This is a genomic window from Panacibacter ginsenosidivorans (assembly GCF_007971225.1).
GTDB classification, from domain to species: domain Bacteria; phylum Bacteroidota; class Bacteroidia; order Chitinophagales; family Chitinophagaceae; genus Panacibacter; species Panacibacter ginsenosidivorans.
This window is the reverse complement of the sequence record NZ_CP042435.1, coordinates 5,195,460-5,253,130: the sequence shown is the minus strand read 5'-3', so window position 1 is coordinate 5,253,130 and position 57,671 is coordinate 5,195,460. Positions and strand designations below refer to the sequence as shown.

Below are 57,671 nucleotides of genomic sequence, written 5' to 3'. Positions count from 1 at the left end.
TAACATAGAAGCTTTAAAACTGAAACATCATTTGGTAAAATATCTTAATGATGACGATTCAAGAACATTTGGTGTATGCATTGGTATAAAAACCCGTAGAAAAAGTGAAGTGTTCTGCAGCATACTGGTAAAACGCAAACCACTTATACGCATTGGCAAATGGGAGTTCCTGCACGTATATGATATTTTATGCGCCAAAGATTATAACCCTAATGAACGTACCGATTTTGTGTACAGTAAAGACAACCCAAAATTTGTACTGGCCGAACAATTACGCCGTGCTGTAATTTCTTATTATCGTTATCCCGGCGAAACAGAAGCTGTGTATAATGACTCGCTTGAGTAAATAAAATTCACTTATTGCTGTTGCTTATATAAAATATTTATTCCCCGGGCTTAAGCACTGCGATAATACTTTTGTTGCGTCGCACTCTTGTACTTCCTGTTCAATATTGAGCTAAGTATTGAAGTGTGCGACGCAACCACAGCATCATAGCAGCTATGTTGTCTGGCTCATAAAAAACAAAAAATGCTGAACGAAAAATTACTCAGCATTTTTATTTACAATGCAGAAATTTTATTTCAATCGCTCTGTAAAATCAAGATCATTTTTTTTCAATGTTTCTTTGGCCAACTCATAACCTGCATCGGCATGACGAATAACACCCATGCCCGGGTCATTTCTCAACACGCGTGAAAGCCTTGCTGCAGCATCATCTGAGCCATCTGCAACAATCACCATTCCGGCATGAATGCTGTAACCCATGCCCACACCGCCTCCATGATGAAGGCTTACCCAGCTTGCACCGCCGGCAGTATTTACAAGCGCATTGAGGATCGGCCAATCTGCAACCGCATCGCTGCCATCAAGCATTGCTTCTGTTTCGCGGTTGGGACTCGCAACACTTCCTGTATCCAAATGATCGCGACCAATAACGATTGGCGCTTTTACTTTTCCGGTGCGTACCAGTTCGTTGAATGCAAGACCTGCTTTTTCTCTTTCGCCCTGGCCAAGCCAGCAAATGCGGGCCGGCAAACCCTGGAATGCAATTCTTTCTTTCGCCATTTTCATCCAGCGTATCATGCCTTTGTTATTTGGAAACATGTTCATGATAAGTTCGTCTGTAACAGTAATATCATTTGGATCTCCGCTTAATGCTGCCCAACGAAATGGCCCTTTCCCTTCGCAAAACAACGGGCGAATATAGGCAGGCACAAATCCAGGAAAGTCAAACGCATTCTGCAATCCACGCTCCTGTGCTCTTGCACGAATGTTATTACCATAGTCAAAAGTTATGGCGCCATTTTTTTGCAACTGTAACATTAACTCAACATGCAGCTTCATACTATCGTAACTAAGATCAATATATTGTTGCGGATTTTCTTTGCGCAATACATTTGCCTGTTCATTACTTAATGTGTGCGGCACATAACCAATCAATGGATCATGCGCAGATGTTTGATCTGTTAATGTATCAGGAATGATTTTTCTTTCTATCAATCTTTGTAAGAGATGAACTGCATTACACAACACGCCAATACTTTTTGCAAAACCCTGCTTTTTATAATTCAATGCAGCATCAATTGCTTCATCAATATCTGTGAATTTTTCATCAAGATATTTTGTTTCCAAACGTTTATCAATACGCCACTCTTCTACTTCTGCAATCAATGCCACCCCTTCATTCATGGTAATTGCTAATGGCTGTGCGCCACCCATTCCTCCAAGACCAGCAGTAACATTGAGTGTTCCGCGCAATGATCCACCAAAATGTTTATCTGCTGCTGCAGCATATGTTTCATAAGTTCCTTGAACAATTCCCTGGCTGCCTATATAGATCCAACTGCCCGCAGTCATTTGACCATACATCATTAAACCTTTTTTCTCCAGTTCATCAAAGTGTTTCCAGTTAGCCCAGTTGGGAACGAGTTGAGAATTGCTGATCAACACACGCGGTGCATCTTTATGTGTTCTCAAAATACCAACAGGTTTACCGCTTTGTATCAACAGGCTTTCGTCGTTCTCTAAAATTTTCAAGGCGGCAATAATATTATCGAGCGCTTCAAAGTTGCGTGCCGCCTTGCCTCGGCCACCGTATACAATTAAATCATCGGGTCTTTCTGCCACTTCAGGATCGAGGTTGTTGAGCAACATGCGCAATGCTGCTTCCTGTATCCATCCTTTGCATGTTAATTGCGAGCCGGTTGGCGTTTTGTATTTAATCGCGTCGTAACGCTTTTCTGTCTGAACCATGATATATAAGATTTATCTGATTGGAATGATTTTATTTTGTGCATACCAGCTTTAGTTTTCATAGCATCTTCGTTGCGTCGCAATCCTTTCATCTTCCAGAACTTTGTGAAGCAATTGTTGCAGTTTATTCCTGAGTACAAGTGTGCGACGCAACGAAAGCTTAATAGCAGCCATGCAGATGGCTACATAAAATCCTTACTAAAACTTAATCCTGATCTTGAATAAATAACTTACGCCTGTATCATTATCTGCAACCAAATGCAGTTTCATGGCGTGTTTTCTTTCACTTTGAATGCAAACAGATTCTATTTTATAACCGTTGAATTTTTTATTCGTTGCAGGCAGATCAATAAGTTCATTTACACGCAGCCTGTGTGTAATGATCTTGCGGTAAGCATCTTCAATAACGCCCAGATAACTTTTGCCGATCACACCATCATGGTAACTGTCTGCAGTGTCTTCAATTGAAGTGGTGAACAACAACCAATCATGTTTATAAGAATAACATGCGCCGGAAAGACCCATGGTATCTTCATATTCCGAGAGATCTACTTTCTGTATATCGATCGGGGCGTTCTGCTGGTCGCGAAAGAAATCAAGACTTGTAACAATGAAATGATTGTCTGGATGCGTTTTGTTGGCGCGATTACAAAACACAAGGCAATCGCTTACCTGTGTAGCGCCTTCAATATTCAAATCAGCTATACCTGCGGTTCTTATGCGCTGGTAAAAATTTGTACAATCGAACTCAGTTTTTTTGTTTGTTTCTGTGTCGATCAAAATAGCTTTGGCGCGGTTATCTTTCGAGCCGGAGCCCATTACCAGTAAATAAACACGCCCGTCTAAATGCAGTATAGCTGTGGCTTCAAGGTCTGCTTTAAGTTTCTTTGAAATTCTTTTTTCAGCACTTTCAAAAAGATTGATCTCTTCCAGTTTCTTCCAACGGGTGTTTGTTACTAATACACTTGTTGCATCATCACCAACAATATAAATTTTATCATCATGGAACTCAATACCTGATCCTGACGGGTACGATCTTAGTTCTTTATAGTCGAGCAAATTAAGTTTCATGATAGTGGTTTTGTAAGGTTTATTAATATTGGAACATATCAAATCCTTTGTTCAGTTCAATGGATTTATTATTTGCAAACGTGTTTACGTTTTCCACAAAAGAAAAATCTTTAATAATGTCTGCAACTTTATTAATGTCATCTGCAAATATCCTGTCTTCTGCAGCAAACCCTACATACTCACGCACATAATCATGCGCATATTCAAGCAGCTCGCTGCTTTTCAATGGTCTTCTAAATTCTATAGCCTGGCATGCACTTAATAATTCAATGGCAAGAATGTATTCAAGATTATCCAAAACCTGGTTCAGTTTTCTGCCACTGATGCTGCCCATGCTTACATGATCTTCCTGGCCAAGAGAAGTTGGAATGCTATCTGCACTTGCAGGAAAACATAGTGTTTTATTTTCTGTAACAAGCGCCGCAGTTGTATATTGTGGTATCATAAAGCCACTGTTCAAGCCAACATCTTTCATTAACAGCATTGGTAAACCCCATTTACCTTCCAGCAACAAATAACAACGACGATCAGAAATATTACCAATTTCGGCTGCTGCAAAACATGCATAATCTAATGGCAATGCAAGAGGTTGTCCATGAAAATTACCGCCACTTATCGTATCATTAGCAGAGAGAATAATTGGATTATCTGTAACTGCGTTCAATTCAATTTCCGTAAGCTCTTTCAAATGCAGCCATGCATTTCTTGAAGCACCATGCACCTGCGGCATGCAACGTAAAGAATAGGGATCCTGTACACGACCGCAATCAACATGACTTTGCATGATTGCTGATTCGTGCAATAACAAACGCAGACGTTGCGCAACCAGTTTGTTTCCGGTGTATGGTCGCAGTTGATGAAGACGTGCGTCGAATGGTGCTTTTGTTCCGGTCAATGCCTCCAAACTCATGGCGCCAATAATATCTGCAGCTTCCAGACAATTATGCATGCGTTGCACTGCCTTTGCTGCAAAAGATAAAATGAATTGTGTGCCATTGATCAATGCAAGACCTTCTTTCGGTCCGAGTTTTATGGGAGATACATGCATCTTACGTAATACATCCGGTGTATCATGCAGCATTCCTTTATAATAAACCTGCCCTAAACCAATTAGTGGCAAAAATAAATGTGCAAGTGGTGCAAGATCACCGGAAGCGCCAACAGAACCTTTTGCAGGTACAATGGGAATAATGTCATTTTCTATGTGCCAGATAATTCTTTCGACAGTTGCCAATTGCACGCCACTAAAACCCTGTGATAAGGCGTGAACTTTTGTGATCATCATTAGTTTTGCGATTTCTAGCGGGATATTCTCACCCACCCCGACACTATGGCTTTGTAATATTTTATGTTGGAGTATAGTGGTGTCTTCGGCAGAAATGGTTGTATTGGCAAGTATACCAAAACCCGTATTGATACCATAAACAGTTTTATTATTATTTACAATTTCCTGAACATGCTGCTGGCTGGCTCTTATGTTATCAATGGCCTCTTCAGAAAGCGATGCCCGCTTTTTTCCATCGGCAATGTTAATAGCCACCTGAACTGTTAATTTGTCAATACCATATTTAAATTCATTCATGTCAATCTTCTTTATTTTATTTTCTTTTGTACTCTTTCATACACACCTTCATTCTGAAGATTATTTTCCATTGCAGTTAAGGCATCAAGCAGCTTTTTGCTTTGCATGCTTTCATTGCCAAGTTCATCCATAGCTTTTTGCAAAGCACTCCAAACAGGCTGTATTTTTTGTAGCAGCTTTTGCCCCTTAGCAGTAAAGGTTACCACTTTATGCCTTGCATCAGTTTTTGAAACTGTTGATTTAATAAATCCTTTTTGCTGCAGGCTGCTTACCATTTGGCTTGCGGCAGAGTGAGAAATTCTAAGTTCATTGGATATATAACGGATAGAAACTTCACCATGTTCTGAAAGCAAATAAAAAATAGGAAACCAGGAAGCATCAAAATTTATTTTATGTTTTTTGTATATCTTGTTTACATCATTAAGAAAAACTTCGCTTAACCGCTTTAATCTCGTTCCAAAAAATAGATAACCAAGGGATTGATAAAAGTTCATAAGGGGAAAATTATATAAGTGCTTATATAATTTCAAAGGTAAAAAGTTTTTTGAAACAGAAAAATAAAGTTTACAGTTCTAATTTGGCGTGCTGGCTTTACTTAAATATTGGCACAATTGATGTTTTGTGCAGAAGATAGCCATGCTGCACAAGAGTGCGACGCAACAGGCGATGCCATCCGTGGCAAAGATTGGTTCATAATAATTTCATAAACTTTCAATAATTTCTGAAAATTCATTATATTTGTACTGTTAAACTTATCTCATGAAAGTAATTATCATTGGCGGTGGATTTGCAGGACTAAAACTTGCCCGCCGGCTTAACAATAAAGAAGACATTGAAGTAACACTTATAGACAAGAATAATTATCACCAGTTTCAGCCATTATTTTACCAGGTGGCAACTGCAGGGCTTGATGCGAGTAATATTTCCTTCCCGCTGCGCAAAGCTTTCCAGGGCAGCAAGAATGTACATGTTAGACTGGCAGAAGTAAAAGAAATACAAACTGCAAATAATAAAATTGTTACTGACATTGGAGATTTTGATTACGACCGTCTTGTAATTGCAACCGGCGCCGATACAAATTTCTTTGGCAATGATGTTTTGAAAGAAAACGCTTTTCCCATGAAATCAACTGTTGAGGCGTTGCAACTTCGTAACAGGCTGATCCAAAATTTTGAAGATGCATTGCTTGTAAAAGATAAAGATCCGCAGGCATTACAGCGCATGATGACCATTGTTGTTGTTGGCGGCGGACCAACCGGTGTTGAAGTAAGTGGCGCACTTGCAGAAATGCGTAACAATATTTTGCCCAAAGATTATCCTGACCTCGACTTTAAACAAATGAAGATCTACCTCGTTGAGGGAAGTCCAAAAACTTTGGGTGCTATGAGCGAAAAGAGTTCTGAGCAAAGCCTGAAATATTTGAAAGAACTTGGTGTAGAAGTAATAACGCAAACTGTTGTAAAGAGTTATGATGGCACGAATGCATTGTTATCAAACGGTGAAAGTATCGGCACTAAAATAGTTATATGGGCTGCGGGCATTAAAGGCAATGTACCTGCTGGTATTGATGCATCATTGATCGTTCGCGGTAATCGCATAAAAGTTGATCGCACCAACAAGATCATTGGTTCTGAAAATGTATATGCCATTGGCGACATTTCTTATATGGAAACCCCTTTGTATCCGCATGGCCATCCGCAGGTAGCAAACGTTGCCATTAACCAGGCAAAAAATCTTGCGGTTAATTTAATAAGGCAGGTTACAGGCAACAAACATTACCAGGATGAATTTGAGTATAAAGACAAAGGCAGCATGGCAACAGTTGGTAAACACAAAGCTGTTGTAGATATTCCCAAACCAAAAATTCATTTTGGTGGCTGGCTTGCATGGATGGTATGGATGGGCCTGCATCTGGTGCTCATCGTTGGTGTAAAAAACCGCTTGCAAATATTTGTAAACTGGATCTATAAATATTTTACATCAGATCAAAGTTTGCGATTACTGTTTAGAATTTCTTTCAGACCCGTAAAACGGGACGTAGATATTAAGTAAAACCATTTTTATGTACTTAGCTTTTGTGCTACTATTAAACTTTGTTGCGTCGCACACCTGTACTGAAGCTTTTATGGCTGCGACAAATCATACTCAAGTAAGCAATATTTCTCTGCAATTGAAAAACATGTAAGCTATTTATGTCAACATTTAGCATCTTTGGTAATTATAACATTATATGGATAACAGTTTTTTAGCATACATGCAGCATCTTGAATTGATTGCTTTTTTTTCCGGTTATCCATTAATATACGCAGTTGCTTTTTTTATTGCCGGCAATAATCATTTAAAAAATAATCTTAAAAGCAGAGTTGTTTCACTTTTACCTTTTTCGTATGCCCTGATGGGTGCATTATATGCGGGACTTCAATTAAAAAAATTATATCCGGATTATTCTTTTGAAAATATACAGCTGATTATACAACAGCCGTACCTGGTAATATGGGGGCTTCTCTCCATTTTATTCTGGATACCGGTCCTTGCCCAAAAAAAAGTTTTAAGCCTAATTCATAGTCTTGTCTTTTTCTTTTTTTTAGCAAAAGATTTATTCTTACAATTTTCTTCATCAATAGCCGATAATAATATTGTAAGCAATGACATGAAAATATACACACTTAGCCTTCTTTTCAACCTGGCCTCCCTTGCGCTTATACTATTATTGTCTTTTTTGTTTATCCATTACAAAAGACGTTCAATTTTTCGCTCTCACAATTAGAAGTTTCCTGTTGCTTTATTCCAAGGGAAGCTCTGTTTTTAATCATTAATCTTTTATAGTCAATAATTTTTCATACCCAACCTATGCCTAATTATAATATACAAACGTGATAAACGTCAGTTTATACTTTGATAGATGTCATAAAAGGGTTCAATTTTCAGGAATAGTTTTACTCTGTTAATGATTAATTTTTTCATTCTAAATATTTTTTATGAAACTGCTTACCACCAATACATTAATGGTTCTTCTTATTCTAATAAGTGGTTATGGATACATTGCGAGTTGCACTCATGATGATATTGTTCCTCCGGCCCAGGCCAATCCAACGCCGGTTATAACCCGTGGTGAAAATGTTCATCTTCCAAACGCTACAGGTGTGGCTGATGGAGACACTACTAAATGGAAATTAGATAAAGCCCACTCCAGCGTTTTATGGTCAACCGCCTATGTTGGCGCTGCCGGATTACTTACCGGCCGGTTTAACCAGTTTGGCATGCATGATGTAACGAATGCTAAAATGCTAAAATATCCAACTCCTTCGCGTGGACAGGTATTACCAGATACATCCTGGGCATTTTACGAAAACGATCCATCAAAAATATATTTTAATGGATATGTTCAGATGAATACCTCAAACACAGGAGAGCCTGGCCGTGATAGCGGATGCATTTTAGGTACAGGCTATTATAACACAGTAAAAATCATACCCGGGTATCAAAATCTTGAGATTAATAATCTTGCAAAGATCAAAACAACTAAAGTAGAATTTGATCCATTAAGTAATGATTATATCGTAACGTTTGATTTTATATGGCAGGGTTCATTAGCTAGCCCGCTGACTCAATCAATTGTTGGCAGGCTCAAATATATTCCAAAAGCGGCTGTTAAAGATGCAGTCACCGGCAATGTCCTTTATAGCGTTTTTGGCCTTCAGCTTAATTTCCAATTTGACTGTAGGGATTTCGGTGTTACAAGCACAAGTGTAGCTGACGTTATCGATATTGAATGTAATATGAATTTTAATAATAAGTAATCAATAAAAATGAATTATCATGAAAAAAATAATCACATATGCAGGGTTCATTTTTATGGTTGCTGTAGCTTTTAGCGGATGTTATACTGATGTAATAAGACCCGAAGCAAAGTCTGATCCAAATGGCCCTCCACAGGCAGTCAGTTATAAAACTGAACTGGCTCCGATGTTCGAAACCAAATGTGCATTGTCAGGCTGCCATGTTTCGGGTGCTCACCACCCTTATATGACTGCAGATGTCTCTTATTACCAGATTGTAAATGGCGGTTATGTGAACACCAGTATTCCGGATCAAAGTCTATTAATGATAATGATCAGGGGGGAAATGAGTCAGTATATCCCTTCTTCAAAAGATCAGCAAAAAGTTTACGACTGGATAAGAAATGGCGCACCAAACAATTAAATGTACCTAAAAAGTAAAAAAATGAAACTCAAAATAAACAAACAAGGTTACCGGCTTACATTTAAGCTTTGTTTGGCAAGCCTGATCTTTTTATCATGCTTAAAGCTTAATGCACAAGACAGCACTGCAACAAGTGAAGCTTCAGCAGCGCCGGTAAAAATTAAACCGGTTAAAAATACTTTCCAAAGTATTTGGATCATAGACAATCAAACGGTAATGGTTCCGGTAAAAAAGACATTGGAATTTGATTTCCAGCACAGAATGGGTTTAGTAAATAATGGCTCAAAAGACCTTTGGGGCTTGTTTGGATCTGCTAATATCAGGCTGGGGGTTAACTACTCACCAATAAACAAGTTATACGTAGGAATAGGTATCGCCAAATACAATATGCTGTTAGATTTGAATGCCAAATATTCCATCATCACTCAAACCAAAAACAAATATGCAGTAAGTGTATCCTGGTATGGCAACGCAGCTGTTGACACAAGAAAAGAAGCCACGCTTAATAATGGAGAAGATATCAAACACAATTCGGACAGGTATACTTTTTTCAACCAGTTACTTATTGCGAGGAAAATTTCTGATAAGCTCTCACTGCAAGTTGCACCAAGTTGGTCTCACCAAAACGCAGTATGGGGTTATTATACTTCATATGATACTGCAACAAAGCAATACGGCAATACATATAAGACTATGAACAATGAGCACTTTGCCATTGCTGTATCGGGAAGATATAAATTCTCTAACTTGTGTTCGGTCATTTTTAACTATGATCAACCGTTAACAATACACAATGAGAATAATCCTAATCCCAATATTTCATTAGGTCTTGAGGTTAATACAAGCAGCCACGCATTCCAGATATTTATTGGTAACTATAATCAACTTAATCCTCAACATAATAATATGTACAATCAAAATAATCCATTAGGTGAATATACTGATGCTAATAAAAAAGTACATAAGGGTTATCAATATCTGATCGGCTTTAACATTACCAGGTTATGGAATTATTAATACGAAAAAAATAAAAAATGCTGGAATTTGAAGATAGCCTGGGTTGGATTCAATCCAGGTTTTTTATTTAAACCTGACAAGAAAAAATAAATACATTCAATGAAAAATTTTTAGTGAAAATGAACAAACAGGGCGGCAATATAATTCCAGTCATCTTATTTGCAGTTATTCTCTGTATCATTTTTTCCTGCGAAAACAATCATGCTTCTGATAAGACAAAAATTAAAAGTATAGATTCGGTCAACACAAATAAAACAAAAAAGATCTCGCATAAGCCCTACAGCACATTTCAGGACACTTTAAAAGTAAGTAAACCGTCTGCAGTATTCTTTCACCCTGACTCGCTGCAATTAGAAAAAATAAAACAACAAACTGATAGCACGGCCTTTAAGGATCTAACGCATGTAGATTTTTATTTAACGCAAAATGCCCGTAACGTAATTAGAAATGCATGGCCCTCCTTAAATATTATTGAGGCAAGAAGCTTCAGGTATCTTCTTTTTCTAAAAAAAGATGGTTCAAAAGAGTACATTGACCTGGATCAATATGTTGAGACCTTTGGACTTTTTTTGTTTGATGGGAAAAAGTCACCAAAGTTTGTTGACATGATGAATGTTGACACTGAATTATACTTTTATTTTAAAAAATAGATATTAATATTTCTACCAAGTTTCTCCTTATCAATTATTTCCCTTTATTCAGTAGACCAAGCAATCATTCAGATTATTAATATTATTATTTCTTTTCAAAAAAAACATGATCAAAATCATGCAGCAGATATGCATTAATCAATTAATAAAATTCAATCGTCTATTACCTTGCTTAGATAGAATTATTCTTATTACTTCAAATTATCAATAACAATAAAACCTGATCAACATGAAAAGTAAGCTTATCAAAACCGTTACATTTATTACTACCGTATTATGTATGTTTATTATCATATCCGGATATAAACCATTTTACCAAAATAAACCATGGGCAGTACCCGATAATTACAAAAACATGAAAAGCAAAGTTGCTGCTGATAAAGAGTCAATTGCCGCGGGAAAAGAATTATATGCAACACATTGTAAATCCTGCCACGGCGCTAAAGGCCTGGGTGATGGGACAAAGGCAGCCCAGTTAAAAACAGAGCCCGGAGATTTTTCTGCAGCAGCATTCCAATCTCAAAGCGACGGTTCGCTTTTTTATAAAATATCAGAAGGAAGAGATGATATGCCAAATTTTAAAAAGAAAATTCCCGACCAGGATGATATATGGAGCGTTGTCAATTATCTAAGGACTTTAAAAAAATAAAAAGTGTATAAATTTTTGTACCCGGCATCAGTTCTTTATGCATCTGCTCTTGCGTCGCACTCTTGTACTATAGAGTACAAATCGTCAGAAGAATTACAAATTACCTATTTACATTTCGTAATTGACACGCAAAATTCAGAACGCACAAGTGAGTGACACAAGAGGCGATGCCATTTATTCAACTGTTGATTCCAAAATAAATTTTAAAGCGTAACTGAAAAGCAAAATATGCTATCTCAAAACTTTGCTGCACCTAACTACAAAAAATATCATCAACTTTTATGAAAGAAGAAAATAAAACATCATCAAGAAAGAAGTTTATGTTAGGAGCTATTGCCATATTTACTTCTTTAACCGCTTTAAAATTTTGGTTGCCAAAAGATAATAAGAAAGGCACGGAAAAAAAAGATACAGTAAAAATGCTTACGCAGGATGGGAGGCTGGTAGAAATAGATAAGGCACTGCTAACTTCCAAAAACAAAAAAATTACTGATGAAGAACTTAAAACATGGGTAAAGAAATAATCTTCAGTCCTGACAGATAAACAACCAACAATGAAAAATAATGATACATCACGAAGAGATTTTCTGGCAACAGCTTTATTGGCAGGTGTTGCCTCCGGATGCTCTTCCAATAATCCTTTCGATCCGGGAGACAACAAAAAAGTTCCATCGGGTGAAATGGTAAAATTGCTATCAGTAGATGGGGAAATTATTGAAGTAGATAAAGCATTTTTAAATCCTGTTCCTGAAGTGCCCACACTAACCAACAGCGAGGAGAGAATAGGTATTGAAGGAAAAAAATTTGTAATGGTGATTGATCTTTCCAGGTGCAAAAATGTAGGAGCCTGTAAAGTTGCCTGCAATCATGCCCATCATTTAAATCCTGGCCAAAACTGGATAAAGATACATGCCATGGAAGATGCGGAGCATACAGCTCCATACTGGCAACCTACTACCTGCATGCATTGTGATGAACCGCCCTGTGTAAAGGTTTGCCCTGTTGATGCAACATTTAAACGTAAAGATGGAATTGTACTGATTGATAATGAAAGATGCATTGGCTGTCGCTTTTGTATGGCTGCCTGTCCCTATTCCACAAGAGTTTTTAATTGGCAGGAACCTATACTGGAAGAAAAAATTGCTACACAACATTATTCATGCGAAACAAGTGTGCCACAAAAAATTGGTACTGTAAGTAAATGTGATTTCTGCCCCGATATGGCAAGAAAAGGAGAACTACCGCATTGCGTATCTGCGTGCCCAAATGGAGTTTATTTCTTTGGTGATATGAATGAAGATTCAGTAACCAACGGCGCCGAAACATTTCGCTTTAGTGATCTGATAAAAGATAAAGCAGGCTATCGTTTGATGGAAGACCTTGGCACAAAGCCAAGGGTTTATTATTTGCCTCCGGTAAACCGAAACTTCCCATTCGAATCAGGACTGGAAAAAGATACTACGGAAAAAAATAATTCTAAATAACTGAACGTGGAAACTTCAACTACTTTAACAAACGAAATAATCACCAATGATCTTCTTCCGCAAAAGTTTGGCAAACGCGGAATGATATGGACAGGCATTTTAATAGCCTTTTGCGTGGTTGGTGCTTTTGCTTATTACATGCAATTGAAAAATGGCTTATCTGTTACAGCGATGCGGGATTATGTTTCATGGGGAATATATATTTCCAACTTTGTATTTTTCGTAGCGATAAGCCTTGTAGGTTCATTAATTACTGCAGTATTTCGGCTGGCGAATGTAAAATGGAGTACACCGCTTACAAGGATCGCTGAGATCATTGCAGTATCAGCGATTTTTTTTGCATCGCTGATTATTATAGTAGACATGGGAAGACCTGAAAGGCTATTTAATCTTTTTGTGTATGGAAGGCTCCAATCACCTATTATGTGGGATGTGATTGTGATAACCACTTACTTTTTCATAAGCCTCCTGTTATTATTCTTTCCTTTACTGCCCGATTTAAAAATCCTTATCAGTAGCAAGGAAGTATTGGGGAAAAGTTTTAGTAAACTATACCGCTTTCTTGGTTCTTTTTGGAAAGGTACAAGGCTGCAGGATAAATTAAATAAACGCGCTGTGAATATCCTCTGCATAATTATTATTCCTGTCGCTTTCTGTATACACACAGTTACATCCTGGTTGTTTGCAACTACCTATCGCCCTGGTTGGGACAGTACCAATTTTGGTGCATATTTTATTTCTGGTGCTTTTTTAGTTGGGGCCGGAGGTGTATTGGTAGCCATGTATGTTTTCAGAAAAGTATACGCTCTTGAAAAATATATTACCACACTTCATTTTGATAAGATGGGCCGCATTGTTGTGTTACTTGCACTACTCTATCTATACTTTAACGTGAACGAATATTTAGTTCCCGCATTTAAAATGAAAAAATCAGAAGAGGCTCATCTTACTGGCCTATTTACAGGCGAATATGCACCACTATTCTGGTTTGCTATCCTTGCGGGCATGATAATACCCATTTTCATTTTGATTTTTAAAAGAGGAAGAAATCCTTTACCAGCATTTATTGCAGGCATATTGGTTGTGGTTGGTGCATGGTTTAAACGATTCCTTATTGTAACCCCTACTTTACTGCATCCATTTCTTCCAATGACGGATGTGCCTGAAAGCTATAAACATTATTTTCCAAGCTGGCAGGAATGGGCTATTGCAATGGGCTCATTGGCAGGAGCATTACTGGTCATTACTTTTTTTGCAAGGATATTCCCGATAATACCCATCCAGGAAACTATAAACGAACAACATGAAACAGGCAATAAATAAATTCCGGATTGTTATTTTATTTTTCATTTTAACAACAGGGATAAAAACAATTTCATTTGCACAGGATTCCACTGCCTCTCCTGTTTTATTAGATATAAAATATTTTGTTTCAGATAAGCAGGTTCCTTACCTGGTTGTAAAAACAAAAACAAAAAAAGACAGAAAATTTTTACCTGTAGAAGGCGTGCCTGTAACTGTTTTTCTGAATGAAGAATCAAATGCCGCAATGTTAGGAAAGGCTACCACCGATGAAAAAGGGGAAGGTAAAATCATAATCCCAGCTTCTTTTAAATTGGCCTGGGATTCTTCATCTGAATTTATATTTAAAGCAGTTTCGAATGCCACAGGAAAAATAGAAGCACTATCTGCTGAATTGTCTATAAAAAAAGCAAAACTTGTTCTGGATACTTTAAATGAAGATGGTATAAGAAGTATAAGGGTAACCGCATTGGAAAAAACCGGCAGCGAATGGAAGCCGGCAAAAGACGTAGAAGTAAAAATAATGGTAAAAAGATTATTAGGTGACCTGCCTGTAGGTGATGCAGAATCTTATACGACTGATTCGACCGGGCAGGTAGTTGCTGAGTTTAAAAGAGATAGTTTACCTGGAGATATAAAAGGCAACTTAATGCTGCTTGCAAAAACAGAAGACAATGATTTGTATGGCAATCTGTTTATAGAAAAGGCTTTCAAATGGGGAAAACCACTCCAGGATAATAATGATGCATTCAACAGCAGATCATTATGGGGAACCCAAAACAAAACTCCACTCTGGCTGCTTGGCATTGCATACTCAATAATTATTGGTGTATGGGGTGTGATTATTTTTCTTGTATTTCAGCTGTTAAAAATCAAAAAAATTGGCCGCGAAATATTACAACAATGAAATGTGTGTGCACCAATAAACTATTACACGTAAAATATAATTTACTTTTTTGTAATGATAAAAGTAGATGAGCAAGATTTCTTAGCATGCATTTGGAGTACAACTCGTCGTTCTTTGTGTCACTCAAACTTATGTATTCTGAGCTACAACTAGTAAAATCAACTTTCAAAACTTTTGCCTTGGTTGCCTTCCTTCAGTACAAGAATGCTAAACAAGCGAAGCTTAATAGAAATAATCAGTAGGCTCAAAATATGTCTTATAAAAATTATCCTCTCAATTAATGCAGTCCATCCATAATACTCTGGAATTTTGTTACAAGCTGTTTTTGATAAGCTGTTCTGTTTGCAGGTTTTATTGGAGACTTTTCGTCAGGGTCCGTTATAATATTATAAAATGCACCTGTTGAATCATAAAGCTTGTATGTAGTATCCTGTGTCCATCTTTTGTATGCATTGCCACCTTCAGTTCCTGGTGCATAATGGCAAAATATCCAATCTCTTGGCGTTGTTGGAAGGCCAACAAGCTGGTTATAAAAACTATGTCCATCAATAGTGCCATATGTGGATGGGATAGTTATCCCCGCTGCATCTGCAAGTGTGGGAAGAAAATCTGTAAAATCAACCAGGTTAGGATTAACCTGTCTTGGTGCAATTTTTCCTGGCCATGCCACAATAAGAGGCACATGTGTACCGGCAGTTGTTGATTCTCCTTTTTGTCCTTCATAACGCACACCGTTTACATAGTAATAAATGTAGTGTGGCGTACCATTATCGCCAATGAACATTACAATGGTTTTTTTGGAAAGATTCCATGCTGCTAATGAATCCATTATTTGCCCTACTTTTTTATCCATATACTTTGCCATTGATGGGAAGAATGCAGTATCAGGCGTGCTTGTTTTAGCGTTCCACGAAGCAAACTCAGGGTCATCCGGTGTTGGACTGTAAGGATAATGACAAAGCGTAATGGGAAAATAAACAAAGAAATTTTTCCTTCGATTTTGTTTTACAAAATTCAGTACGCTATCTGTAAAAATATCATCGCCATATTTTCCTTGTGTAAGTGCTGCAGGAAGATAATTTCCCGCTGTATAAATAGTGGGATCTTTATACCGGGAACCCTGAGGATCTGTCTTAGAGGGGTTGTACACGCTGTACCTCGGAAAACCAAGGCTGCGTATAGATGAATCGGCGCCATCCAGTTCCCATTTACCGGCAACATAAGTTGCATAGCCTGCATCTCTCAGTAATGTACCAAATGTTTTTTCATTTGGATTCATTACACCCCAGTCAACATAATTTCTGAAATTATATTTACCGGTCATAATTGCAAATCTTGAAGGTGCACAAAGTGGAGAGCTATAACATTGTGTAAACCGCATCCCCTTCGCGGCCATTTTATCTATATTCGGAGTAGAATATGTCTGGCCCCCATCTGCCGTAGGAACAAAATAACCAATATCATCTCCAAGTATAACAATAATATTAGGTTTCGTTACAGCGCCGGATGCATCTTCACCGTCTGAAGCAATTGATTGCAGCGGTTTTAATTCATCTGCCTTATGGCACGATGAGGCAGTTATAAACAGCAAAAACAGAAAGAGAAATGAGTTTGCAGACAGAGCATGAATTAGTTTTGGATATTTCATAAAGGTGGAGTTAATAAAACTAAATTAAGAAATCATTTGCTGTACTCAAAACCTATTTATTGGCTTCGTAGTAATCCCACATTTGACGAAACACTTTTTCTTTTAATTGTTTGGCCGTAATGCCGGTACTTTCAACAGGAGGTAAAAAATGCATTTCCATTTTGTGTGGTTCCAGGTAAAATATTTTTTCAGCAGGCAATACTTTACGGGTATTAAATAATAATGCTGGCATAATTGGTTTCCCTGTATCAACAGCAAGCTTAAAAGCACCGTCGTAAAAGGATTTCAGCGGATCATTGGTGCGATTACGCGTTCCTTCAGGATAAATAACCATATCAAGCCCTGTGCGCAACACCCATTTCATTTTACGAAAACTGTCTCTTCGGCTTTGTTCATTTTTCCTGTTTACCAATATACTGCCGGCAGCGTATATCCATCCAAAAACAGGAATAAAAGCAAAAGTTGTTTTCGCAATGGTCTTATTGGCCTGTGGCATAAAAGGGGTAGTTATCGGTATATCCATTAAGCTGTTATGATTGCATGCAACAATATAGTTCTCTCCTTTTTTAAAATATTCAGCGCTTACCACTTTCAACGGACATGCAATAAGATTGAGAAAGAAGGTCATCCATACTTTTGATACTTTGCGGTGCCAGTGCGCTGCAGCAGGCTCTTTTATTATATAACAACAGAGATAAAAAGGCAAAGCAATAAACATAGTAGGTACAAATAACACTAGTGCCCATAAACACCATATCCTGCAAAATATCTCTTTAAAAACTTTCATGTTGTGTGCAAATATATACTTCAAAGTATCTTTTTATAATGAAGAAAGATACCGGCATTGAATTTTAGTTTCAGTTAATGCCGCAATTTTTTATAATACAAGCTGCGGTATTCATGGCATCATCGTTGCGTCGCAAGCACTTTATCTCTTGTACAGATAGCATCATTGGTTTCAAAATCTAAATAGTTAAGGATTCCAGTCAATAGCTTCCAATGATTGTTGCCTCAGTATTCCATTTGCTTTGCTAAAGTGTTTACAACCAAAAAAACCGTTATGTGCGCTTAATGGTGATGGGTGCGCCGCTTTTAAAACATAATGCCTTGTTTCATCAATAAGAACCTGTTTATCCTGTGCGAATTTGCCCCATAATAAAAACACTACACCCTTTTTCTCAGTCGAAATTGCTTTTATAACGGCATCTGTAAAATCTGCCCAGCCAATTTTTGCATGGCTCATTGGCTCACCTGCTCTAACTGTAAGCGAAGCATTTAAAAGGAACACACCCTGTGTGGCCCATTTGGTGAGATTACCTGTTTTAGGAACCGGCATACCAATATCTGCATTAAGTTCCTTATATATGTTCTGCAAAGAAGGTGGTGGTGGCACACCATCAGGAACAGAAAAACAAAGTCCATGCGCCTGTCCGGCTCCGTGGTAAGGATCCTGGCCAAGTATAACAATCTTGACTTTATTAAAAGGTGTTTTATCAAAGGCGTTAAAAATTAATGACCCAGGCGGATAAATGATCTTACCCTGTGCTTTTTCAATTTTTAAAAAAGCTACGATCTGTTCAAAATAAGGTTTGGCAAATTCTTTATGTAAAACTTCTTTCCAGGAGGCTTCAATTTTTACATCCATGTTTTTTTGAATTACGTTTGGGTGCAAACTAATTAAAATTTACTTTTGCTGCCGCTCAATTGAGAAGTTGCAGTGACTGGCCTGGTAGCTCAGTTGAATAGAGCAACAGCCTTCTAAGCTGTGGGTCATTGGTTTGAATCCAATCCAGGTCACAACGGAGAAATCAATTCTCTTTAAAAGGCCAGCAAATGATTGATTTTGCTGGCCTTTTTATTTAAGCACGTCCTGTTTTATATTATTCAAAGTGATTTCCAGATTTTCAAAATGCTGCATAAAGTTATTTCGTACAAGAGTGCGACGCAACAGCAGCTAGATTTATAGACAGAAGCCCGGTATGTAAAATATGTATTACAACAATTGCTGAAGAAAAAAAATAAATACCGCTACCAACAAAAAGCCCGGCTTCTATTACCGGGCTTTTGAAAATAGTTGCGTTGTTATTACTGTTTATAAACTTTGAAAGAATGAATGGTGCTGCCATCAATAACCTGTAATATGTACACACCGCTGGTAATGTTATTAATATTAAGCGTTGTAGCGCCGGAGAAATCTTTTTGCAGCATTACTCTGCCTGAAATATCCGTCATGCGTAATTTAACAGCACCTGTGGCATCTTTAAGAATAATATTCAAAGTATTCCTGAATGGATTAGGATATACCAATATTCCACTAACACTTATGTCTGCCTGCCGTACCGGTGAATATCTAACAGAACCATCTTTGTCAATCATTTTAATTCTGTAATAGTTTGTGCCATTAACCGGGCTGGTATGTATAAATCCATAATAATTGTATGGTGTAGTTGTGCCTGATGGAGCTACTTTATCAATGCTTGTAAAATTGTGACCATCTTTACTAAACTCAACATTATACACTAACACATTTGTTTCGTTTGTTACTGTCCATTTCAATTCAACTGTTTTATTTAAAGGTTTTGCAGTAAGATCGAATGTATGAGAGGCAAGTATAAAGTTGCGTGTAATATTGATATACTTATACAGGAAGTTATTGTAATGATATTGTTCCGGCTGATCATTGTCTGGATTTATATCAATATAGAAATTGTATTTGCCCTGCACCAGGTTTGTAACATTCAGCAGGAATGGTATATGCACGGTATCTCCGGCAGGCAGTGCTCTTGCAGATGGTACACTAAATGCAACCGGTGTATTATTGGCATCGTACATGATAATTTTTACTTTCAGTGGCCCCATTGCTGTTGTACTTATGTTCTTAAAGATCACATACCCTTTCAGTGTATCAAACTGAATGTTTATGTCATAATCGAATACGAGTTCATCAGGAATATCAAGACCTAGATTGGTTGCAAGAGCACCTTCAGGTACTGCGGTAAATTCAACACTCCAATCCTGCAACTGGTAAGGTGTAATCGTTAACGAATCAGTTGTATGCATACGCAGTTGCACATAAGGATATGTTGCTGCATTTATAGCCGAGATATCGAGTTCATGCTGGGTTGTATCAATATTGTACAATACAGTGTCTTTACCATTTTGATCAATTGCTATTACATCGAGTGAAGCTTCACTATTGCTATTTGATGCTTTGCCATACCATTTTACTTTACTCCATGATGTGCCGGGGCCAAATTTTGGCGAAGTAATGGTTCCGATTGTATCAGCCGCATAATAATTCTGCGAAAGGCTGATACGATCATATAAACCTCTTGATAAAACAGAAACTGGTTTATAAGTAATTGAATCATTTTTCTTGTATACAAAAATGAATGTTCTCGGAAATGTAAAGGAATCTATTTGTGTACCCTGATCTTTTAAACGATGATACAAGGAATTGTTATGACCATACAGCAAAGTGTCTTTTGCCCAAACTGTGGGGGCCCAATCTGTGTCGGGGCCACCATAAATAACATCATAAATTTTTCTAACTACAACATAATAGCCATTATTTATATAATTGTCCATAAAGTCCATTGCATTCTTTCTCGATGCGGCCGTTTGCGTACTGTATTCAAAGTTATAACGACGCATCGTATCGCAAGGCGCGGCCGCGCCGTAAGGATTTGTTATATTCAATATTGGTTTAAAAGTTTTGGGATCAAATACATTAAAAATAATAGAGCGCCCTACACATGAACTCCAGGTGATTATTTTACCATTCAATGCTACACTAAAATGGTTGTCTTCATTACCACTGGTAGTGTATATAGAATTCAAAATAAAAATATTATTTACATTACTTCCGAAGTTGTATCTACGGGAAGATGAATCGGGCACTATTTTATTATAAACTGATTCTGTATGTTGTAAGAAATGCGCCTGTTCAAAACCTGCATTTCCCGCACTTCTGTATATAAAAGAAAAAGTATTCCAGTGTTTGTCTGCGCTGTCTTCAGACACACGCCAGAAATAAACAGTACTATCCATTACTAAAGGCACATTATCAAATTCAATGATACCTCCTGTACCTGTTTGCTTCATGGTTAGCTTTTGCGGAGAATTGAATAATGAAGTTGTATCAAGTTCCATTACGTATTGCGTAAGTGAGTCAAATGCATATGCAGTAGAAGCAATAAGATTTACATTATTTGTATTAATGATGGAATAATTATACGGCGAAACGGGCAAGAGATCAGCCGCAGATATTTTTACCGCTATTGATGCTTCGTTGTTATCTTCTTTTAATTCTGCAACCTGGTTCTCATCATCAACAACAGCAGTGATAATTGTAGTGCCTTTATCCCTGTTGGCAACTATTGGTAATTTGAAAGAAAAACTGTCTATGCTATTTACTCCAGGAATCGAAGCTGTATAAATATTATCTGTAACCCCGTTCGGATATTTCCTGTATAATTTCAGACCAACAGGATCTCCAGTTGCTTTGCCCAGGTTACGAACATTAAATTTGACAGTTAAAGAATCCATGGCTACATTCAAATAACCTGGTTCAACACTCATTTCGTTACTGTCAACAGCGTAATCAGGTGCATTGTAAGAAGACATTTTTATAGCAGGATCTCCGTGATAAGTAAGTTGTTCTGCATGCATTAAGCCATAAAAATCAGTATTGCCTGTATAATCTAATGATGATTTTAAACCATCCTGCACTACTTTACCAAATCCATTTCCATATTGTGTTCCGGTTATGGCACTATAAAATTTTTCTGTAAATACATCCAGGTAATTTAATACGCCATAGTTACTCGAAGACAAATAACCGATTGCTCCTTTTCCAGGTTCCAGTACAAATTTCTCTGAAATAGTAGAACGATTATTTAATCTGTTAATATCATAATCAAAAATGTTCCCTGCCAGACAACCGTTTACAATAAACATTGGATATTTACCTGTATTGCTATAATTGGCAGGGTTATCAAGACTAAAATCAATACTTGTAGATGATGAATGACCAAGGTATTCTACTAAAGCGCTGCCGTTATTGTATTCGTCTGTAAACTGAAGCACAGCCTGCCCATACTCGCTGCCCGTACTGGTTGATTTACTGAATGTTTTTACGTTTCCACCAAATAGTGGGCCTCCGATTATCTGGGCATATTTGGCCTGGAAACTGTCAATGATACTTTCTATTAAAGGATCATTAGCGCCTGCAAGTTGCAGCACTTTTTTCTTCCAAAGATTTGATGCGATACTTGTTGATGAGGTATCCTTCTGAGCTGCCTCATATTCTTTTACTTTAGCCAGGTAAACACCAACTTCATCGGGCGTTACTACAGATAACCTTCCAATAGGAGTTGTGGGAATGGGATTATAATTATCAGAGCTTAATAAATTATCAGAACCAGGGCTTCCAAATACAGGAACAAGATTTAATTGCGTAATTAATGGATTCGATTCCTGTAGCCGGTAAGCAGTATAAATGACACCTTTCCCAATAAGAAAAACATAGGCAGGTGGCTTTTGAAAATTTGATCTTGAAAAACGCAAAAAATTCTTAACAGATAAAGGATTCATTTTTATACCATATGCAAACTGATCTTCTAACTGATGAATGTCGACCACTTTTGCGTTGTATTTTCCTCCGCTGTCTGATGAACGATAATCACTATACTGTTGTACATAATTACCAGACCCGCTGCCATATAATGAAGGATTACTGATTATGAGATAATCTCCCTGGTTTGACGGATTCGAAAAGTCTACAAAATTTCTTTGCTCAATGGTGTTAATTGTTTTTGCAGTTGATCCATCACTTCTAACAAGCAATAAATGATATTTATCAACTGATGGCCCCAGTACAAACTCTAATGTATCTCCACTACCTGGATTGCCAATATATCTTTTACCATTCGTGAAATCATAAAGTGCCCCATTAGCAGTACCTCTGTTGAAGTTAGCTATCTTCAGGTACCTGCCCTTCACTGAGGCATCTATATAAAATTCAAAAGATGAAACACCACCAAAATTGAACAAACGCGGATACTCCAGGTCAAGTTTTCCAATCCTGCAATCATCTCCATTACCAGTTAAATTCTGAATAAGAAAAGTCGCGGAATTACTTTTAACTTTTAAAGGAGAGATTCCCGGCATTACAATTCTCGCTATCTGAAAATATCCCATATGAAATTGCGTAAGCGAATCACTATTGAGCGATACTTTTATGTTCCTGTCATTAGGTGCAGCACCCACCATATTCAATGCAAGGGTCATTGTGCTCCCGAGCGTATCTACATACATATTTGAAAAGACGTGAGAAATTGGTGAAGTACTGGTTAAACTTCTGCTTTCGAGCCCCTCACCGGTATCATAAGAAGAGGAATACAGTTTTTCTTCTACAAAAACACCAAATCCATCATTTATAAAGCCCCTGAATATTCTTTTCCCGGTATACATAAAATTCCTCTCGGGAGTTAATGCAGTACCTACAGTATTATTTGTGGCGTTTGCGAATCTTTTATTATTAGCTGCTGGATTTACGGTTAAAAAATAAGCTGCTGAATCTGTTTCAAGACTTGTATGGTCGGCTAACTGAGCAGTGCTATCCTTATACAAATATTTATCAGGTTTACCGTTACTCATCTCTCCCCAGAATTCAATATAGTCAGAAGAAGAAAGTACTCCCGAAGAAGTAGAAATATATAAAGGAACTTCTTCTCCATCACGCCATAATTGAAATTGCTCAGCTGGTACCGAGCCAAGACCAACAGCAGCTAATGAAGGTTGTGATATACGAACTAATCCTTTTGCAATCGGAATAGAAAGTGCATCATATCCAAATGGACCAACCTTGAATTTATAATATGTTTTATTGTAATCTATCCATTCGTTCATGAACGGCTGCTGTGCATGCAGCGACTGCACGGAAAGAATAAAAAAAATGAAATAAAGTACCCTTTTCATCATTATAAGGTTTTTCTTTTGGAATTTGGCAAGAAATAAATATTATGAAATTTTAAAATATATTGAAGAAAGTTTAATTCAATTATAATCCAACTAAATACCATGTAAATGCTTTTTTGGCCAGGTTATTTTCTTAAAAAATTTTCTGTTGATCTGAACAGCAGTTTTATAGCAAGGTTATCAATCCTGGCTACTGTTAGTTCTGATATCAAAGCATATAACTAAAATACAGGAAAACTTATTGTACAGATTAAACTTATAAGCAACTTACAAAATTAAAGAAATTAATAAAAGTGAGGTCTTTTTTGATACCCAAAAACTCATTGCGTACCAGATATTTTTCTTGATTTTTGAGCCCGGCTATTGCAATATTATTATGCTTCTCTTGCGTCGCACTCCTGTACATTCTGAACATCCTTGGTCAAATGCTATCACAAAATGTAATGTCGACTCACAATTCTTCAGCACAGGAGTGCGACGCAACAATGTACAATAGCATCAAAACAGTTGGGTACAAAAGGAAAAATATCAAACTTCTTATTACTTTCGAATCAATGGACTTTTTATCTGCACTTGAACAATTAAAAAAGATAATGTTTGCCATACACCCATTATCTGAGAACGAATGGGATGATTTTGCGCTTATCTGGCAGCCATATGAAGCAAAGCGCAAAACAATACTAACAAAAACCGGTGAAACAGAACGATACCTCTACTTTGTACTCGATGGCGTGCAACGCGGCTTTTTTTTACACGATGATGGACGCGAAGCAACCATTGTTTTTACTTACCCTTTTTCATTTTCCGGCATTGCAGATTCTTTTCTTACACAAACACCTTCAAAGTTTTTTCTTGAAACACTTACTACCAGTAGTTTTATACGTACTGAATACAAACAATTAAACGAATTGCTCTTGCGCCATCATAATTTTCAAACCTGCATTTTTAAAGCAATAAGCCACACTTTTGCTGGTGTGCTGGAGAGACAGATAGAAATTCAATGCTTTTCTGCAGAAGAAAAGTTCAAAGCATTACTTAAAAGAAGCCCACATGTTTTACACTTAATTCCACATAAATACCTTGCATCTTATCTAGGTATTGATGCAACAACTTTCAGTAAACTACTTGGAACTGTAAGGCTTTAAAATATAGTTAGAACTGTCAGGTCTTGAACACCGATCAGGTTTGCCGAAAATAAAATCTTGGTTTATACCAAGATTTTATTGCTGTTATACGTACAGCTTTGTGTTACTAAATAAACAAACATGAAAACACACAATTCTGCGCAATTATTACAGCAACTACACCAGCAAACAGAAAATATACTGAATTTAGCTGTTCAGCAATGGCAAATGATAAGCCCGGCAATTTTTAAACAGCCGCCTGCACCAGATGCATGGAGCGCCATGCAATGTCTTGGTCATTTAAATGCATATGGAGATTATTATTTACCAGCAATTGAAAAAGCGATCAGTGAAGTCAGGCAGCAAAACAAAACATCCATATCAACTTTTAAACCTGGCTGGCTGGGCAATTATTTTACCAACCTTATGATGCCAAATGAAAACGGTGTTCCTTCTAAAAAAATGAAAGCGCCTAAAAATTATACAACCAATAATGAAGGAGATACTGATTGCACCATTGCAAAATTTATAGATCAGCAGGAAAAATTATTATTGTTATTGGAAGAAGCAAAAAATATTGATCTTAATACGATAAGAATTCCTATATCTATTGCTAAGTTTATCAAACTAAAACTGGGAGATGTTTTTATGTTTTTAATAGCGCACAACCTGAGACATGTAAAGCAGGCTGAGCGGGCAATTTCGACAGCAACAATAAATAAAAATGATCGGTCTTTGTTAGTAGCTTAGGCAAACATATTGATGAGTTCACTATCAATTCTGCGGGGTCGTTGTGTTTTTCTGTCTAAAGGAATCCAAACACTTGCGGCTACAATAATCTTTTTATTATCAGCAGGACGGATGATCTCATAATGTCTTTTCCAGGTAACATTACTGTACTCCCCGGTCCAGGTGGTCATTAATAATTCATCATGTAAAAATGCCTGGTTGTAATAATCTATTTCGTGGCGTTTAATCATCCATAATACTTCATCTTTTAATTTGTCTGATGCATATGCATTCCAGTGCATAGAAGCAATGTCCTGCATCCATTGTACATAGATCACGTTATTTACATGATTAACATCGTCGAGATGTTGCTGTTCAACCTTTATTATAGTGGAAAATTTACTGTTCTTTAGTTCCATAGATCATAATGTTCAAAAAAGTTATGCAGTACAAGTGTGCGACGCAACGAAGATGCCGCATGTACAAAAGCTAAGTTCACAAAAATTATTGTTTACTAAATGCTGCTGCTGCCTTCTTTACAGAGCCATGCTGTTCCAGTAATTGCTTTGCTTTTGCATAATCACTGATGCCAATTTTTTGCATCAGCATGTGCACACCACGATCGCGAAGTTTTTCGTTGCTGAGTTGCATATTTACCATGCGGTTATCTTCTACCCTGCCCAGTTGTATCATGACAGTTGTAGATATCATATTTAACACCAGCTTCTGTGCGGTACCACTTTTCATACGGGTGCTTCCTGTCACAAACTCAGGACCAACCACTACTTCAACAGCATGATCCGCCGCTGCAGCAAGCGGACTACCCGCATTGCAGGTAATACAACCGGTAGCAATATTATGTTCCCTGCAATTATTCAGCGCACCAATAACATAAGGCGTTGTACCGCTTGCAGCAATGCCCACCACAAAATCGTTCTTACTTATTTTATGCAGCAGCAGATCTTTCCAACCTTGATCGGTATCATCTTCCGCATCTTCAACTGATTTTATAATAGCAACATTTCCACCGGCAATAATACCCGTTACAAGATCGGTTGGCACACCATAAGTTGGCGGGCATTCACTTGCATCAAGAATACCTAAACGTCCACTGGTGCCTGCGCCAATATAAAACAAGCGACCGCCTGCAAGCATTCTGTCGCTTATGGCAGTTATTAATTTTTCGACCTGGGGCAAAGCTTTCTCTACTGCATAAGGCACTGTTTTATCTTCGGTATTTATGTTTGTAATGATTTCCATTACAGACATTTTTTCCTGGTGCCTATATGGCGATGGTTGTTCTGTAACTCTTATAAATTCATCCATGTTATTCATTATTCGTTGTGATATGCAACAAGTCCATCCATGGGCTGCTTTAACACTTTTCCTAATTCAAGTTCATAGGTGTCGCAAAGATTCTTCAACACATCTTTAAATCCATACGCCACACTGCCAACAAAACTTATAGGATATAACCAGCTCTCACGGTACTTATATAAATGTGTAAAGAAAAAATCATTCAATCCATCTTCAATAATATTTTCTATCATATAGTGTCCACGATTCTCTGCAAGAAAAATGGCGAATGATGCAAGGTAACGATTGGGTTGTGGTTGTTTATACACATGCTCAAGAATTTCATTGGCACCAACATTGAACGCGTTAGTGAAACGCATCATCAGGTCTTCATCGAATGTGTTATATAAAAAATGTTGTACCACTTTTTTTCCAAGATAAGCTCCACTCCCTTCATCTCCCAGAACATAACCAAGTCCCGGACTATTCTTCATTATTTTTTTTCCGTTGTAATAACAACTGTTTGAGCCCGTACCTAAAATACAGGCAATACCTTTTTCATGACCGCATACAGCTCTTGCGGCCGCAAGCAGATCAATGTTTGCTTCAATTTTTTTTGCAACAGGAAAAACTTTCTTCAGCACTTTTTTCAAAAGCACCACATTTGCAGGATTACCAAGGCCTGTTCCATAATAATAAATTTCATCAATGTTTACGTCCTTTATTTTTTTCAGTAATTCTTTTTGCAGCAGTTCAATCATTTGCTCTGCAGAAAGAAAATAAGGGCTCATTCCTGTGGTAAATATTTTTTTCTTTTTGCCGTTAGCAAGTAAGCACCATTCACATTTGGTAGATCCACTATCCGCAATTAATTTAACAGGCATATAGAACGTTTATAGTTTGAAGATAGGTGTTATGCTCATTAGCAAAAAGATTTTTTTGAACCCGCCGGTCGAATAAGTATTTAGCTTTTGTTGCGTCGCACGCTTGTACGCTTTGTTAAATAATCATCGTGATTTAACGCAGCAGCATTTTTCTTATTTGTACCTTAACTTTATGCTCTTTTTCAGTAATATCTAACAAGTATTTTATGTCGAAACAACTTATTTCGTCAGGAACCATCTGGGAGAAAAAATTCGGATACAGCCGTGCGGTAAAGGTGGGCAAAAATGTTTTTGTTGCGGGAACTACGGCTGTTGATGAATTTGGAAATATTATCGGCGAGGATGATCCTTATGTGCAGGCATCTTTTGTATATAGAAAAATTGAGAAAGCATTGCAGGAAGCCGGAAGTTCGCTAAACGATGTAGTGCGTGTAAGAACTTTTGTAACAGATATTAAACGCTGGGAAGAAGTTGCAAGAGCACAGGGTGAAGTATTTGAGGAAATAAGACCAGCAGCAACATTGGTTGAAGTTACAGCATTGGTAAGACCGGAGCTGATGGTTGAAATTGAAGTGGATGCTGTCATACAGGGATAAAAAAGCTGCGGTTAACGTGCATTTGCAACAAAACATTAAGAAGATTGTTGTTACCATCCATGCACGTAAATTTGTTGCATTGAAAACAGGAAGTACAAGAGTGCGATGCAACAGTCGATGCACAAAGAACAGGAGTTGACTAACAAAAATTAATTATGAAAATACACGATATAAAAACCTTAGGCGAGTTAAAGAAAAGTGGCTACAAATCTTTACACATAAAAGATGAATTGCGCAAAAACCTTGTTGAAAAAATACGCAATAAAGAAAATACTTTTCCGGGCATTATTGGTTATGAAGATTCAGTAATTCCTGATACGGAAAGAGCAATATTAAGCCGTCATAATATTTTATTTCTTGGCTTGCGCGGACAGGCTAAAACAAGAATGGCGCGGCAAATGACCCAATTACTTGATGAATACATTCCGGTAATTCATGGCAGCGAAATAAATGATGATCCTTTTCATCCATTGAGCAAATATGCGAAAGACCAGATAGCACAACATGGTGATGATACACCGATAAGCTGGTTGCACCGCAGCGAACGTTACGGAGAAAAACTGGCAACACCAGATGTAAGTGTTGCTGATTTAATTGGCGATATTGATCCCATAAAAGCTGCAAATCTACGGTTGAGTTTTTCTGATGAGTTAGTGATTCATTACGGTATTATCCCACGTAGTAACCGCAGCATCTTTGTGATCAATGAGATCCCTGATCTGCAGGCACGTATACAGGTTGCGCTGTTCAACATTCTTGAAGAAGGCGATATACAGATACGCGGTTTTAAATTGCGCATGCCACTTGATATTATGTTTGTGTTCACTGCAAACCCCGAAGACTACACAAATCGCGGAAGTATTGTTACGCCGCTGAAAGATCGCATTCAAAGCCAGATATTAACGCATTATCCCAAAGACCTGGAAACATCCCTTGCCATTACAGAACAGGAAGCGCATATAAATGAAGAGCAGAAAAAAATAACTGTTAGTGATCTTGTTAAACGTTTGATAGAGCAGGTTGCATTTGAAGCACGCAGTAATGAATATGTTGATAAGAAAAGTGGTGTTAGTGCAAGGCTTACCATTGCTGCATTTGAGAATGCAGTAAGTAGCGCCGAGCGTCGTGCAATAATACATGGAGAGAAGGAAACACAGGTTTGGATAAGTGATCTGTCAGGCATTATACCATCAATAACAGGAAAGATAGAATTGGTTTATGAAGGCGAACAGGAAGGCCCATACCAGGTTGCCTTGAATCTTGTTGATAAAGCAATACGTTCACAGTTCATAACTTATTTTCCAAATCCTGAATCGCTGAAAAAGAGAAAGACGACAGGAAAACCTTCACAGGCACAAAAAGAAGACGATCCATATAAAGAGATCACTAAGTGGTTTGACAAAGGCAATCATCTAGATATGCTTGTTGACATGAAAGATGCAGATAAAATTGCGGCACTTTATAAAGTTGATGGTTTATATGGCATTGTAAAAAAATATTTTCCCCGTGCCAATGAAAAGGAAAGTGCATTGCTTATGGAGTTTGTGTTACATGGGCTTGCAGCACATTCACTCATCAGCAAGAAAACAATTGAAGGAAAGATACAGTTCAAAGATCTTATTGGCAGCATGATGAATCTTGGTCAGTTCAGCAGTGAAGAGGACGATGATGATACATTTAATGAAGATGATTATAAATAAAACAAAAGTGGCGGTTGTAAGACCGCCACTTTTATTTAAATAATATTCACTTCCTTTTCTAATTCTACTCCAAATTTTTCTTTTACACTGTTTACAATTTTTGTCGAAAGATCATATATCTCCTCACCTTTCGCATTGCCGTAATTGACCAGAACCAGCGCCTGCTTTGCATGACAGCCGGCATCACCTTTACGAAAACCTTTCCAGCCACACTGTTCTATTAACCAACCTGCTGCAAGTTTTGTTTCATTTTTACCGAATGGATAACCAACAATTTTTGGAAATTCATTTTGCAGCGAATGAAATTTTTCATTGGGTATTGTGGGATTTTTAAAAAAACTTCCTGCATTGCCAATCTCTTTTGGATCAGGCAATTTACTGCTGCGGATATTTATTACAGCTTGGGAAATAGTTTTTATAGAAAGTTCTTTTACATTCATCTTCTTTAACTCCTCTTCTATTGCACCGTAAGAAGTATTGAACAAAGGTTGTTTACGCAACTTGTAAGTAACATTTAATATCACAAACTGGTCTTTATATTTTCCTTTGAATACACTTTCGCGGTAACCAAATGCACAATCTTTCAAAGAAAATTTTTGCATTGCGTTATCATACACATGATAAGCTTCCACTTCATAAAAAACATCTTTTATTTCCACGCCATACGCACCAATATTCTGCATGGGCGAAGCCCCGACATTACCAGGAATCAGACTTAAATTTTCAATTCCTGCATAATTATGATCAATGCAATACAACACAAACTGATGCCAGTTTTCTCCTGCGTTTGCTTTTACATAAAAAAAATCTGCATCTTCTTTTACCAGTTCAATGCCTTTCAATTCATTTTTTAAAACCAACCCGTCAAAATTTTTGGTAAAAAGAATATTACTGCCACCGCCGAGAATAAGTTTGTGGTTTGTCGTTTGTGGCCTGTCGTTTGAAAGCAGTTCTTTTAATTCTTCTATAGATGTAAACGCTGCAAAATATTTCGCAGCAACATTTATTCCGAATGTATTGTATGATCTTAGCGAAACATTTTCCTGGATATGCATAGTTGCAAACCTACTTTAAAAAGCATGTATAATGTTCAATGAAGCTATAAAGTACAAGTGAGTGACACAACGAAAGCTCAATCCTGATTCAGCAGCTAAGTACAAAATCTTATAAAGCAATATTAAACTTCTCACCCACTTTTTTCAGATCAGCCACAACAGATTCAATAATTGGTATTCCTTCTTTTACGCGAATGGCTTCCATCTCTCTTTCCGGATCGCCGGGTATCAAAACCTTATCATGGCCTGTTGCCGGTTTTGCTTTTCTGAATCGTTGTATCCAGTTATCCATATGTTGTTTAAACTCGTCTGCAGGACGAAAAGCATCTAACCGCATTGCTCCAAAGAAATGCCCCAAACCTTTGCCTGGCTGATTTTCAGGCATGGCAATATATGCAGGAAATGGCGGCGCCCACGGGCCATAACTGGCACCACTTAACACTGCAGAAAAAATATCAACGATACTTCCCAGAGCATATCCTTTATGCGAACCATGTTCCCGGTCACTGCCAAGCGGCAACAATGCACCACCATGTTTTAACTCATTGGCATTTACTGATGCATTACCATCTTTGTCCTGCACCCAACCCAATGGCGTGTCTGCATTTTTTCGTTGCAGTATTTCAAGCTTTCCATTAGCCGCAGTAGTAGTAGCAAAGTCTGCAACAAAAGCAGGCTGCTCATTCGCTGGTATAGCAACTGCTATAGGATTTGTGCCCAACATTTTTTCTATGCTAAATGTGGGCGCAACCAATGCGCTGGCATTGGTCATAGCCATGCCGATCATATCATGATCCAATGCCATCATTGCATGATATCCTGCAATACCAAAATGATTGCTGTTGCGTACACTTACCCATCCTGTGCCTGCGTTTTTTGCTTTGTCAATTGCCACCTGCATAGCATACGGTGCAACCACTAAACCCAAACCACTATCCCCATCCACCACTGCTGTTGAAGGTGTTTCATGCACAATTTTTATTTCGGGTTTTGCATTAATACGTTTTGCTTCCCACAACCGTACATAACCACTTAATCTTGCCACACCATGACTGTCGATGCCTCTAACATCAGCTGCCAGCAAGGCTTTTGTAGCAGTAGTTGCATCAATATCGGAACAACCGATCGCTTTAAAAATATTGTATGTAAAACTTAAAAGTTGTGAATATGAAAATATTTTTTCCATGTGCGCAAGTTAAGAAAGAGATGATGATGCAAGCTGTAGTTTTTTTATGGCATCGCCTGTTGTGTTACTCACTTGTACATTCTCATCAGGTGTCAGCCATCAGGTATTAGCATTCAGTAAATCAACTACATTTAAACTAAAACTCATTACTGATTGCTGAAACGAATTTTATAGTACAAGAGTGCGACGCAACAAAAGCTAAATAGATATTCAACAGTTAAGTCAAAAAAATAAAAAAGAGCAGTATGCAACTGCTCTTTAAAAAATTTAAAACAATACAATCATTAGAACGGAAGATCATCGGCAACTTCAGCCATATCTGGCGTAGAAGCTGCGGGTGCAGGCGTTGCACTATTATATGATGATGCCTGTGTATTATTATAACTACTACCAGAAGCGCTGCCATCTTCATTATTCCTGCTGCCCAGCAACTGTACGTTTGTAATACGCAAACTTAATGCTGCACCCTGGCGGCCATCATTTGTTTGATAAGTGCGTACATCAGGCGTGCCTTCTACATACACCTGTGTTCCTTTTTTCAGATAGGGTGCAACAGCTGTTCTGTCTGTCCAGTAAGCACATTCAACCCATGTGGTTCTTTCTTTTTGGGTGCCTTGTGCATCGCGGTATTTTTCTGTGTGTGCAACGCTGAAGTTGATCACAGTTTTTCCATTAACGGTATTAACTACCGAATCTTTACCAAGGTTTCCGATAACTTGTAATTTGATCATAACACTGAATTTTAATTTAGCAATAAAGCAAGATACAAAAAGAATTATTGCTGTAAACCTGTTTATGGCGGGTATGGATAAGTTCTGCATAAATAGAAATTGCCCCGTAGGTTGCGGGGCAATTTCACATCGATATATTATGTATTACTTAAGTTCTTTCTGCAGCTTATCGTTCAAAGCCACATAATCATCACTTTTCGCTTTGATTGACAATTCTCTTGATTTATTAGATACCGCCAAAGCTTCTGTTTTTTTTCCAAGTTTTGCAAGCGCTCTTGCTTTTTGATAATACATGTAAAATGCATCAGGGTTCTGTGCAATGGCTTTATCAAGCCATGCTACAGCCTGATTAAGATCTTTACCATTTTCTATATAATAAAGCGCTGCCTGGAAATAAGGCTTGTTATCTCCATCCATAATTTCTTTTATTTGCGCAGACACTTTGCTGTCAATATCAGTGCTGATAGGGAGTTCTACATATACATTATCCCACATAATGCCAAGCGTAATGCTGGAAGATTTGATATTTCCAAATAACATCGTAAACGTTTCAACTGAAAATGGCAGCGTCTGTGGTGTAATTTTTATTCTTACGACATCCTGGTCTTGTTTGTACGCAGCAGGGCTGGTTACATCTAATTGTTTGGTAATAATAACCGTCCATTGTGAAGCATCGGGAATAGTCAGCAGACCATATTTACCGGCAGGAACTTTAGTATCTCCAATGGTTACGTCATCACCAAAAGTTAATGTAGTGGCGCTGTTAGCGCCTGTGCGCCAAACTTTACCGTAAGGAACAAGGTCTCCAAAAATAGTGCGGCCTTTCATTCCCGGCCTGGAATAAGAGAGTTCAATGCTCGATAATCCAAAATTCTGTTTTACTTCTTCTGTTGGAGAAGGTTGCGGTGTACGCAATTCCTGCGCATACACGTTAACAAAAAAAGCTGAAAGGGCAACAGCAAAGGCTAATTTCTTCTTCATGAATACGAGTTTTTAGTAGTGTGATTGTGTTTTGTAAGTAATGCTAATAGCAAGTTCAGTTGCAGTGCAAAGATATAAAGGTAAAGTTCTGCAACGCCGCTCCCAATAAATAAATTTTATACCCCACCGTTCTTCAATTTTAATATTACTTTCTCATTTCCGCCCGCACTAAAAAGTTTGTTCTGAAATTTTTTATGCTGAACTTCGTTCCATTAAAAAAATAAAAGCTATGAAAAAATTGCTTTCCGTTACATTATTTGCAAGTGTACTGTTTCTTAGTCTCTCTGCATGTGCACAAGGCGATAAAGGTGCAAGACCTAGTCCGCCTGCAACTGCCGTAGGCAAAAGCGCCAGCGGTGCAACTATTACAATCAATTACAGTCAACCTGCTTTAAAGGGAAGAACCATAGGTAAAGATGTAGAACCTAAAGAAGGCCAGGTATGGCGTGCAGGTGCCAATGAAGCCACTACTTTCCAGGTTGATAAAGATGTAAAAATAGAGGGGCAAACATTACCTGCCGGTAAATATGCTTTCTTTACTATCAACAAAGGAGATGAGTGGACATTGATCTTTAATAAAACATGGGATACCTGGGGTGCATTCGATTATCAAAAAAATAAAGCCAATGATGCTTTACAGGTAAAAGTAAAGGCAGGCAAAACAGATAAGCCGATGGAAAGGCTGACTTATCTTATTGACAAGTCTGGCAAAGTAAGTCTTGTATGGGGTACATTGAAAGTAGATTTTACTGTAATGTAACTGTGATAATCTTTTAAAGAAAAAGGGAGCCATCAATGGTTCCCTTTTTCTTTGGTAAAGGCCACATCACTTCAAAATGTTCAAAAGAAAAATGCTTATAACTTTGTCGTATGGAATCAACAACTAAATTATCTGTCAATATAAACAAATTTGCCACACTGCGAAACAGCCGTGGTGGCAATAATCCTGATGTTGTAAAAGCCGCCATAGATGCACAGCGTTTTGGTGCGGATGGTGTTACGGTGCATCCACGCCCCGATGAAAGACATATCCGTTATAATGATGTGCGGGAAATAAAAAAGATCATTACTACAGAATTCAATATTGAAGGCAATTGCTCAGAGCAAAAGTTTGTTGATCTTGTACTGGAAACAAAACCGCAACAGGTTACATTGGTACCGGATGCACTGGGACAGATAACCAGCAACCATGGATGGGATACCATTACACATAAAGCATACCTGCAACAAATGACTGCAATTTTTAAAGCCGCAGGCATACGTGTTTCTATTTTTGTTGATCCCGTTATTGAAATGGTGGAAGCTGCTGCAGAAACAGGTACAGACAGAATTGAATTATATACCGAAGCATACGCCATCAATTTTCTTAACGATAAAAACAGAGCAGTAGCGCCTTATACAGCTGCTGCTCAAAAAGCAAAAGAACTGGGCCTTGGTGTAAATGCCGGTCACGATCTTGACCTGCATAATTTAAAATTTTTTAAACAGCAAATACCATGGCTCGATGAGGTGTCCATTGGTCACGCTATTGTTTGCGATGCCTTGTATTTAGGCTTTCAGAATACTATTCAAATGTATAAGCGACAACTTCAGTAGCATTTATTTTTTTACCAAACTGCAGCAATTCTATTAAACACCTGTTGCGTCGCACTCTTCAACGTTTATATAAATATTCGGCTGATGCAAAATGAATTTTATAATTCATACTTCCTCAAAGCTGAAAACAAAAAAGAAAGTACAAGTGTGCGACGCAACAAAAGTTTAATGCTTAACTAAAAGTCAGGCTCAAAAAAATTATTACAAAGAGAAGTAGTATAAATTATTTCAACACTTGCTTTAGTGTTTCGTTTAGTTGCGGTCCACGCAAATTCCTGGCAATAATAACGCCGTTGGGGTCTATAAGAAAATTCTGAGGTATAAGGTCTACATGATATAAACCGGATACTTTATTATCTGCATCCCACAAGTGTGTCCATGCAAGATGATCTGCTTTGATAGCTTGCAACCAGCTCTCTTTTTCTCTGTCAAGTGACACACCTAAGATGGTAAAGTTTTTATTTTTATAAGTATTGTACGCAGCTACTACATTTGGATTTTCTCTCCTGCACGGCCCGCACCAGCTTGCCCAAAAATCTACCAGTACATATTTGCCTTTGAACTGCGATAAAGAAACATCTTTATCAACTGTATCTTTTTGTGTAAAATCTATTGCAGTAGTTCCAACTGCACCAATTTTTGAAGTGGCAATTACCTGTTGTATATTTTGTGAAAAACGGCTTTTCAATGCCTCGCTGCCAAGTACCGAAAATCTGCGTTCCAGCAAATCAGCATCTTTGTTAGGATCCATATCATAACTATAAGCAAGCACCAACGCAGCAACAGGACTATTCTTTCGGCGGTTAACAAACCTGTCTATACTTGTTTGATAAATATTGTATGCTGTATTAAGCATAATACCGGCAGAATCCCTCCCACCTTGTGTTGCAGCGCCCTGTGCTTGCGAACGATAATAATTTACAAAATCTCCAAGTGGTTTAATTTCATTCATGAATTCTTCGTACTCAGACTGCGTGGAGGAACCGGTAATTGTAACATCGCTCAACGTGGTGTTCGATGCAATAAGATTGATGGTTTCATTGTCTATAAAAAGGTACAATCTTTTTGCAATAGAAGGCATTATCAGCATTACGCCATCGGCGTTATCAAATTTTCCGGAAAGTATAAACTTATTTTCTTTTACAATAGCTTTTGCAAGCGTATCATTCTCTCCATTTACCGCCAGGTAAACAAGGCTATTATCAGGTAATCCATTTATGGTACCATTAATAACAAAGCCCTCATTATGCTGTGCCATTACACAAAGCGGCACCAATCCCAACAACAACAATAATAAATTCCTCATATTATTTATTTGAATGACGGTTTTGTAAAATATACAAAACGTCCTGCAATTTATAGCCTTTGGCGTTAAGTAAAATCAAATAATGGAAGAGCAGATCGGCAGATTCATTCAGGAACAATTCATCATTTTTATCCTTTGCTTCTATTACCACTTCAACAGCTTCTTCTCCTACTTTCTGAGCTATCTTATTAATGCCTTTTGCAAAAAGGCTTGCCACATATGAATTTTCAGGCGCGGCTTTGCGGCGCAGGTTAATGATGTCTTCGAGGTAAGATAGAAAATCTTCGCTGTGATTTTTTTCACTCCAGCAGGTATCAGCTCCTGTATGGCAAACAGGCCCTAATGGATTTGCTTTTACCAGCAACGTATCATTATCACAATCTGATGTGATACTTTTCAGTTCCAGAAAATTGCCGCTTTCTTCCCCTTTTGTCCATAAACGTTTTTTGCTGCGGCTGTAAAAAGTAACCTTGCCTGTTGTCTCTGTTTTATGAAATGCTTCTTCATTCATAAAGCCAAGCATCAAAACTTTGTGCGTGGTATAATCCTGCACTATAGCGGGTACCAGCCCATCCGCATATTTTTTAAAATCAACTTTCATAATTGTTTCCCTGCAAAATGAAGAGCGAAGTTATAGTATTTTTTACGTTGCTGCTGAACAGTCATCCTGTTAAAGAGATTTTTGTACCAAGCCATAAATCATTGTTGAACCCCTGTTGCGTCGCACCCTTGTACTGTATAACTTTTGCAGAGCAGAACAACTTTACATACCCAAAATTTTCTTACTACAGGCAATCCTAATGATGCAATAATTTTCATACTGCTTTATTAATTGGAAATCTTTTTTCCCTATCTTACTCATCTTTCTTATTTCGCTCCTGTTCAATTATATTTTGTTGTACAAGTGAGTGACACAAGGGACGATGACCCATGCACTAAAAGCTGGCGTCATAATTACATTCTTACAAACCGGAAACTGTAAACTGAAAACATCTGCTATGAAAATTGAAGACATCAAAGTGCTTAAAGGCCCCAATTACTGGAGTGTGCGCCGTTTGAAATTAATTCAAATGCGTTTGAATCTGGAAGAGCTTGAACAATCTCCTACCAACAAGATCGATGGCTTTTTGGAGCGTTTGGAAATTATGTTTCCCACGATGTATGAACACCGTTGCAGCGAAGGTGTGCCCGGTGGATTTTTTAAACGTGTTCGTGAAGGCACCTGGATGGGGCATGTGATAGAACACATTGCACTCGAACTACAAACGCTGGCTGGTATGGATTGTGGTTTTGGCCGCACACGCACTACGGGTGAGGAAGGCATTTATTATGTAGTGTTTAGTTATATGGAAGAAGATGCGGGTGTTTATGCAGCAAAAGCATCCGTAAAAATTGCACAGGCATTGGTGGATGGAGTGCATTATGATCTTGCAGAAGATATACAACGTTTGCGTGAAATACGCGAAGACACAAGGCTTGGGCCTTCTACAGGTTGCATTGTAGAAGAAGCGTTGAAACGTGGTATTCCTTATATACGTCTGAATAAACAAAGTCTCGTACAACTTGGTTATGGTGTGCATCAAAAAAGAATTCGTGCAACCATTGCTAGCACAACAGGAAATATTGCCGTTGATATTGCCTGTGATAAAGAAGAAACAAAAGCACTATTAGAAGCTGCAGAAATTCCTGTACCACGTGGTACTGTTATCCGCAATGAAGAAGGATTAAAAGATGCCATTGTGAAATATGGTTACCCATTGGTGATAAAACCAATTGATGGTAATCACGGAAAAGGCAATACTACCAACATCACTACTTGGGAGCAGGCTACTAAAGCGTTGGAAGCTGCGCAAAAGTATGGCCGCAGTGTTATCTGTGAAAAGTTCATAACAGGTTTTGATTTTCGTATCCTCGTTATTAATTACAAATTCATCTGCGCTGCATTGCGCACTCCTGCTGCAATTACAGGAGATGGTGAACATACTATTCAATGGCTGATAGATGAAACGAATAAAGATCCACGCAGAGGATATGGTCATGAAAAAGTACTGACGCAAATAACCATTGACCAGTTTACACAAAAGATGCTGGATGAAGTGGGTTATACAGTAGAAACCATTCCGCCAAAAGGAGAATTGGTATTATTGAAGCCAACAGCCAACTTATCAACCGGAGGCACTTCAACAGATGTAACAGATGAAGTGCATCCTGCAAATATTGTAATGTGTGAGCGCATTGCCCGCATCATCGGTCTCGATATTTGCGGCATCGATATTATGGCAAAAGATCTGCGCACACCGGTAAGTGAAAATGGTGGCGCTATCCTGGAAGTCAATGCAGCGCCGGGTTTCCGCATGCACATAGAACCAAGTGAAGGTTTACCACGCAATGTGGCTGAGCCAGTAATTGACATGTTGTTCCCCAACAGAAGTGAAGGCCGTATTCCAATCATCGCCATAACCGGAACGAATGGTAAAACAACCACAACACGCTTAACAGCTCATATATGTAAAACTGCAGGAAAAAAAGTTGGTTACACTACCAGCGATGGTGTGTATATACAAAATCAACTGCTGATGAAAGGCGATTGTACCGGACCATTGAGTGCTCAATTTGTATTAAAAGACCCCACTGTAGATTTTGCAGTGCTCGAATGTGCAAGAGGTGGTTTGTTGAAAAGTGGTTTGGCATTTCAGAATTGCAACGTAAGTATTGTTACGAATGTTACAGCGGATCATCTAGGACTTGGTGGCATCGATACTTTAGAACAAATGGCTCGTGTAAAAGCTGTAATTCCTGAAACGACATTTAAAAGTGGCTTTGCTATTTTAAATGCAGATGATGATCTGGTATATAACATGCATAAAGGCCTTGAATGTAATGTTGCTTACTTCAGCATGGATGAAAATAATCCGCGTATCAAAGCACATTGTGCTGAAGGTGGTTATGCAGCAGTGTATGAAAATGGTTATGTAACAATCATGAAAGGCACCTGGAAGATTCGTGTGGCAAAGGTTACAGACATTCCTATTACTTATGGTGGCAAAGCATTGCATAATATTATGAATACATTACCTGCTGTGCTTGCCACATATCTATTTAAAGATATTTCCATTGAAGACATACGCAGTGCATTAAGCACATTTGTTCCTTCTGCTTCGCAAACACCGGGACGTTTGAATTTATTCGAGTTCCGCACATTCAAGTTCCTGGTTGACTTTGCACACAACCCTGCAGGTCTTGAACTACTTTGCGATTTTGTAAGTAAGATGGATGGCACACCAAAAGTGGGTATCATCAGCGGTACTGGTGACAGGCGTGATGAAGACATTAAAGATCTTGGCCGCATCTCTGCCACATGTTTTGATGAGATCATTATACGCCAGGATAAAAACCTGCGTGGCCGCACCGCAGAAGAGATTGTAAATTTATTGGTAGAAGGAATTAATGAAACAAGAGCAAAAGAAATTCCTATTACCATTATCTACAATGAGAAGGAAGCGATCATGCATGCCTACAATACCGCAAAGCCCGGTTCTCTTGTAACCATTATGTGCGATGTGGTTGCAGAAGCGCTTGATCTTATAAAAGCTTTGAAAGAAAAAGAGGATGCAGAAATATTAGCGGCTGTGTAGTGAATGATTTTTATAAGGCCGGTTATCATATACATTTTTTGATAGCCGGCTTTTGTATTTACAAATCTGGCTATTATTTTATTTTGGTATTTGTGAATGCCGCTTTATTTTTTTGTCACTAGCTGCGGCATTTTATGGCATCGATTGTTGTGTCACTCACTTGTGCGTTTTGAAGGGTATTAAACGTTTAATACAATAAAATAAAATTGGTAACTTATCGATTGCCGCTTCACATCCAAATTGCACAAGAGTGCGACGCAAGAAAAGCTCCTATGAAATACTGCAGCCGGTATCATAAGTATCTACATACCCGGCCGGCGAAACTTAATATAGCTATTTTTGATATCTTCTGCAATGGCTTTAATGATAGCGTCTTTACGAACCTGGTCAGCAAAAGATGGATCGAATAAAACTATTTTCCCTTCCTTAATAATATAAGAAAAGCCAAAAGCATTTTCTAAAAAAAGAATGCCTTTAAATAATTCTCCTTCTTTTGTATTTATACGGGTATATTTTAGTTTATACAGCAACCCGCGAATTTCACAACTTGTTTGTAACATAGGAATTTGTTTTTACTATAAATCAATTGCCCATTACGCAGCAATTTATTTTCTTACATTAAAGCTACGCTATAAAAGCGGTGGGTAACTTTAATTGCACATATATCTCAAAACCTTATGTTTATCTGCATATATAATTTAACAACGTAAAATTGTGTAAGATTGATATAAAATTTTGCTCAAAACTTATTGCGCTTTATAACGGCTTCTTATTTTGGAGCTCTTTTTGTCGGTATTTTTTCCATCGAATTAGAACAAAATATCATAAGGCAAAAAATAATTTATTCCTCTCTTTTATTTCTTTAACTTACGCAGTATTGGGCTTTTCTGTTTATCCTTTCAAACCGTACCGCTAACAAATCTATCACACCAGTTTAGTTAAGTAATACGCCAGTACTGTCTTTGACATGTTATGATCATTTAAAACAAATTGTATGAGAAAAATTATTGCCTTGTCGTTTATTGCAGCATGTATATTTTATTGCAACAGTGTAATTGCACAATCACATCAGGTATTAATCAAAGCACTTGATGGAACTACGCTATTAAACGGTGGCTCTGTTGTGCCCGGACACACCGGTGAAATTGATGGACTTTCTTTTTCTCAAGGAGAGAGTGGCTGTCCCAGCGGTACCACAGGCTGCCAAACATCCACCTCAGAGTTCAACTTTATGATGTCTATAAATCCTGCTTCCGTTTTATTTAAGAAACTACTTTATAATGGCACAAAACTTACCAGTGTGGATGTTTATATGATAAAACCAGGAACTACCGCTTTTACCTATTATAAGATTCGTATGGAAGATGTTACTATAACGTCAGTTCAGGAATCTGCCAGTTCTGAATATCCCACTTTTGCTATTTCGTTAAGTCCGTCAAGAATTGCGTGGCAGCAACGCAAACAAAGAGCAGATGGCAGCGGAGGGGACAAGACAACCTATGGCTGGGATGTTCAATCCAATGCAGAATGGAATTATGTTTTCCCATAACAGTTACCGTTGTAGCTAAGTGAATCATTCTATTGATGCACAGTCCATAGCTGAGGTGCACATTTTTATCTGTAATAAAAATTCATGCTGATGAAAAAATACCTGTTATTATGCATACTTACCGGCCTGATGCTTTCGCGAAACACTGAAGCACAGCTAACGGCATCTAAACTGCCTGTTCAAAAAAAAGCAGCAATGCCGTTTGCATTTACTCCCATACGGCCAGCTGAAAATATGATACAACCTGCTGAAAGAAAAATAAATTTCGTACATATTGATCTTTTAGAACCCAGTGTTATTACATTCAAAACGGCTGAATTTATAAATAAAGCAAAAGCAAATTGTTTATCTCTAAAAGATCAGAAGCCTGCACTTACCCTTAAAGCAGAGAGAGCAAACAATTTAACCATTGACCTGAATTGGGAAACAAAATATGCGTTCAAAGCATCGGGCTTTAATATTGAAAGATCACCTGCCGATACCTTTCATTTTGCCACTATTAATTTTGCATTGGCTTCAACAAAAACCAACTTCAAAAAGAATTATCATTTACCCGATTATAATGATTACAGCGGTGTTACTTTCTATCGTATCAGGCAACTCAACAGTGATACAACTTATGGCTATTCAAATATTGTTTCAGTAAAAGGACCCGATGCCGTGCCTTTCAGGATGTATCCAAATCCTGTATCAGACAGACTTTGGATAGAAATTATAGCGAAACAAAGTGGCAATGGCTCCATAATTGTTTTTGATGGCACAGGCAAAATACTACGTCAGCAATCCACATCTTTTACTGAAAATAAGCTTGTTATGGAAAGCATTGATGTAAGACAACTGGCAACCGGTCTTTATCTTGTGAGGATATTGATGCCAGATAAAACTTTATTTACCCAAAAGTTTATAAAAGAGTAGCCAGATAAACTTTACTTTTAATCTGCGAAAAAAATAATTTTAACGACAGCAAAAACTATACAGTCGTTTACATTCCCATTTATCTTATACAATCCTGTCCTGTTTACTTTGTTGCTTTATAAGTAAAACGTACAAGTGTGCGACGCAACAAAATCTTTATGCAGATTCTTAACCCTGGCTCAAAAAAATATTTCGCTTCTCTCTTACCATTCGTCAGCCATAAACTACTCTTTACATAAATTAACTGTTTACCGGTATCAATATCCTTGAATTTTGAATCTACGAAAAAACTAGTAGTGTAACATTTTGCACACTTATCCCGTTCAGCATAAAACCTTTATACAGGATCATGAAAACCAGCACTGCATTATTCATCTTTTTTCTGCTTGTTTCTTTTAGAAGCACGGCACAAACAAACAAACCCAGGGTGCTTGATGCAAAACGTACAGCAGGCATTTTAAAAATTGATGGAGTGTTAAATGAGGAAGCATGGAAAGATGCAGCTGTAATGACTGATTTGGTTTACTTCAGACCAAAGATGGGCGCTAAAGAAAATTTTGAAAACAGAACAATTGCCTATTTAATGTATAGTGACGAAGGGATTTATTTTGGGGGCTTTTGTTATGAAAGAAGCAAAGACAGTATTGCCACGCAACTTATGGGAGTGCGTGACGGCTATGGAACCAATGATTATATCGGGGTTATTTTTGACACATACAATGATAAGCTAAACGGCTTTGAATATTTTGTGACGCCATTAGGTGAACAATGGGATGCAAAAATGAACCCGCCAAGTATGGATGGAGACATGGAAGATTTTAGCTGGAACGGCGTATGGAAAAGCGGTGCCGTTATAACAGATAGTGGCTGGAGTTTTGAAATGTTCATCCCTTTTTCTGCTATTCGCTTTGGCAAAAAAGATGTGCAGGATTGGGGCGTTAACATAACACGCAGAAGAAGGAAAACAGAAGAACAAAATACGTGGAATCCAATTGATGTAAATGTAAATGGCTTTCTTACACAGGAAGGTATATGGAAAGGCTTATCGAATATAAAGCCACCATTGCGTTTGCAATTCTCACCTTATTTGTCAGTTTATGGCAATCATTACCCATATAATAATCCTGCTGAAAAAAACTGGACAAGCCAGGTTAATGGTGGCCTTGATGTAAAGTATGGCATTAACCAGGCATTTACTTTAGATGCTACGCTGATACCGGATTTCGGGCAGGTGCAAAGTGATAACCAGGTTCTGAATCTTACACCGTTTGAAGTAAAATATAATGAGTACCGGAATTTCTTTACAGAGGGAACTGAATTATTTAGTAAAGGAAATTTATTTTATTCAAGAAGAATAGGCGGCTCTCCTATTCACAGGTATGATGTGTATAATGAGATAGATAGTTCAGAAAGCATCATAAAAAATCCAACGGAATCTAAATTGATCAACGCTACAAAAATTTCAGGCCGTACACAAAGTGGCCTGGGCATTGGCTTTTTAAATGCGATCACTAAACCACAATATGCCACAATAGAAAACACTTCAACAAAAGAACAGAGCCAGTTACTCACCGATCCATTGACTAATTACAATGTATTTGTTCTTGATCAAACCCTGAAACACAATTCCAGTGTATCACTTATCAACACAAATGTATGGCGCAGCGGCAAAGATTATGATGCTAATGTAACAGCAGGCCTATTTGAATTAAATAATAAAAAGAACACTTATAACCTTGGTGGTAAACTTGCTGTAAGCAATCGTTTTGGCTATTTATCAGAAGGAAAAACAGAAACCGGTTTTAGTCATGAATTACATTTTGGTAAAACCAGTGGCCGTTTTAATTTCAATTTGTCACAGGAAAGAACAGATACCAAATATAGCAGTGATGATATGGGTTATTTTACCAATAACAATTATATCAATCATTATTTATGGATGGGCTATCATTTTAATGAACCAAAAGGTTGGTATAATCGCATCAATGTTAACTTCAACGTTAACAGCAGCATGCTTGCAAAGAAGATTGCACCGGTAGATGAAAAATATCAATCTGCAGGTTTTAATGTAAACGCTAACGTACAAACCAAAAAGCTTTGGTTCTTTGGAATATTTACAGGGTACAACTTTAAACAAAATGATTTTTATGAACCAAGACAAACCGGTTGGTTCTTTAAGCGTGGTAGTAATATAATGGTAGAAGCATGGGCCGAGAGTAACGACAGTAAAAAATATTCTTTCTTCATAGATGCGTTTACAAAAACAGGCATAAATTTTTACGGCCAGTTTAGTGCAAACATCTCTATGGGACAAAACTTTAGGATCAACAATAAATTAAGTCTTTCGCATAATTTAAATCTCTCCCCGCAGTTGAACAATATGGGCTATACTTATGTTGACGGAAGCAGTGATATCAATTTTGCAAAACGAAAAGTAAACACAGTTGAAAATACGCTAAGTGTAAAATATAGTTTCACCAACAAGATGGGAATTACTTTCAGAGCAAGGCATTATCTAAGTACGGTTGACAACAAAGATTTCTTTATACTTCAACACGATGGAACGCTAAAACCTAATCCAGACTTTCATCCTGACGCAAACCAAAATGTAAATTTCTTTAATATAGACATGGTTTACTCATGGCAGTTTGCGCCGGGAAGCTTCATCAATATTGTTTGGAAGAATGCAACGCAGTATTTCAGTAACGATGTAGAATCACGCTATTTTGAAAACTTCAAAAACACGATCAAATCAGACAACAATAATAATCTCTCTCTAAAGGTTATTTACTTTCTAGATTATTTAACGCTGAAGCAACATGTAGCAAAGCCGGATAAAAATTTGAAATAAAGACAAATTGTTTGTTTACCAGCAAAAGTTTTTCATAGCATCATCTGTTGCGTCGCACACTTGTACTGCAAAATAATTCAAAAGTCAAAATTCAAAAAAGTCTTCGTGCTTTTGAATTTTGACTTTTTACTTTGTTCAATAATGAATTGAACGTACAAGTGAGTGACACAACAGAAGCAACATTGCAGCTCTTCAGCCCGTCAAATAAAAATATTACAACAAAAATTTATTACTGCCAACTTTCAATGGATATGGTTTTCCTTTCCATACAAATCTTCCGGAAGTATTTGCAGGTAAAGTAATTTCAATATTCCATTTACCTCCATCCATTTTATAACTGGTAACAATTGTTCCGTTTGGATGCGGAACAGAACCTTCTGCATTTTTCAAATCGCCAAGATGTGGTTCAATTTTTATTTTACTAAAACCTGGTGCATCGGAATCAATACCGAGAATAGTTCTGTAAAATTCTATATTTGGACTTGCACCCCATGCATGACAATCAGAACGTGTTTCACTTATGTTTGAAATCTCTGCCCAAGTGGTCATGCCCATCTTAATATTGTCCCGCCATATATCAAGCCATTTCAAATAATCATTTCCAAGGCCCGCTTTGGTATAAGCCATGTGCAAATAATATTTGAAATAAATAGATGCTGGTGCCAACAAATTATCTGTCTGTATTTTCTTTGCCAATGCAGTTGCGTCGCTGCCTTCAATCGTGTTGGTAAGAATTGCCAACGCATTTGCATGTTGTGAGTAAATATCTTTATCATCTGTATCTGCAAAAAAACCTTTGGATGCATCCCAATATTTTGCACGAATCGTTTTCTGTAATTGCATTGCTTTATTTGTATAAGTGGCTGCATATTCTGCAGAACCTAAATGTTTCTCCATATCTGCGGCAACCTGTAATGCCCACAGCAATTGAAGATCAAGCACAGCAGAGCTTCCGTCTTTACTATAAGGTGCCGTGCCACCGCTCCAGCCTTTGCGGTCATCAACCCAATCGGTGAACATCCAGTAAGGCACGCCTTTTAATGCTCCATCTGTCTGCTGATATTTGCTGTAAAACCACAACACATTTCTTACACCCTGCAATTTGTCCTTTATAAAATTGCTGTCGCCACGATACATCCAGTAATCATGCAACATGCCAATATACCACAAAGAAAATGTTGGGATCTGTTGCGGAGAAAAAGATGGATGTCGGCTCAACGTTATTCCTTCTGCAATGCGTGAATGATCCATTTGATTGATGGCATTGCGCACCAAACGATCATCACCACTGTTGTACAATGTTACAAGCGCCTGTATGCGGCTGTCGCCAATATATTGCAACTGTTCATAATAAGGGCAATCCATGTATGTTTCCATAGCACATGATCTTGCAGTGCGCCAGCCTATTTCCAAAATTTTATTTAGTGTATCATTATCATCTGCAGAAAATTTTGCATTCAGTTTAAATGGATACCCCGTGAATGTTCCATAAAGATCATCCAAGGTTAACGGTTCATCTTTTGTTTGAACAGTTAATTGTATGTAACGAAATGTTCTGTACGATAAAGTAGTAAAGTCTTGTTTATCTTCTCCACTTGAAATAATGCTGTCTCTTCTGCCAACAAAATATTTTCCTTCTACCACATCACGGTTTCCTTTAGGTTGCATGCCTCTGCCTGTAGGATCTTTCTCAAACAAAGCTTCTGCATATTTCAATGTTATTGCTGCATCTTTGCCTTTTGAGAATTGCAATGTTACATATGCATTGGTTAAATAAGATTGATCCAGCAACAATATTGCATTTGTATTTGCAGGAATAGTGAAAGAAGTTTTTGTCGCAGGAAAACCTCCCGGTGCATTTATTCCTGTTGCTTTTCTTAACGCTTTCAACCGTTGTGTTGTTCTTTCCATTTGCGGCAATGGAGATGGCACCATCATCCAACCATTAATATCACCAATGCCTTTTGGTGAAGCTCCGGACCAGTTCTGCGATGCTTTCAACCATTGACTATCATCAAAATCATTTTTCATCCAGCCCTGCACGGATTGTTTCATATCAACCAACTCACCCGGACCTGCAACATAATAAGTATAATAGCCAACACCTGTTAACGGCTTATAAGCCACATCACGCATACATTTCCATGAATCGTTTGTATTTACTGCAGATTCATTTTGCGTGTCTCCCTGCATAACAAAACCAGTACGGTTTGATATCTGTCCTTCCGGTCTTTCATCGCCATCATTCCAGACAATTGCAGCCAATGTATTTTTTCCGGTAGTCAAATATGCAGCAATATCAACAGTTTCAAAATTCCAGTAATACAGGTCGCTGCGTGCCGGACCAAGCGAAACAAGATTTCCATTTACAAATAATTTATACCTGTTATCGCCGGAGACATGCACTACAAAAGAAGATGGTTTGCCGGTAACATCAATATTCTTTCTGAATAAATACACCCCATATTCTTTTGATGGTTCGCCGGGGACCGCGATCCACCTGGCTTTCCACTGTTCATGCAAAATAGATGGATCTATTTGTTGTGCAACCAGATTGCTAAAAAAAACAAAGCCAAGTAAAAAGCATTTTATTTTTTTATTCATAGCAAGAAGATTTTAAAAGAAATATTTATGACCCCAACTTTACAGCAACTACCAGACTTTTGTTGCGTCGCACACTTGTACACTATAGCGTTGTTCGGCAAATACATTGCATAACAAGTTTACGAGTAATTCAAATACAAATAGTGGAAACATGTAAACTTATTATTGCTGAAATATTTTCCTGCGTACAAGTGTGCGACGCAACAACAGCCCAATTGTTATTCAATTGCCTGGCTCAAAAAAACATTTGAATAAATTAAACACACATCAACTATTTTTACAAGTACGCTTTAAATTCTTTTCAATGAGATCTGCCATCACTATTCTTGCATCAATAATATGTATTGATGCAGCAAACGCACAAAGCATTCAGCATTTTGATCCTGTTGTTTTTTCAAGAGTAAATATTACAGATCATTTTTGGAAGCCTAAAATGGATCTCGTAGCAACTACTACACTTAATGCATGCATTTACCAAACGGAAGTGGCTACGCCACGCCTTAGAAATTTTGAAAAAGTGGCAAGAAAGAAAGGCGAGAAACATGAAGGGATTTTTTATGATGACAGCGATGTATTCAAGGCACTGGAAGCAATGTCTTATTCAATAGCCAATGATCATGATTCTGCGCTGGAAGCAAAAGCAGATGAATGGATAGATAAAATTGCTGCGGCACAATTACCGGATGGCTACCTGAATACCTATTTTACTTTGAATGATCTTAGCCTGCGATGGACGGACATGAGTATGCATGAAGATTATAATGCCGGTCATATGATTGAAGCTGCAGTTGCCTATTACAATGCAACCGGCAAAAGAAAATTTTTAGATATATGTATTAAATGGGCTGATTATTTTGATTCTGTTTTTGGTCCCGGTAAAAGGCATTGGGTTACCGGTCACGAAGAACTCGAACTGGCACTTGTGAAATTGTATCGTGTAACGGGTAATAAAAAATATTTAAACCTATCGCATTGGTTACTTGAAGAACGTGGGCATGGCTATGCGCATGGTTATACATGGACCGACTGGAAAGACACTGCTTATGCACAGGATGTGTTGCCGGTAAGTCAGCAAACAGAGATAACAGGGCACGCCGTAAGGGCAATGTATCTCTATACCGGTGCTGCCGATGTAGCCGCACAAACCGGCGACACCAGCTATATGAATGCGATGAAAAATGTATGGAATGATGTTGTAGGCCGGAACATGTACATCACCGGCGGTATTGGTTCATCGGGCGGTAATGAAGGTTTTAGTAAAGATTATGATCTTCCGAATGAATATGCTTATTGCGAAACCTGTGCATCCGTAGGCATGGTTTTCTGGAACCAGCGCATGAACGCATTGACAGGCGAAAGCAAATACATGGATGTGCTTGAAAGAAGTTTATACAATGGTGCACTTGATGGCATTTCTATTAGTGGCGATCATTTCTTTTATGGTAACCCACTTGCTTCAAATGGGCAGAATAGCAGGCGTGAGTGGTTTGGCACAGCGTGTTGTCCGGCTAATATTGCACGATTGATCGCTTCTCTCGGTAATTATATTTACGCGAATAATGAAAAAGATATCTGGGTGAATCTTTTTGTAGGCAGCAACACAAATATTGCATTAAAAAAGGGAAATGTTGGCATACGCATGGAAACAAATTATCCCTGGGATGGTAATATAAATATTACTGCGCAACCTGATAAGAAAATGCAATATGCATTACATATACGCATTCCAGGTTGGGCGGTAAATACGCCGGTGCCCGGGGATCTGTATGGATACACTGATCATTACAATGATTCAGTAACAATTCTTGTAAATGGGAAACCTGCTACTTACAATACAGAACTTGGCTATGCTGTAATTGACCGGGAATGGAAAAAAGGCGATGTTGTTACCATGCTGTTGCCAATGCAGGTAAGAAAGATTGTTGCCAGGTCAGAAGTTACCGCTGATGCAAACAGGATCGCATTACAACGTGGACCACTTGTTTACTGCGTAGAAATGAAAGATAATAATGAAGGTGTATGGAATTTGTTGCTGCCACAAAGCTCTACATTTATCATAGTAAATTCTAATGTATTGACTGAAAAGATAGTTGCACTGGAAGCAAAGGCATCTGTGATTGTTGCCGCCGCTGATGGCAATTCCGTAAATACTCAAACAACAACCATTAAAGCAATTCCTTATTACACATGGGCAAACCGCGGCAATAATGCCATGCAGGTATGGTTACCCACAAAAGTAACTGCCATAAAAATCAATTGACCTGAAAGTTTGTGAAGTAACACTTGTGTTGAACTTTATTTCTGCAGCACAAGCGTGCGACGCAAGTAAGCATAATAGCAGTAATGCAGTTGGGTAAATAAAATTATTGCTTCACACCTTCGAACGTCATACCCAGTGCATCCATTTTTATTTTTACAACTTTGCTAGTTGCATCTCTTGTAAATGTAACAGTAGAACCATCCGCACTGGTAAATTTATCTTTCGCATCTTTTACCGGCTGAAGTTCGCCGCTGTTGGTTCTTACTTTTGCAATCAGCTTTCCATTCTCTGCAACGATCTCAATCATATCAACCATGCCGCCACCCGTTTTATATTTTCCAATGTAGTCGTCAACGTTTATACTGCTTGCAAGTGTTGTAATTTTTGGCACTTCAAAATGATATTTACCGGAACCAACATTTATTACAACATAACCATCTTCAACACCATTTACCCTGATATCTGTACTCAATGCCTTGCCACTTTCCATTACTGAACCTGCAGTTGAAGCAGGTAAATAAATTGTTGCAGTTGTGTTTGCAGGAATAGTAACATCCATTAAAATTTTATCAGCATTAATTTTCCATCCGCTGCTAACAGTTCCATAATAAGTTTTAAGAGAAGCCGATGCATTTGTAAAATCTCCCCCGATATGTGGTTGAATTTTTATGTGCTTATAACCAACACCATCTTCGTATGTATCAAGACCAACCATCTTGCGATACATCCAATCGCCGATAGCACCATACGCATAGTGGTTGAATGAATTCATACCCGGTGTTTGAAAAGTACTGTCAGGTTTTTCGCCGTCCCATCTTTCCCAGATCGTTGTGGCACCCATCTTTACAGGATACAACCATGAAGGATAAGTATCCTGCAATAACAATTTATAAGCAACATCTGTAAACCCAAAACGCGTTAACACATGACAGAGATATGGCGTGCCAAGAAAACCCGTTGTAAGGTGATTACCATAACTTTTTACATTATCAGCCAAACGCTGCGCAGCCTGCCGGCGTTGGTTTTCAGGCAGCATATCAAAGTTGAGTGCAAGCACATAAGCAGTTTGCGTACTTGAAACGAGTCTTCCACTTTCTGTAACATATTCTTTATTGAATGCATCTTTTATATGCTGCAAAAGATTCGTATACTCATCAACATCTTTGGTGTTGCCCAATACTTTTGCAGCGTTGATCAACAACTGAGTTGAGTTTGCATAGAAACATTGCGCAATTAAATATTTATCGGTAACTGCAGCACGGCCATCATTGTCATCTTCGGGACGATAGAATAACCAATCGCCAAAATGAAAGCCCGTATTCCAGAGATCATTCTTTGCGATCTTGCGAATGCTTTCCACATAAGCTTTCATGCTGCTGTATTGGTTTTCTAAAATTCTTTTATCGCCATAAGCCAAATACATATTCCATGGAGCAATGGTGGCAACATCTGCCCAGCCTGCGCTGCTAATTGCTGCTCCTAATACATTTGGAATTACAAAAGGCACCACACCATTTTGCTGATCTGCTTCAAGGTCTTTCAACCATTTTGTAAAGAAGTTATTTACACGGAAATTAAAAGAGGCTGTTCTTGAAAATGCCTGCGCATCACCGGTCCAGCCAAGTCTTTCATCTCTTTGGGGACAATCAGTTGGCACATCAAGAAAGTTTCCTCTTTGGCCCCATTGAATATTATGTTGCAGTTGATTAATAAGTGCATTAGAAGAAGTGAAGGTGCCTGTTGGTGTCATATCGGAATACAACGTAACCGCTTCAAAATTATCTGCAGTAATTTCTCCGGGGTAATCTTCTACTTTGCAATAACGAAAACCCTGCCAGGTAAAATGCGGATGAAATGTTTCTTCTTCACCACCTTTTAAAATATAAGTGTCCTGTGCTTTTGCTTCACGGAGATTATCGAGATAAACATTACCTTCTTTATCTAGTACTTCGGCATGTGAAAGTGTTATCTTATCTCCTGCATTGCCTTTTACTTTTACCACTACCCAACCAACAAGGTTCTGCCCGAAGTCTATCACCTTCTCTCCTCTTGGTGTGGTAAATATTTTTACAGGCTTGAATGTTTCATGCATTTTTACAGGTTCATTATATTCTGCAAGCAACACATTCATTGAATAATCCATAACTTTTACATCATCCCAGTCTTTATCGTCATAACCGGGATTGCTCCAGCCTTTCTTTTCCATGCGTGCATCAATAGTTTCTCCGTTATATATTTCTGCATAACGGATAGCACCGGTTGATGATTTCCACGAATCATCTGAAACAATTATTTCTTTAGAGCCATCTGAATAGGTTATTTCAAGCTGCATTAATAATGCAATATCTTTTCCATAAACATTAATGCTATTCGTAAACCCAATAATGCCACGATACCAGCCGCTGCCAAGTGTTACGCCAATTGCATTGCTTCCGTTCTTTAATAGATTCGAAACATCATAGGTTTGATACTGCAAACGCTTTTTATAAGAAGTCCAGCCCGGCGTTAAATATGCATCACCGACACGAACGCCATTTATCTGCGCTTCATACATGCCATGAGCAGTGATGTACGCAACAGCAGCACTTATTTTTTTCTTTGTAGCAAATTCCTTCCTGAAATATGGACTTGGCCGCATTACAGAATCTTCTACATAACCTGGTGCAATCCATTTTGCTTTCCAGTCAGCAACATTTAATAATGCTGTCTGAAAAAATGCGGGCTCACTCCATGCTGAAGGCTTGCTTCCGCTGTTATCCCACACACGAACTTCCCATGTATATTTTGTGCCGCTTTGCAGAGGCACACCTTTATACATTACATGCACAGAAGAATCGCTCATTACTTTGCCACTCTTCCAAACATTTCCTTTGGGTGAAGACACCATGATCTCATAAGCCGATTGCATTACATTTCTTCTTGCACCGGCAACCAGTTGCCAGCTAAAACGAGGTTGTGTTACATCAAGACCAATGGGATTGGTAAGATTTTCCGTTAGCAGATATTGCACTTTTAATTGTGCAAAATTTACAAGAACAAATAACTGTAGAATTGCTGTTAATACAATTGCTTTCTTCATGGCAAGTTGGGTTATTGAAACACTAATATAAGCGTTCTAAAATACACCATAAACCTGAGCAACCGTCCTGCACTGTCCTGTAAACCGTATAAATCTCCGTAAATGGAGACTTCAAAATGATAGCGTGGTAAAGATGTGCATTAAGTTTGGATTCAATGGCTTTATGAACCCGGCTTTAAAATTTCTATTAAGCTTTCGTTGCGTCGCACTCTGCATCGTTCAGATCATTAATGAACAAAGCGTACAAGAGTGCGACGCAACGAAAGTTTAATGCTTATAAAAAGTTTGATACACAAAAAAGAAAAACCGCTTTATTAAAAGCGGGCTTTTTATAAGAGGCAATATATAGGAATTAATTGTTGAAACTTTCGCGCAGAAAAGTATATGGATCGATTGAGTAATACCTGTCGCTTGCAGCCGGCGTTTCACACAGTTCAATCTCCAGGAAAGATTTGCACGGCGTAACCTGCCAAAGCATTAGTGCTTTGCCATCTGCATCTTTATTTATTACATCGGGAAGTAATTCGTGGAGCAAACCGTTCCAGCATGCTTCTTCAATCTTTTCTTCCTGGGATAAATTTTTACTGTTGTCCTGTTCATTCTTTTCAAAGCATTGTTGCTGAAAAAAACCTGAGCCTGTCATCAGTAATATTTCCTGTTGTGTAGAGTTCCTTTCCATAGTAAGCGTTTTATACTTATTAGACGCAAATGCATGCCATTTTACATAAAGAGGATATAAAAAATTCCGTTAAAATACCAGTTAATACCCGGCAACATTTAAAGCAGTTTGCAACGGCACAGAATAAATAAATCGCTCCATTATTTTATTAGTAATACCTTGTGCGCATAAACCATCTGTAATGGCAAACAAATTTAAAGCAGGCGATAAAGTAGTCTTAAAAACCGGCAGCCCCCTAATGACCGTGAAAGGTCATGCTGAATCTCATACTTCTAATGGGAACATCGCCATTATAGACAGGTATGAATGTATTTGGAGCGACGGCAAAAAAGCACAACAGGCAGTATTTGTAGAAGATATTTTAAAAATGGTTGAAGCCGCCAAATAAATCGTAAAGGGCAAAGCAGAAAGGATGACTAATTATTTCAGCTAATGAATATTTCTTATTTACCTGCTACCACAGATTTTATTCCTTCACACATTTTCTTTACTCTTTCATATGCTTCATAAGAATTTTTTTCTTTGTCAAGTTTTATTTCCAATTCCCCGGGGTATGATCTTATATAAAATGTTGTTGCGTCCTGCAATGTAAGTGTAGCATCTATTTCACTGTTTACAAAAGAGACGTTATTTGGATAACCAAGTTTCTTATCCATGTATTCATGCACCTCTTTTGTTTTACTCCTGTTGAAATGTGCAGACATTTTATAAGTGCTTTTTGTTTCACTTACACTTATACTGATATTGTGGTCATCATAATGATAACAGGAGATACTAACCCATATCATAAGCATTAAAGTACCGGTCAGCAGAAATGACTTTCTCATAAAATTTCTTTTTTAGCAATAAATAAACCGGTTAAGATCTGGGAAAAGTGGTGAAGGCTGGAATACAAATATGTGTAATAGTAAGCACTGAAATAAAATTGTTTTATAAGTGGTTTAGGATATCATTGAATGGTAAAAAAAATGCACAGATCAAAAGACCTGTGCACGCATTATTCTTTAATAATATTTACTGTTACTTTAGCTTACTTACCTGGTCGTTATAATATTTTATTTCCTGCATTACAGAAGCTACATTGCCTGCCGGTTCTATCGAATCTCTTTCTATATAAATATGCCCGTTAAAATTTTGCCTCTTCAGTTCAGCAAATATTTCAGGAAATTTTACCACACCTGTTCCTGTAACCACATCTTTCAATTTTGGGTCATTGTATGCAGCAATATCTTTAAAATGTACCGCAATAATATGACCGCTTAATTTCTTAACAGCATCCAACGGATCTACTCCGCTCTTGGGCCAGTGCCCAAGATCTGCACATACATAAAAGTTTGGATGATCTTTTATTGCCATCAATGTTGTATCAGTATCCCAATAATGACTAAAGCCATTCCAATGCTCATGTATTGCTACTTTAATTCCGTAAGCACCCGCAAGACTATCAACCTGGTTCCACATATTCAATGGCGGCTCGGTAGTTACGAATTGTACGCCAAATTGTTTCGCAATATCGAATTGTTTTACCCATGATTTTAAAGTGGTGTCACCAGCTATGTAAATTGATTCGCACGTTAACCCTTTCTGCGCAATCAACGCTTTCAGTTTTTCTATTCCCGCAGGAGATAGCGACATAATAATAGAATCTTTTAATTCAGCACCGGCTCTTGTAAAAGTGTTGGGCTCAATATATTTTAAACCAACACTGTCAACCTTATCCAATGCCGGCGGGAAGTCCACATCATGAAATGTCCATAACGCCACACCAAATTTCCAGTCTTTCGAAGGATCAACAGTTGAGGCAGTTGTTGCAGTTGAATCTGAGGTTGCACTGGATTGTTGGCCACTGTTACAGGCAGCAAAAAAGAGGTTAAGTAATAATACAGGCAAGATCGCTTTTTTCATTTTCTTTTTATTTTAGGTTTTATATGCTTTTGCTTTGGAAATATTTATGCATCCATTGGCTCATAATCAGTTTCCATAAATTCTGCAACACAAGGTAGCCAGTATTCCTGTATAAAATTTACATGCAGCGGATGTTTATTGTACTCTTCATATAAAATTCTATTTGTAAACTCCATAGAGAATCCAAAATCGTAATTATTTTTCTTACTTGTTTGCCGCAGGCTTTCAAAATTTTGAACGCCGGAAATAGACGCCAGTTCTTTTGCTGACTTAAAAAAATTTTGCGCTTCAACAGAATCTTCGGGATACTTCAGTTTGAAAATAACGCTATGCTTAATCATGTTTATTTTTCTTGTTCTGAATCTGATAAAGTAAATATTTTTTTGAGCCCAACTGTAGTAATACTCTGGAGCACCTGTTGCGTCGCACACTTTAGGTTCCGGTTCATTGTTGAGCAAAGTACAAAGCGTAGAAGTGTGCGACGCAACGAAAGTTTAATGCATACACTGCAGCCGGGTACACAATATTCTTTTTATTATTTTATCAAATTATGCATCGCAAGCCAGTCTGCAAACCTGTCCATCCATGCATCAACAGGAAGGCCTTGCTTCTTTGTACCAAAACCATGTTTGCCTTGTTCATACATGTGCAGTTCCGCAGGCTGTTTTGCTTCAAGCCATTTTAAATAAATATGAACACTGTGTGTTGCAAGACCAAGATCATCATCGCTTGCGGCAGTAATAAAAATGGGCGTTTTTGCAGATGGCACTATTGAGCCAATGATAGCTTTTTCATACGCATAAATGGGCGCAACAAAATTCGGGCGGCTTTCATCTGTGGCGCTGTACACGACAGACATGGTTACAGTTCCACCGGCAGAGAAACCCATAAAGCCAATTTTATTTGGATCAATTTTATATTCGGCTGCATGCTCACGTACATATTTTACTGCAGTCAACCCATCCTGCATGGCTAGTGGCACAACAGGTGCATTGAGTGAATCGAGCTTTTTAAAATTTCCGCTTGACATTAATGCGCCAATACTGTTCTCAGGATGCGCAGGATCATTATGCACCACGCGATATTTTAAAACAAAAGCAATAATGCCTTTTGCATTTAAACGTTTTGCCACTTCAGTTCCTTCGAGATCAAAAGCAAGCACATGAAACGCACCACCTGGCGCAATGATCACGGCTGTGCCATTTGGATTTGCAGGCACGTAGGCTGTTATGGAAGGATGCGAAACATCCGATATAATAGTG

At 37.9% G+C, this 57,671-nt stretch carries 49 protein-coding genes and 1 tRNA gene (2 of these 50 cut by a window edge); 25 read left to right on the top strand and 25 right to left on the bottom strand.

Going from position 1 to position 57,671, the window contains the following annotated elements:
* Positions 1 to 346: the end of a rubredoxin gene (locus FRZ67_RS22185; protein WP_147192749.1), read on the top strand. 929 nt of this gene lie to the left of the window's left edge; the window shows 346 of its 1,275 coding nt (coding positions 930–1,275); the start codon falls outside the window, past its left edge; the stop codon is at positions 344 to 346.
* Between the two features lie 231 nt (positions 347 to 577).
* Here FRZ67_RS22185 and hutU read toward each other — a convergent pair whose 3' ends face one another.
* The 4 genes from hutU to FRZ67_RS22165 form a co-directional block, all read right to left on the bottom strand.
* Positions 578 to 2,254 carry a urocanate hydratase gene (hutU, locus tag FRZ67_RS22180; RefSeq protein ID WP_147192748.1) on the bottom strand — a complete coding sequence of 559 codons (1,677 nt, stop codon included), beginning with the start codon at positions 2,252 to 2,254 and terminating at the stop codon, positions 578 to 580.
* A gap of 198 nt (positions 2,255 to 2,452) precedes the next feature.
* The gene (locus tag FRZ67_RS22175) at positions 2,453 to 3,325 is read right to left on the bottom strand and encodes a DUF6929 family protein (RefSeq protein WP_147192747.1); all 873 of its coding nucleotides are present in this window, start codon (positions 3,323 to 3,325) and stop codon (positions 2,453 to 2,455) included.
* A 22-nt stretch (positions 3,326 to 3,347) separates the two neighbouring features.
* On the bottom strand, positions 3,348 to 4,907 hold the full coding sequence (gene hutH / locus FRZ67_RS22170) for a histidine ammonia-lyase (RefSeq protein WP_147192746.1): 1,560 nt from the start codon (positions 4,905 to 4,907) through the stop codon (positions 3,348 to 3,350).
* Positions 4,908 to 4,918: 11 nt separating this feature from the next.
* Positions 4,919 to 5,401, bottom strand: a complete 483-nt coding sequence (locus tag FRZ67_RS22165) for a MarR family winged helix-turn-helix transcriptional regulator (RefSeq protein ID WP_147192745.1) — start codon at positions 5,399 to 5,401, stop codon at positions 4,919 to 4,921.
* Positions 5,402 to 5,666: 265 nt separating this feature from the next.
* Between FRZ67_RS22165 and FRZ67_RS22155 the strand changes: the two genes are divergently transcribed.
* The 11 genes from FRZ67_RS22155 to FRZ67_RS22105 all read left to right on the top strand — a co-directional run bounded on the left by FRZ67_RS22155 (position 5,667) and on the right by FRZ67_RS22105 (position 15,119).
* Complete coding sequence (locus tag FRZ67_RS22155; protein ID WP_147192744.1) at positions 5,667 to 6,959, top strand: NAD(P)/FAD-dependent oxidoreductase; 1,293 nt, start codon at positions 5,667 to 5,669, stop codon at positions 6,957 to 6,959.
* A 178-nt stretch (positions 6,960 to 7,137) separates the two neighbouring features.
* On the top strand, positions 7,138 to 7,674 hold the full coding sequence (locus FRZ67_RS22150; protein ID WP_147192743.1) for a hypothetical protein: 537 nt from the start codon (positions 7,138 to 7,140) through the stop codon (positions 7,672 to 7,674).
* 211 nt (positions 7,675 to 7,885) lie between these two features.
* Positions 7,886 to 8,707 carry a hypothetical protein gene (locus FRZ67_RS22145; protein ID WP_147192742.1) on the top strand — a complete coding sequence of 274 codons (822 nt, stop codon included), beginning with the start codon at positions 7,886 to 7,888 and terminating at the stop codon, positions 8,705 to 8,707.
* A gap of 19 nt (positions 8,708 to 8,726) precedes the next feature.
* On the top strand, positions 8,727 to 9,110 hold the full coding sequence (locus FRZ67_RS22140; protein WP_147192741.1) for a hypothetical protein: 384 nt from the start codon (positions 8,727 to 8,729) through the stop codon (positions 9,108 to 9,110).
* Positions 9,111 to 9,131: 21 nt separating this feature from the next.
* Positions 9,132 to 10,127, top strand: a complete 996-nt coding sequence (locus FRZ67_RS22135) for a DUF5777 family beta-barrel protein (protein WP_147192740.1) — start codon at positions 9,132 to 9,134, stop codon at positions 10,125 to 10,127.
* A gap of 119 nt (positions 10,128 to 10,246) precedes the next feature.
* Positions 10,247 to 10,777 (top strand): hypothetical protein, encoded by a 531-nt coding sequence (locus FRZ67_RS22130; RefSeq protein ID WP_147192739.1) that lies wholly within the window; start codon positions 10,247 to 10,249, stop codon positions 10,775 to 10,777.
* A 229-nt stretch (positions 10,778 to 11,006) separates the two neighbouring features.
* Positions 11,007 to 11,426 carry a c-type cytochrome gene (locus FRZ67_RS22125; RefSeq protein ID WP_225975441.1) on the top strand — a complete coding sequence of 140 codons (420 nt, stop codon included), beginning with the start codon at positions 11,007 to 11,009 and terminating at the stop codon, positions 11,424 to 11,426.
* Positions 11,427 to 11,707: 281 nt separating this feature from the next.
* On the top strand, positions 11,708 to 11,950 hold the full coding sequence (locus FRZ67_RS22120) for a hypothetical protein (RefSeq protein WP_147192738.1): 243 nt from the start codon (positions 11,708 to 11,710) through the stop codon (positions 11,948 to 11,950).
* A gap of 30 nt (positions 11,951 to 11,980) precedes the next feature.
* Complete coding sequence (locus FRZ67_RS22115; RefSeq protein WP_147192737.1) at positions 11,981 to 12,910, top strand: 4Fe-4S dicluster domain-containing protein; 930 nt, start codon at positions 11,981 to 11,983, stop codon at positions 12,908 to 12,910.
* Between the two features lie 6 nt (positions 12,911 to 12,916).
* Positions 12,917 to 14,233, top strand: a complete 1,317-nt coding sequence (nrfD, locus tag FRZ67_RS22110; protein WP_225975440.1) for an NrfD/PsrC family molybdoenzyme membrane anchor subunit — start codon at positions 12,917 to 12,919, stop codon at positions 14,231 to 14,233.
* Positions 14,214 to 15,119 (top strand): hypothetical protein, encoded by a 906-nt coding sequence (locus tag FRZ67_RS22105; RefSeq protein ID WP_147192736.1) that lies wholly within the window; start codon positions 14,214 to 14,216, stop codon positions 15,117 to 15,119. Before nrfD ends, FRZ67_RS22105 begins: the two co-directional genes overlap by 20 nt.
* Before the next feature lie 277 nt (positions 15,120 to 15,396).
* On the opposite strand, the gene FRZ67_RS22100 is transcribed toward FRZ67_RS22105, so the two are convergent.
* From FRZ67_RS22100 to ung, 3 genes are all read right to left on the bottom strand, one after another.
* On the bottom strand, positions 15,397 to 16,767 hold the full coding sequence (locus tag FRZ67_RS22100) for a sulfatase-like hydrolase/transferase (protein WP_147192735.1): 1,371 nt from the start codon (positions 16,765 to 16,767) through the stop codon (positions 15,397 to 15,399).
* A gap of 52 nt (positions 16,768 to 16,819) precedes the next feature.
* Positions 16,820 to 17,578 (bottom strand): lysophospholipid acyltransferase family protein, encoded by a 759-nt coding sequence (locus tag FRZ67_RS22095; RefSeq protein WP_225975439.1) that lies wholly within the window; start codon positions 17,576 to 17,578, stop codon positions 16,820 to 16,822.
* A 162-nt stretch (positions 17,579 to 17,740) separates the two neighbouring features.
* A complete protein-coding gene (gene ung / locus FRZ67_RS22090; protein ID WP_147192734.1) occupies positions 17,741 to 18,412 on the bottom strand; it encodes a uracil-DNA glycosylase in 672 nt (223 codons plus the stop codon).
* A 78-nt stretch (positions 18,413 to 18,490) separates the two neighbouring features.
* Here ung and FRZ67_RS22085 point away from each other — a divergent pair.
* A tRNA-Arg gene (locus FRZ67_RS22085) sits at positions 18,491 to 18,564 on the top strand.
* A gap of 288 nt (positions 18,565 to 18,852) precedes the next feature.
* On the opposite strand, the gene porU2 is transcribed toward FRZ67_RS22085, so the two are convergent.
* A complete protein-coding gene (gene porU2 / locus FRZ67_RS22080) occupies positions 18,853 to 23,751 on the bottom strand; it encodes a putative type IX secretion system sortase PorU2 (protein WP_147192733.1) in 4,899 nt (1,632 codons plus the stop codon).
* Between the two features lie 440 nt (positions 23,752 to 24,191).
* Here porU2 and FRZ67_RS22075 point away from each other — a divergent pair, with 440 nt between their 5' ends.
* Together FRZ67_RS22075 and FRZ67_RS22070 are read left to right on the top strand one after the other, a co-directional pair.
* Positions 24,192 to 24,893 carry a Crp/Fnr family transcriptional regulator gene (locus tag FRZ67_RS22075; RefSeq protein WP_225975438.1) on the top strand — a complete coding sequence of 234 codons (702 nt, stop codon included), beginning with the start codon at positions 24,192 to 24,194 and terminating at the stop codon, positions 24,891 to 24,893.
* 120 nt (positions 24,894 to 25,013) lie between these two features.
* Positions 25,014 to 25,622, top strand: a complete 609-nt coding sequence (locus FRZ67_RS22070; protein ID WP_147192732.1) for a DinB family protein — start codon at positions 25,014 to 25,016, stop codon at positions 25,620 to 25,622.
* On the opposite strand, the gene FRZ67_RS22065 is transcribed toward FRZ67_RS22070, so the two are convergent.
* The 3 genes from FRZ67_RS22065 to FRZ67_RS22055 form a co-directional block, all read right to left on the bottom strand.
* On the bottom strand, positions 25,619 to 26,020 hold the full coding sequence (locus FRZ67_RS22065) for an acyl-CoA thioesterase (protein ID WP_147192731.1): 402 nt from the start codon (positions 26,018 to 26,020) through the stop codon (positions 25,619 to 25,621). The genes FRZ67_RS22070 and FRZ67_RS22065 overlap by 4 nt on opposite strands.
* 85 nt (positions 26,021 to 26,105) lie before the next feature.
* Positions 26,106 to 26,927, bottom strand: a complete 822-nt coding sequence (murQ, locus tag FRZ67_RS22060; RefSeq protein ID WP_147192730.1) for an N-acetylmuramic acid 6-phosphate etherase — start codon at positions 26,925 to 26,927, stop codon at positions 26,106 to 26,108.
* Between the two features lie 8 nt (positions 26,928 to 26,935).
* Positions 26,936 to 27,781 (bottom strand): N-acetylglucosamine kinase, encoded by an 846-nt coding sequence (locus tag FRZ67_RS22055; RefSeq protein ID WP_147192729.1) that lies wholly within the window; start codon positions 27,779 to 27,781, stop codon positions 26,936 to 26,938.
* Between the two features lie 206 nt (positions 27,782 to 27,987).
* On the opposite strand from FRZ67_RS22055, the gene FRZ67_RS22050 reads away from it, so the two are divergent.
* Together FRZ67_RS22050 and FRZ67_RS22045 are read left to right on the top strand one after the other, a co-directional pair.
* Positions 27,988 to 28,377: a RidA family protein gene (locus tag FRZ67_RS22050; RefSeq protein ID WP_147192728.1), complete on the top strand. Its 390-nt coding sequence runs from the start codon at positions 27,988 to 27,990 to the stop codon at positions 28,375 to 28,377.
* A gap of 155 nt (positions 28,378 to 28,532) precedes the next feature.
* Positions 28,533 to 30,077 (top strand): MoxR family ATPase, encoded by a 1,545-nt coding sequence (locus tag FRZ67_RS22045; protein WP_147192727.1) that lies wholly within the window; start codon positions 28,533 to 28,535, stop codon positions 30,075 to 30,077.
* A gap of 35 nt (positions 30,078 to 30,112) precedes the next feature.
* Here the strand turns inward: FRZ67_RS22045 and murB are convergent, their stop codons facing one another.
* The 4 genes from murB to FRZ67_RS22025 all read right to left on the bottom strand — a co-directional run bounded on the left by murB (position 30,113) and on the right by FRZ67_RS22025 (position 34,030).
* Positions 30,113 to 31,132 carry a UDP-N-acetylmuramate dehydrogenase gene (gene murB / locus FRZ67_RS22040; RefSeq protein WP_147192726.1) on the bottom strand — a complete coding sequence of 340 codons (1,020 nt, stop codon included), beginning with the start codon at positions 31,130 to 31,132 and terminating at the stop codon, positions 30,113 to 30,115.
* Between the two features lie 109 nt (positions 31,133 to 31,241).
* Positions 31,242 to 32,318, bottom strand: a complete 1,077-nt coding sequence (locus tag FRZ67_RS22035) for an Ldh family oxidoreductase (RefSeq protein WP_147192725.1) — start codon at positions 32,316 to 32,318, stop codon at positions 31,242 to 31,244.
* 284 nt (positions 32,319 to 32,602) lie between these two features.
* Positions 32,603 to 33,049, bottom strand: coding sequence for a single-stranded DNA-binding protein (locus tag FRZ67_RS22030; RefSeq protein WP_147192724.1), 447 nt, complete (start codon positions 33,047 to 33,049; stop codon positions 32,603 to 32,605).
* Positions 33,050 to 33,193: 144 nt separating this feature from the next.
* Positions 33,194 to 34,030, bottom strand: a complete 837-nt coding sequence (locus tag FRZ67_RS22025; protein WP_147192723.1) for a DUF2911 domain-containing protein — start codon at positions 34,028 to 34,030, stop codon at positions 33,194 to 33,196.
* A 229-nt stretch (positions 34,031 to 34,259) separates the two neighbouring features.
* Here FRZ67_RS22025 and FRZ67_RS22020 point away from each other — a divergent pair, with 229 nt between their 5' ends.
* Positions 34,260 to 34,790 carry a DUF2911 domain-containing protein gene (locus tag FRZ67_RS22020; RefSeq protein ID WP_147192722.1) on the top strand — a complete coding sequence of 177 codons (531 nt, stop codon included), beginning with the start codon at positions 34,260 to 34,262 and terminating at the stop codon, positions 34,788 to 34,790.
* A 110-nt stretch (positions 34,791 to 34,900) separates the two neighbouring features.
* Positions 34,901 to 35,626 (top strand): pyridoxine 5'-phosphate synthase, encoded by a 726-nt coding sequence (locus FRZ67_RS22015; protein ID WP_147192721.1) that lies wholly within the window; start codon positions 34,901 to 34,903, stop codon positions 35,624 to 35,626.
* Positions 35,627 to 35,849: 223 nt separating this feature from the next.
* Here the strand turns inward: FRZ67_RS22015 and FRZ67_RS22010 are convergent, their stop codons facing one another.
* Together FRZ67_RS22010 and hisIE are read right to left on the bottom strand one after the other, a co-directional pair.
* Entirely contained in the window at positions 35,850 to 36,932 is a 1,083-nt protein-coding gene (locus FRZ67_RS22010; RefSeq protein ID WP_147192720.1) for an AhpC/TSA family protein, read from the bottom strand.
* 1 nt (position 36,933) lies between these two features.
* Complete coding sequence (hisIE, locus tag FRZ67_RS22005; RefSeq protein ID WP_147192719.1) at positions 36,934 to 37,533, bottom strand: bifunctional phosphoribosyl-AMP cyclohydrolase/phosphoribosyl-ATP diphosphatase HisIE; 600 nt, start codon at positions 37,531 to 37,533, stop codon at positions 36,934 to 36,936.
* 397 nt (positions 37,534 to 37,930) lie between these two features.
* Here hisIE and cphA point away from each other — a divergent pair, with 397 nt between their 5' ends.
* Positions 37,931 to 40,567 (top strand): cyanophycin synthetase, encoded by a 2,637-nt coding sequence (gene cphA / locus FRZ67_RS22000; protein WP_147192718.1) that lies wholly within the window; start codon positions 37,931 to 37,933, stop codon positions 40,565 to 40,567.
* Between the two features lie 302 nt (positions 40,568 to 40,869).
* Here the strand turns inward: cphA and FRZ67_RS21995 are convergent, their stop codons facing one another.
* Positions 40,870 to 41,127: a hypothetical protein gene (locus FRZ67_RS21995; RefSeq protein WP_147192717.1), complete on the bottom strand. Its 258-nt coding sequence runs from the start codon at positions 41,125 to 41,127 to the stop codon at positions 40,870 to 40,872.
* A 434-nt stretch (positions 41,128 to 41,561) separates the two neighbouring features.
* Between FRZ67_RS21995 and FRZ67_RS21990 the strand changes: the two genes are divergently transcribed.
* The 3 genes from FRZ67_RS21990 (at position 41,562) to FRZ67_RS21980 (ending at position 45,882) form a co-directional block, all read left to right on the top strand.
* A complete protein-coding gene (locus tag FRZ67_RS21990) occupies positions 41,562 to 42,116 on the top strand; it encodes a type VI secretion system tube protein Hcp (protein WP_147192716.1) in 555 nt (184 codons plus the stop codon).
* A gap of 90 nt (positions 42,117 to 42,206) precedes the next feature.
* The gene (locus FRZ67_RS21985; protein ID WP_158638430.1) at positions 42,207 to 43,031 is read left to right on the top strand and encodes a T9SS type A sorting domain-containing protein; all 825 of its coding nucleotides are present in this window, start codon (positions 42,207 to 42,209) and stop codon (positions 43,029 to 43,031) included.
* Positions 43,032 to 43,380: 349 nt separating this feature from the next.
* The gene (locus tag FRZ67_RS21980) at positions 43,381 to 45,882 is read left to right on the top strand and encodes a DUF5916 domain-containing protein (protein ID WP_147192714.1); all 2,502 of its coding nucleotides are present in this window, start codon (positions 43,381 to 43,383) and stop codon (positions 45,880 to 45,882) included.
* A 213-nt stretch (positions 45,883 to 46,095) separates the two neighbouring features.
* Here the strand turns inward: FRZ67_RS21980 and FRZ67_RS21975 are convergent, their stop codons facing one another.
* Complete coding sequence (locus tag FRZ67_RS21975; RefSeq protein WP_147192713.1) at positions 46,096 to 48,486, bottom strand: alpha-L-rhamnosidase-related protein; 2,391 nt, start codon at positions 48,484 to 48,486, stop codon at positions 46,096 to 46,098.
* A gap of 304 nt (positions 48,487 to 48,790) precedes the next feature.
* Between FRZ67_RS21975 and FRZ67_RS21970 the strand changes: the two genes are divergently transcribed.
* Positions 48,791 to 50,746, top strand: a complete 1,956-nt coding sequence (locus FRZ67_RS21970) for a glycoside hydrolase family 127 protein (RefSeq protein ID WP_147192712.1) — start codon at positions 48,791 to 48,793, stop codon at positions 50,744 to 50,746.
* Between the two features lie 103 nt (positions 50,747 to 50,849).
* Here FRZ67_RS21970 and FRZ67_RS21965 read toward each other — a convergent pair whose 3' ends face one another.
* Positions 50,850 to 53,825, bottom strand: a complete 2,976-nt coding sequence (locus FRZ67_RS21965) for a family 78 glycoside hydrolase catalytic domain (RefSeq protein WP_147192711.1) — start codon at positions 53,823 to 53,825, stop codon at positions 50,850 to 50,852.
* A 352-nt stretch (positions 53,826 to 54,177) separates the two neighbouring features.
* A complete protein-coding gene (locus tag FRZ67_RS21960; RefSeq protein WP_147192710.1) occupies positions 54,178 to 54,504 on the bottom strand; it encodes a hypothetical protein in 327 nt (108 codons plus the stop codon).
* A gap of 181 nt (positions 54,505 to 54,685) precedes the next feature.
* On the opposite strand from FRZ67_RS21960, the gene FRZ67_RS21955 reads away from it, so the two are divergent.
* Entirely contained in the window at positions 54,686 to 54,892 is a 207-nt protein-coding gene (locus FRZ67_RS21955) for a DUF2158 domain-containing protein (protein ID WP_147192709.1), read from the top strand.
* A 55-nt stretch (positions 54,893 to 54,947) separates the two neighbouring features.
* On the opposite strand, the gene FRZ67_RS21950 is transcribed toward FRZ67_RS21955, so the two are convergent.
* The 4 genes from FRZ67_RS21950 to FRZ67_RS21935 form a co-directional block, all read right to left on the bottom strand.
* Entirely contained in the window at positions 54,948 to 55,331 is a 384-nt protein-coding gene (locus FRZ67_RS21950; RefSeq protein ID WP_147192708.1) for a hypothetical protein, read from the bottom strand.
* A gap of 193 nt (positions 55,332 to 55,524) precedes the next feature.
* Positions 55,525 to 56,409, bottom strand: a complete 885-nt coding sequence (locus FRZ67_RS21945) for a sugar phosphate isomerase/epimerase family protein (protein ID WP_147192707.1) — start codon at positions 56,407 to 56,409, stop codon at positions 55,525 to 55,527.
* 44 nt (positions 56,410 to 56,453) lie between these two features.
* The gene (locus FRZ67_RS21940) at positions 56,454 to 56,750 is read right to left on the bottom strand and encodes a Dabb family protein (protein ID WP_147192706.1); all 297 of its coding nucleotides are present in this window, start codon (positions 56,748 to 56,750) and stop codon (positions 56,454 to 56,456) included.
* Between the two features lie 194 nt (positions 56,751 to 56,944).
* A protein-coding gene (locus tag FRZ67_RS21935) for an alpha/beta hydrolase (RefSeq protein WP_147192705.1) crosses the window boundary here: on the bottom strand, positions 56,945 to 57,671 show its 3' portion. It continues 140 nt past the right edge of the window; 727 of the gene's 867 nt are visible here — the last part of the coding sequence; its start codon lies off the right edge, out of view; its stop codon occupies positions 56,945 to 56,947.

Excerpts from the sequence above, each read along its gene's own strand:
- FRZ67_RS22045 (WP_147192727.1), top strand. The coding sequence starts at position 28,533 with ATGAAAATACACGATATAAAAACCTTAGGCGAGTTAAAGAAAAGTGGC.
- FRZ67_RS21955 (WP_147192709.1), top strand. The coding sequence starts at position 54,686 with ATGGCAAACAAATTTAAAGCAGGCGATAAAGTAGTCTTAAAAACCGGC.
- FRZ67_RS22065 (WP_147192731.1), bottom strand. The coding sequence starts at position 26,020 with ATGGAACTAAAGAACAGTAAATTTTCCACTATAATAAAGGTTGAACAG.
- hutU (WP_147192748.1), bottom strand. The coding sequence starts at position 2,254 with ATGGTTCAGACAGAAAAGCGTTACGACGCGATTAAATACAAAACGCCA.
- FRZ67_RS22125 (WP_225975441.1), top strand. The coding sequence starts at position 11,007 with ATGAAAAGTAAGCTTATCAAAACCGTTACATTTATTACTACCGTATTA.
- hisIE (WP_147192719.1), bottom strand. The coding sequence starts at position 37,533 with ATGAAAGTTGATTTTAAAAAATATGCGGATGGGCTGGTACCCGCTATA.
- FRZ67_RS21950 (WP_147192708.1), bottom strand. The coding sequence starts at position 55,331 with ATGAGAAAGTCATTTCTGCTGACCGGTACTTTAATGCTTATGATATGG.
- FRZ67_RS22075 (WP_225975438.1), top strand. The coding sequence starts at position 24,192 with ATGTCGACTCACAATTCTTCAGCACAGGAGTGCGACGCAACAATGTAC.
- cphA (WP_147192718.1), top strand. The coding sequence starts at position 37,931 with ATGAAAATTGAAGACATCAAAGTGCTTAAAGGCCCCAATTACTGGAGT.
- hutH (WP_147192746.1), bottom strand. The coding sequence starts at position 4,907 with ATGAATGAATTTAAATATGGTATTGACAAATTAACAGTTCAGGTGGCT.
- FRZ67_RS22070 (WP_147192732.1), top strand. The coding sequence starts at position 25,014 with ATGAAAACACACAATTCTGCGCAATTATTACAGCAACTACACCAGCAA.
- FRZ67_RS22140 (WP_147192741.1), top strand. The coding sequence starts at position 8,727 with ATGAAAAAAATAATCACATATGCAGGGTTCATTTTTATGGTTGCTGTA.
- FRZ67_RS21965 (WP_147192711.1), bottom strand. The coding sequence starts at position 53,825 with ATGAAGAAAGCAATTGTATTAACAGCAATTCTACAGTTATTTGTTCTT.
- FRZ67_RS22020 (WP_147192722.1), top strand. The coding sequence starts at position 34,260 with ATGAAAAAATTGCTTTCCGTTACATTATTTGCAAGTGTACTGTTTCTT.
- FRZ67_RS22175 (WP_147192747.1), bottom strand. The coding sequence starts at position 3,325 with ATGAAACTTAATTTGCTCGACTATAAAGAACTAAGATCGTACCCGTCA.
- FRZ67_RS22050 (WP_147192728.1), top strand. The coding sequence starts at position 27,988 with ATGTCGAAACAACTTATTTCGTCAGGAACCATCTGGGAGAAAAAATTC.
- FRZ67_RS22130 (WP_147192739.1), top strand. The coding sequence starts at position 10,247 with ATGAACAAACAGGGCGGCAATATAATTCCAGTCATCTTATTTGCAGTT.
- porU2 (WP_147192733.1), bottom strand. The coding sequence starts at position 23,751 with ATGATGAAAAGGGTACTTTATTTCATTTTTTTTATTCTTTCCGTGCAG.
- FRZ67_RS22150 (WP_147192743.1), top strand. The coding sequence starts at position 7,138 with ATGGATAACAGTTTTTTAGCATACATGCAGCATCTTGAATTGATTGCT.
- FRZ67_RS22165 (WP_147192745.1), bottom strand. The coding sequence starts at position 5,401 with ATGAACTTTTATCAATCCCTTGGTTATCTATTTTTTGGAACGAGATTA.
- murB (WP_147192726.1), bottom strand. The coding sequence starts at position 31,132 with ATGCATATCCAGGAAAATGTTTCGCTAAGATCATACAATACATTCGGA.
- FRZ67_RS22115 (WP_147192737.1), top strand. The coding sequence starts at position 11,981 with ATGAAAAATAATGATACATCACGAAGAGATTTTCTGGCAACAGCTTTA.
- FRZ67_RS22100 (WP_147192735.1), bottom strand. The coding sequence starts at position 16,767 with ATGAAATATCCAAAACTAATTCATGCTCTGTCTGCAAACTCATTTCTC.
- FRZ67_RS21940 (WP_147192706.1), bottom strand. The coding sequence starts at position 56,750 with ATGATTAAGCATAGCGTTATTTTCAAACTGAAGTATCCCGAAGATTCT.
- FRZ67_RS21985 (WP_158638430.1), top strand. The coding sequence starts at position 42,207 with ATGAAAAAATACCTGTTATTATGCATACTTACCGGCCTGATGCTTTCG.
- FRZ67_RS22030 (WP_147192724.1), bottom strand. The coding sequence starts at position 33,049 with ATGATCAAATTACAAGTTATCGGAAACCTTGGTAAAGATTCGGTAGTT.
- FRZ67_RS22025 (WP_147192723.1), bottom strand. The coding sequence starts at position 34,030 with ATGAAGAAGAAATTAGCCTTTGCTGTTGCCCTTTCAGCTTTTTTTGTT.
- FRZ67_RS21970 (WP_147192712.1), top strand. The coding sequence starts at position 48,791 with ATGAGATCTGCCATCACTATTCTTGCATCAATAATATGTATTGATGCA.
- FRZ67_RS22120 (WP_147192738.1), top strand. The coding sequence starts at position 11,708 with ATGAAAGAAGAAAATAAAACATCATCAAGAAAGAAGTTTATGTTAGGA.
- FRZ67_RS22145 (WP_147192742.1), top strand. The coding sequence starts at position 7,886 with ATGAAACTGCTTACCACCAATACATTAATGGTTCTTCTTATTCTAATA.
- FRZ67_RS21980 (WP_147192714.1), top strand. The coding sequence starts at position 43,381 with ATGAAAACCAGCACTGCATTATTCATCTTTTTTCTGCTTGTTTCTTTT.
- FRZ67_RS22135 (WP_147192740.1), top strand. The coding sequence starts at position 9,132 with ATGAAACTCAAAATAAACAAACAAGGTTACCGGCTTACATTTAAGCTT.
- murQ (WP_147192730.1), bottom strand. The coding sequence starts at position 26,927 with ATGGATGAATTTATAAGAGTTACAGAACAACCATCGCCATATAGGCAC.
- FRZ67_RS22010 (WP_147192720.1), bottom strand. The coding sequence starts at position 36,932 with ATGAGGAATTTATTATTGTTGTTGTTGGGATTGGTGCCGCTTTGTGTA.
- FRZ67_RS22055 (WP_147192729.1), bottom strand. The coding sequence starts at position 27,781 with ATGCCTGTTAAATTAATTGCGGATAGTGGATCTACCAAATGTGAATGG.
- FRZ67_RS22105 (WP_147192736.1), top strand. The coding sequence starts at position 14,214 with ATGAAACAGGCAATAAATAAATTCCGGATTGTTATTTTATTTTTCATT.
- FRZ67_RS21975 (WP_147192713.1), bottom strand. The coding sequence starts at position 48,486 with ATGAATAAAAAAATAAAATGCTTTTTACTTGGCTTTGTTTTTTTTAGC.
- FRZ67_RS21945 (WP_147192707.1), bottom strand. The coding sequence starts at position 56,409 with ATGAAAAAAGCGATCTTGCCTGTATTATTACTTAACCTCTTTTTTGCT.
- FRZ67_RS22015 (WP_147192721.1), top strand. The coding sequence starts at position 34,901 with ATGGAATCAACAACTAAATTATCTGTCAATATAAACAAATTTGCCACA.
- FRZ67_RS21995 (WP_147192717.1), bottom strand. The coding sequence starts at position 41,127 with ATGTTACAAACAAGTTGTGAAATTCGCGGGTTGCTGTATAAACTAAAA.
- FRZ67_RS22155 (WP_147192744.1), top strand. The coding sequence starts at position 5,667 with ATGAAAGTAATTATCATTGGCGGTGGATTTGCAGGACTAAAACTTGCC.
- FRZ67_RS22035 (WP_147192725.1), bottom strand. The coding sequence starts at position 32,318 with ATGGAAAAAATATTTTCATATTCACAACTTTTAAGTTTTACATACAAT.
- ung (WP_147192734.1), bottom strand. The coding sequence starts at position 18,412 with ATGGATGTAAAAATTGAAGCCTCCTGGAAAGAAGTTTTACATAAAGAA.
- FRZ67_RS21990 (WP_147192716.1), top strand. The coding sequence starts at position 41,562 with ATGAGAAAAATTATTGCCTTGTCGTTTATTGCAGCATGTATATTTTAT.
- FRZ67_RS21960 (WP_147192710.1), bottom strand. The coding sequence starts at position 54,504 with ATGGAAAGGAACTCTACACAACAGGAAATATTACTGATGACAGGCTCA.